At 52.4% G+C, this 57671-nt stretch carries 58 protein-coding genes and 1 tRNA gene (2 of these 59 only partly in view); 57 read left to right on the top strand and 2 right to left on the bottom strand.

What is annotated here, in order from left to right; all coding sequences use genetic code 11:
- The 9 genes from KI810_RS07935 to KI810_RS07975 all read left to right on the top strand — a co-directional run.
- Positions 1-256 carry the 3' end of a 2-oxoacid:acceptor oxidoreductase subunit alpha gene (locus KI810_RS07935; RefSeq protein WP_214174973.1) on the top strand. Its footprint begins 878 nt before the window's first position, so only the last 256 of its 1134 coding nucleotides appear in the window; its start codon lies beyond the left edge, outside the window; its stop codon occupies positions 254-256.
- 2 nt (positions 257-258) lie between these two features.
- Entirely contained in the window at positions 259-1080 is an 822-nt protein-coding gene (locus KI810_RS07940; protein WP_214174974.1) for a 2-oxoacid:ferredoxin oxidoreductase subunit beta, read from the top strand.
- A gap of 33 nt (positions 1081-1113) precedes the next feature.
- A complete protein-coding gene (locus KI810_RS07945) occupies positions 1114-1662 on the top strand; it encodes a 2-oxoacid:acceptor oxidoreductase family protein (RefSeq protein ID WP_214174975.1) in 549 nt (182 codons plus the stop codon).
- Positions 1663-1817: 155 nt separating this feature from the next.
- Entirely contained in the window at positions 1818-2441 is a 624-nt protein-coding gene (locus tag KI810_RS07950) for a DedA family protein (protein ID WP_214175189.1), read from the top strand.
- A complete protein-coding gene (locus KI810_RS07955; protein WP_214174976.1) occupies positions 2438-3184 on the top strand; it encodes an RNA methyltransferase in 747 nt (248 codons plus the stop codon). Before KI810_RS07950 ends, KI810_RS07955 begins: the two co-directional genes overlap by 4 nt.
- Positions 3181-3498, top strand: a complete 318-nt coding sequence (locus KI810_RS07960; RefSeq protein WP_214174977.1) for a SemiSWEET family sugar transporter — start codon at positions 3181-3183, stop codon at positions 3496-3498. Before KI810_RS07955 ends, KI810_RS07960 begins: the two co-directional genes overlap by 4 nt.
- Complete coding sequence (locus KI810_RS07965) at positions 3495-4079, top strand: LemA family protein (protein ID WP_214174978.1); 585 nt, start codon at positions 3495-3497, stop codon at positions 4077-4079. Before KI810_RS07960 ends, KI810_RS07965 begins: the two co-directional genes overlap by 4 nt.
- A gap of 8 nt (positions 4080-4087) precedes the next feature.
- Positions 4088-4942 (top strand): TPM domain-containing protein, encoded by an 855-nt coding sequence (locus KI810_RS07970; RefSeq protein WP_214174979.1) that lies wholly within the window; start codon positions 4088-4090, stop codon positions 4940-4942.
- An 18-nt stretch (positions 4943-4960) separates the two neighbouring features.
- Positions 4961-5593 (top strand): TPM domain-containing protein, encoded by a 633-nt coding sequence (locus tag KI810_RS07975; protein ID WP_214174980.1) that lies wholly within the window; start codon positions 4961-4963, stop codon positions 5591-5593.
- A gap of 114 nt (positions 5594-5707) precedes the next feature.
- Here the strand turns inward: KI810_RS07975 and KI810_RS07980 are convergent, their stop codons facing one another.
- Positions 5708-6982 (bottom strand): TolC family protein, encoded by a 1275-nt coding sequence (locus tag KI810_RS07980; RefSeq protein ID WP_214174981.1) that lies wholly within the window; start codon positions 6980-6982, stop codon positions 5708-5710.
- Positions 6983-7081: 99 nt separating this feature from the next.
- Positions 7082-9247, bottom strand: coding sequence for a lytic transglycosylase domain-containing protein (locus tag KI810_RS07985; protein ID WP_214174982.1), 2166 nt, complete (start codon positions 9245-9247; stop codon positions 7082-7084).
- 274 nt (positions 9248-9521) lie between these two features.
- On the opposite strand from KI810_RS07985, the gene rnr reads away from it, so the two are divergent.
- The 48 genes from rnr to pheS all read left to right on the top strand — a co-directional run.
- The gene (rnr, locus tag KI810_RS07990; RefSeq protein WP_214174983.1) at positions 9522-11780 is read left to right on the top strand and encodes a ribonuclease R; all 2259 of its coding nucleotides are present in this window, start codon (positions 9522-9524) and stop codon (positions 11778-11780) included.
- Between the two features lie 75 nt (positions 11781-11855).
- A complete protein-coding gene (tatC, locus tag KI810_RS07995; RefSeq protein ID WP_214174984.1) occupies positions 11856-12695 on the top strand; it encodes a twin-arginine translocase subunit TatC in 840 nt (279 codons plus the stop codon).
- Between the two features lie 37 nt (positions 12696-12732).
- Positions 12733-13704: a bifunctional riboflavin kinase/FAD synthetase gene (locus tag KI810_RS08000; RefSeq protein WP_214174985.1), complete on the top strand. Its 972-nt coding sequence runs from the start codon at positions 12733-12735 to the stop codon at positions 13702-13704.
- Positions 13697-14716, top strand: coding sequence for a lysylphosphatidylglycerol synthase transmembrane domain-containing protein (locus tag KI810_RS08005; RefSeq protein WP_214174986.1), 1020 nt, complete (start codon positions 13697-13699; stop codon positions 14714-14716). Before KI810_RS08000 ends, KI810_RS08005 begins: the two co-directional genes overlap by 8 nt.
- A gap of 5 nt (positions 14717-14721) precedes the next feature.
- Positions 14722-15477, top strand: a complete 756-nt coding sequence (locus KI810_RS08010) for a class I SAM-dependent methyltransferase (protein WP_214174987.1) — start codon at positions 14722-14724, stop codon at positions 15475-15477.
- Positions 15474-17345 (top strand): glycosyltransferase family 117 protein, encoded by a 1872-nt coding sequence (locus KI810_RS08015; RefSeq protein ID WP_214174988.1) that lies wholly within the window; start codon positions 15474-15476, stop codon positions 17343-17345. The genes KI810_RS08010 and KI810_RS08015 overlap by 4 nt, the downstream gene beginning before the upstream one ends.
- Positions 17346-17347: 2 nt before the next feature.
- Complete coding sequence (locus KI810_RS08020) at positions 17348-18241, top strand: shikimate dehydrogenase (protein WP_214175190.1); 894 nt, start codon at positions 17348-17350, stop codon at positions 18239-18241.
- A 38-nt stretch (positions 18242-18279) separates the two neighbouring features.
- Positions 18280-19989, top strand: a complete 1710-nt coding sequence (gene pilB, locus KI810_RS08025) for a type IV-A pilus assembly ATPase PilB (protein WP_214174989.1) — start codon at positions 18280-18282, stop codon at positions 19987-19989.
- A 13-nt stretch (positions 19990-20002) separates the two neighbouring features.
- Positions 20003-21094 carry a type IV pilus twitching motility protein PilT gene (locus tag KI810_RS08030; RefSeq protein WP_214174990.1) on the top strand — a complete coding sequence of 364 codons (1092 nt, stop codon included), beginning with the start codon at positions 20003-20005 and terminating at the stop codon, positions 21092-21094.
- A gap of 33 nt (positions 21095-21127) precedes the next feature.
- Positions 21128-22351, top strand: coding sequence for a type II secretion system F family protein (locus KI810_RS08035; RefSeq protein ID WP_214174991.1), 1224 nt, complete (start codon positions 21128-21130; stop codon positions 22349-22351).
- Positions 22352-22354: 3 nt separating this feature from the next.
- Positions 22355-23986: a two-component system sensor histidine kinase NtrB gene (locus tag KI810_RS08040; protein WP_214174992.1), complete on the top strand. Its 1632-nt coding sequence runs from the start codon at positions 22355-22357 to the stop codon at positions 23984-23986.
- An 18-nt stretch (positions 23987-24004) separates the two neighbouring features.
- On the top strand, positions 24005-25372 hold the full coding sequence (locus KI810_RS08045) for a sigma-54-dependent transcriptional regulator (protein ID WP_214174993.1): 1368 nt from the start codon (positions 24005-24007) through the stop codon (positions 25370-25372).
- Between the two features lie 131 nt (positions 25373-25503).
- The gene (locus KI810_RS17435; protein WP_214174994.1) at positions 25504-25719 is read left to right on the top strand and encodes a type IV pilin protein; all 216 of its coding nucleotides are present in this window, start codon (positions 25504-25506) and stop codon (positions 25717-25719) included.
- Between the two features lie 219 nt (positions 25720-25938).
- Positions 25939-26148, top strand: coding sequence for a type IV pilin protein (locus tag KI810_RS17440; RefSeq protein WP_214174995.1), 210 nt, complete (start codon positions 25939-25941; stop codon positions 26146-26148).
- A gap of 27 nt (positions 26149-26175) precedes the next feature.
- Complete coding sequence (locus KI810_RS08060; protein ID WP_214174996.1) at positions 26176-26595, top strand: hypothetical protein; 420 nt, start codon at positions 26176-26178, stop codon at positions 26593-26595.
- A 73-nt stretch (positions 26596-26668) separates the two neighbouring features.
- Positions 26669-27472 (top strand): ABC transporter permease, encoded by an 804-nt coding sequence (locus tag KI810_RS08065; protein ID WP_214174997.1) that lies wholly within the window; start codon positions 26669-26671, stop codon positions 27470-27472.
- Complete coding sequence (locus KI810_RS08070) at positions 27469-28332, top strand: hypothetical protein (protein WP_214174998.1); 864 nt, start codon at positions 27469-27471, stop codon at positions 28330-28332. Before KI810_RS08065 ends, KI810_RS08070 begins: the two co-directional genes overlap by 4 nt.
- A 10-nt stretch (positions 28333-28342) precedes the next feature.
- Positions 28343-29221: an ABC transporter ATP-binding protein gene (locus KI810_RS08075; RefSeq protein ID WP_214174999.1), complete on the top strand. Its 879-nt coding sequence runs from the start codon at positions 28343-28345 to the stop codon at positions 29219-29221.
- Between the two features lie 10 nt (positions 29222-29231).
- On the top strand, positions 29232-30914 hold the full coding sequence (locus tag KI810_RS08080) for a glycosyltransferase family 39 protein (protein WP_214175000.1): 1683 nt from the start codon (positions 29232-29234) through the stop codon (positions 30912-30914).
- Positions 30911-31750: a decaprenyl-phosphate phosphoribosyltransferase gene (locus KI810_RS08085; RefSeq protein ID WP_214175001.1), complete on the top strand. Its 840-nt coding sequence runs from the start codon at positions 30911-30913 to the stop codon at positions 31748-31750. The genes KI810_RS08080 and KI810_RS08085 overlap by 4 nt, the downstream gene beginning before the upstream one ends.
- A complete protein-coding gene (locus tag KI810_RS08090) occupies positions 31747-32766 on the top strand; it encodes a glycosyltransferase family 2 protein (RefSeq protein WP_214175002.1) in 1020 nt (339 codons plus the stop codon). The genes KI810_RS08085 and KI810_RS08090 overlap by 4 nt, the downstream gene beginning before the upstream one ends.
- Entirely contained in the window at positions 32763-33500 is a 738-nt protein-coding gene (locus tag KI810_RS08095; RefSeq protein WP_214175003.1) for a glycosyltransferase family 2 protein, read from the top strand. Before KI810_RS08090 ends, KI810_RS08095 begins: the two co-directional genes overlap by 4 nt.
- Positions 33500-34336: an ABC transporter permease gene (locus tag KI810_RS08100; protein WP_214175004.1), complete on the top strand. Its 837-nt coding sequence runs from the start codon at positions 33500-33502 to the stop codon at positions 34334-34336. The genes KI810_RS08095 and KI810_RS08100 overlap by 1 nt, the downstream gene beginning before the upstream one ends.
- Positions 34337-34342: 6 nt before the next feature.
- Complete coding sequence (locus KI810_RS08105; protein ID WP_214175005.1) at positions 34343-35620, top strand: ABC transporter ATP-binding protein; 1278 nt, start codon at positions 34343-34345, stop codon at positions 35618-35620.
- A 4-nt stretch (positions 35621-35624) separates the two neighbouring features.
- Positions 35625-36806 (top strand): glycosyltransferase, encoded by a 1182-nt coding sequence (locus KI810_RS08110; protein ID WP_214175006.1) that lies wholly within the window; start codon positions 35625-35627, stop codon positions 36804-36806.
- A 152-nt stretch (positions 36807-36958) separates the two neighbouring features.
- Positions 36959-38056: a DegT/DnrJ/EryC1/StrS family aminotransferase gene (locus tag KI810_RS08115; protein WP_214175007.1), complete on the top strand. Its 1098-nt coding sequence runs from the start codon at positions 36959-36961 to the stop codon at positions 38054-38056.
- Positions 38057-38060: 4 nt separating this feature from the next.
- Positions 38061-38669: a NeuD/PglB/VioB family sugar acetyltransferase gene (locus KI810_RS08120; protein WP_214175008.1), complete on the top strand. Its 609-nt coding sequence runs from the start codon at positions 38061-38063 to the stop codon at positions 38667-38669.
- Positions 38645-39904, top strand: a complete 1260-nt coding sequence (locus KI810_RS08125; RefSeq protein ID WP_214175009.1) for a glycosyltransferase family 4 protein — start codon at positions 38645-38647, stop codon at positions 39902-39904. The genes KI810_RS08120 and KI810_RS08125 overlap by 25 nt, the downstream gene beginning before the upstream one ends.
- A gap of 8 nt (positions 39905-39912) precedes the next feature.
- A complete protein-coding gene (locus KI810_RS08130; protein WP_214175010.1) occupies positions 39913-40800 on the top strand; it encodes a glycosyltransferase family 2 protein in 888 nt (295 codons plus the stop codon).
- Between the two features lie 5 nt (positions 40801-40805).
- Positions 40806-41576, top strand: a complete 771-nt coding sequence (locus KI810_RS08135) for a DUF268 domain-containing protein (RefSeq protein WP_214175011.1) — start codon at positions 40806-40808, stop codon at positions 41574-41576.
- Complete coding sequence (locus KI810_RS08140) at positions 41573-42271, top strand: class I SAM-dependent methyltransferase (protein ID WP_214175012.1); 699 nt, start codon at positions 41573-41575, stop codon at positions 42269-42271. The genes KI810_RS08135 and KI810_RS08140 overlap by 4 nt, the downstream gene beginning before the upstream one ends.
- A complete protein-coding gene (locus KI810_RS08145) occupies positions 42240-43178 on the top strand; it encodes an alpha-1,2-fucosyltransferase (RefSeq protein ID WP_214175013.1) in 939 nt (312 codons plus the stop codon). The genes KI810_RS08140 and KI810_RS08145 overlap by 32 nt, the downstream gene beginning before the upstream one ends.
- A gap of 22 nt (positions 43179-43200) precedes the next feature.
- Complete coding sequence (locus KI810_RS08150; protein ID WP_214175014.1) at positions 43201-44211, top strand: class I SAM-dependent methyltransferase; 1011 nt, start codon at positions 43201-43203, stop codon at positions 44209-44211.
- 27 nt (positions 44212-44238) lie between these two features.
- A complete protein-coding gene (gene asnB, locus KI810_RS08155) occupies positions 44239-46056 on the top strand; it encodes an asparagine synthase (glutamine-hydrolyzing) (protein WP_214175015.1) in 1818 nt (605 codons plus the stop codon).
- The gene (locus tag KI810_RS08160; protein ID WP_281412566.1) at positions 46057-47109 is read left to right on the top strand and encodes a glycosyltransferase family 2 protein; all 1053 of its coding nucleotides are present in this window, start codon (positions 46057-46059) and stop codon (positions 47107-47109) included.
- A 59-nt stretch (positions 47110-47168) separates the two neighbouring features.
- Positions 47169-48137: a glycosyltransferase family 2 protein gene (locus KI810_RS08165; protein ID WP_214175017.1), complete on the top strand. Its 969-nt coding sequence runs from the start codon at positions 47169-47171 to the stop codon at positions 48135-48137.
- Positions 48116-49039 (top strand): glycosyltransferase family protein, encoded by a 924-nt coding sequence (locus KI810_RS08170; RefSeq protein WP_246525378.1) that lies wholly within the window; start codon positions 48116-48118, stop codon positions 49037-49039. Before KI810_RS08165 ends, KI810_RS08170 begins: the two co-directional genes overlap by 22 nt.
- The gene (locus tag KI810_RS08175) at positions 49036-49860 is read left to right on the top strand and encodes an FkbM family methyltransferase (RefSeq protein WP_214175018.1); all 825 of its coding nucleotides are present in this window, start codon (positions 49036-49038) and stop codon (positions 49858-49860) included. Before KI810_RS08170 ends, KI810_RS08175 begins: the two co-directional genes overlap by 4 nt.
- Position 49861: 1 nt before the next feature.
- Complete coding sequence (locus tag KI810_RS08180) at positions 49862-50662, top strand: class I SAM-dependent methyltransferase (RefSeq protein WP_214175019.1); 801 nt, start codon at positions 49862-49864, stop codon at positions 50660-50662.
- On the top strand, positions 50659-51906 hold the full coding sequence (locus KI810_RS17445) for a glycosyltransferase family 4 protein (RefSeq protein ID WP_214175020.1): 1248 nt from the start codon (positions 50659-50661) through the stop codon (positions 51904-51906). Before KI810_RS08180 ends, KI810_RS17445 begins: the two co-directional genes overlap by 4 nt.
- 37 nt (positions 51907-51943) lie before the next feature.
- On the top strand, positions 51944-52771 hold the full coding sequence (locus KI810_RS08190) for a glycosyltransferase (RefSeq protein WP_214175021.1): 828 nt from the start codon (positions 51944-51946) through the stop codon (positions 52769-52771).
- A gap of 9 nt (positions 52772-52780) precedes the next feature.
- The gene (locus KI810_RS08195; RefSeq protein ID WP_214175022.1) at positions 52781-53884 is read left to right on the top strand and encodes a glycosyltransferase family 9 protein; all 1104 of its coding nucleotides are present in this window, start codon (positions 52781-52783) and stop codon (positions 53882-53884) included.
- A 50-nt stretch (positions 53885-53934) separates the two neighbouring features.
- Positions 53935-54009: transfer RNA gene (locus KI810_RS08200), tRNA-Val, on the top strand.
- 70 nt (positions 54010-54079) lie between these two features.
- Positions 54080-55990: a threonine--tRNA ligase gene (gene thrS, locus KI810_RS08205; RefSeq protein WP_214175023.1), complete on the top strand. Its 1911-nt coding sequence runs from the start codon at positions 54080-54082 to the stop codon at positions 55988-55990.
- 11 nt (positions 55991-56001) lie between these two features.
- A complete protein-coding gene (gene infC, locus KI810_RS08210; RefSeq protein WP_214175192.1) occupies positions 56002-56526 on the top strand; it encodes a translation initiation factor IF-3 in 525 nt (174 codons plus the stop codon).
- Between the two features lie 25 nt (positions 56527-56551).
- Entirely contained in the window at positions 56552-56749 is a 198-nt protein-coding gene (gene rpmI, locus KI810_RS08215) for a 50S ribosomal protein L35 (protein WP_214175024.1), read from the top strand.
- A gap of 145 nt (positions 56750-56894) precedes the next feature.
- The gene (gene rplT, locus KI810_RS08220) at positions 56895-57248 is read left to right on the top strand and encodes a 50S ribosomal protein L20 (RefSeq protein ID WP_214175025.1); all 354 of its coding nucleotides are present in this window, start codon (positions 56895-56897) and stop codon (positions 57246-57248) included.
- A gap of 77 nt (positions 57249-57325) precedes the next feature.
- Positions 57326-57671 carry the 5' end (the start) of a phenylalanine--tRNA ligase subunit alpha gene (gene pheS / locus KI810_RS08225; protein WP_214175026.1) on the top strand. Its footprint extends 671 nt past the window's final position, so 346 of the gene's 1017 nt are visible here — the first part of the coding sequence; its start codon is at positions 57326-57328; its stop codon lies beyond the right edge, outside the window.

A 57671-nucleotide genomic window follows, 5' to 3' on the forward strand; every position in this document is an offset into this window, starting at 1 on the left:
TGATCAGGCTCGCAAGCAAGGCATCAAGGCAGGGCTTTTCCGCTTGATCACCTTCTGGCCGTTCCCGGAGGAGAGGCTCCTCGAGATATCCAAGAAGGTAAAGGCCTTTATTTCTCCGGAGATGAACCTTGGCATGTGTGCCGGCGTCATCAAGGGGTGCATTGAAGGCAACGCTCCGGTTCTCGGCATATTCCGCGTTGACGGAGAGCCGATCAATCCGGATCAGATCCTCGACAAGATGAAGGAGGTCAAGTAACCATGGCTTTTGAATATGAAAAATGGCTTCGCCCCGGCAAGCTTCCCCATATCTGGTGCCCAGGCTGTGGCCACGGCATTGTCATGAAAGGTCTTATCAGGGCACTGGATACTCTTCAGCTCAAGAAGGAAGAAACCGCCATCGTATCCGGTATCGGCTGCGCTTCCCGACTCCCGGGATACATGGATTGCTGCACCCTGCACACCGCCCACGGTCGTGCCGCTGCATTCGCGACCGGTGTCAAGATGGCTCGTCCTGAAATGAACGTAATCCTCTGTGGTGGCGACGGCGATGGCACGGCCATCGGCGGAAACCACTTCATTCACGCCTGCCGTCGTAACATCGACATGACGTATATCATCATGAACAACATGATCTACGGCATGACCGGCGGACAGTTCTCGCCCTGTACACCGACTGGTGCCAAGGCTTCCACGACCCCTTACGGCAACCCCGATCCGGGCTTTGATATTGCCAAGCTGGCAATCGGTGCCGGTGCCTCTTTTGTGGCACGTGGTACCGCGTTCCATGCCAACCAGATCGACAAGCTCATCGTCGAGGCGATCCAGCACAAAGGCTTCTCAGTCGTCGAGATCCTCGACGACTGCCCGACTACCTATGGTCGGCGCAACAAGTACAAGTCGGTCATCGAGATGATGAATCGGCTCAAGGATATCGCCGTGCCGGTCAAGGCTGCCGAGAAGATGGACCCTGAGCAGCTCAAGGGCAAGGTTCTCACCGGTGTCCTGTACAAGGAAGACAAGCCTGAGTACTGCGAGCAGTACAAGGCGGTAATCGAGCGCGCCCAGGGCGCCGCCCGCTAGAACGAATTTCGCCTATTCAAAGGAGAGAAGATAATGGCAGGAAGATATGAGATTCGCTTTTCCGGCGCCGGCGGACAGGGTCTGATCCTTGCCGGTGTCATCATGGCCGAGGCAGCATCCATCTATCAGGGGATTCAGGCCGTCCAGTCACAGAGCTACGGCCCTGAGGCCCGTGGTGGCGCTTCCAAATCCGAGGTAATCATTTCCGATACAACGATCGATTACCCGAAGGTCACCAAGTGCGATGCCCTCCTCGCTCTCACCCAGGAGGCCTGCGACAAGTATTCCCACGATCTCAAGGAAGGCGGGGTTCTCCTGATCGACTCCGACCTTGTTCTCCGCGAGCCGCCGGGGAATTTCAACGTCGTCAAGTTCAACATCACCAACACCGCCAAGAATGAAGTCGGTCGCGAGATCGTCACCAACATCGTTGCCCTTGGCGCCATGGTTGCCCTGACAGGTGTCGTATCCAAGGAGAATGCCGAGAAGGCGGTTCTTTCCCGTGTTCCCGAGGCTTTCCTTGAGCTTAACAAGAAGGCGTTCAATATCGGCTATGAAAAGGCCATGGCCGCGAAATCGTAATTAGGTACTGTCTGACAGTCGATTGAAAAAGCCCGGCATGAAATGTGCCGGGCTTTTTTCGTGGTCACTACTTGTCCGTAAATGTGATATTAGTATTCTGAGGAAAAATGTCAGTGTCCTGTGGTACCGCTGTTGTTGCCACCGGGGAGGAAGTGTTGCAGCAGTTTCTCAGAGACTATCTTGAGTTGCATGGCTACTGGGTCCTTTTCCTCTGGACGTTTCTCGAGGGTGAGGCGGGACTTATTCTGGCCGGTTTTCTCGCGTTCCAGGGGTATCTCAATATTTTTGGCGTGATTCTGACTGCCCTTGCCGGGTCATTCTGCGGTGATCAGTTTTACTTTTATCTTGGCCGCTGGCAGGGACGCCGACTCTTGAAAGTCTTTACCTCGATTGCTAAAAAGTTTCAGAAGGCTCTCAAACTGATAGAAAAATATGGTACTTTTGTTGCCTTTATATCCCGCTTTACGTACGGATTCCGGATAATCCTCCCCATCATCCTGGGGATGACCAACCTGTCAGCAATGAAGTTCTGCGGATTGAATCTTCTCAGCGCGCTGTGCTGGTCAATCATTTTTTCCCTCGCCGGTTTTCTCTTCGGCAAGAGTGCCTCGCTTTTCGTGGAGGACGTGAGTCGCTACGAGCCTTACCTCATGCTGGCACTGATAGCACTTATCGGCTGTATGTGGCTATCCCATTTCGTACATGCGTGGTGGCGAAGACGACCAGCCCGCAAACGTTTGAGCAGAATGAAATCACGTACATCGGGGAATGCCAGGTGACAAGAGAAGAGTTACGCGACAGGGTCGCAATCGTGTTAGTCGAGCCGCAAAATCCGGGCAACGTGGGGATGGTCTGCAGGGCCATGAAAAACATGGGACTGATGCAGCTTCGCCTCGTTAATCCGTGCCCGCTTGATCATCCTGAGGCGCACAAGTTTGCCGTATCGGCCCGTGACCTGCTGGACCAGGCCACGGTGTACGAAAGCCTTGCGGATGCCCTTGCCGACTGCGAAGTGACGGTAGGAACCACGCGACGCCATGGCAAATACCGCCAGGAGATATTCTCCCCCCGGGAGATGGCGGTAACCGTCCTCGGACAGTTGACGCACAATCGTGCTGCGCTTGTGTTCGGCAGGGAAGACAGTGGCCTGACCACCGACGAACTCACCCTGTGCCGCTGGCATGCCACCATCCCCACAAGCCCCGACTACGGTTCGCTCAACCTGGCCCAGTCGGTTCTGATCTTCTGCTACGAACTTTTCAATGCCTGCGCGGCAGAATCGACAGCTATCGATCGTAAACTGGCAACGACCGAGGCGGCTGAAGAGCTTTATCGGCAGATGGAGCAGGCGCTGCTCAAGATCGGTTTCCTTAATCCGCAGAATCCAGCCCACCTCATGCGCTCCCTGCGGCGAATATTCTCCCGGGCCGGGCTGGATGACCGGGAGGTTGCCATCCTGAGGGGAATGATGTCCCAGGTCGACTGGGCAACCACGGCTTATGAGGGGAAAAAGGGGACATGACGGATACTACCTTGCTTGGGTTGCTTGCGGGTGCTATTACCAGTTTTGCAGCGGTGCCCCAGGTGGTGAGGACCTATCGCACCCGGCACGCGCGCGATATATCCATCTGGCAGCCTGTTCTGCTTACGGCAGGCATGGTGTTGTGGCTTGTCTACGGCATCATGCTGAATGACCTCCCTCTCATTGCCGCCAATATATTTTCAATCGTGTGCTATAGCTTACTTATTGCCATGAAAATCAGCTTCAGGGAGGGTGACAAAACCCCGGAGTGTGATTATATTTCAGAAAACATTTCACCGGAGGAAGAGATATGAAAAGAACGTTTTTTGCGGTGCTGATGATGTGCGGGGTGATGGCGCTTTCCGGTTGCGGCTACAATACCATGCAGGCCAACGAGGAGGCGGTGTTTGCTGCCTGGGGTGATGTGGAGGCCAGTTATCAGCGGCGGGCTGATCTCATTCCCAATCTGGTCGAGGTCGTGAAAGGGTATGCCAAGCATGAAGCTGAGACCCTCACGGCAGTTACCGAAGCACGGGCGAAAGTTGGCTCCCTGCAGGCGTCGAAGCAGATGGTGAACGATCCCCAGGCTTTTGCCAAGTTCCAGCAGGCACAGGGCGAGCTTTCCGGTGCCCTCTCCCGTCTGATGGTGGTGGTGGAGCGGTACCCCGACCTCAAGGCAAATCAGAATTTCCTCGATCTGCAGAATCAACTGGAGGGGACCGAGAACCGGATCAACGTGGCCCGCGTTCGGTACAATAAGTCAGTTCAGGATTTCAATACGAGCATCCGCACCTTCCCTAACTCCATCACCAATTCGGTCCTGCTCCATCTCACCCGCAAGGAGCCGTTCAAAGCGGAAGAGGGGGCTAAGGTCGCGCCGAAGGTGAAGTTCTAGTCACGGCAATGACCAGATTTCTTACGTTCATCTTGCTGTTGTTTTTGCCGGTGACCACGTACTCCCTTGATGTGCCTGCGTTGCGCGGCCACGTCAATGACTACGCCGGCCTCCTTTCGCCCGCGACAGTTCAGCACCTGGAGCGCAGACTCGCAGAATTCGAGCAGCAAGATTCGACCCAGATTGTTGTCCTGACCGTTCCTTCTCTGTCCGGTGAAGATATCGAGACCTATTCCATAAGGGTTGCCGAGGCGTGGAACATCGGTCAGAAGGGGCTGGACAACGGGGCCATTCTCCTGGTCGCCGCACAGGAGCGAAAGATCAGGATCGAAGTGGGGAGAGGGCTGGAAGGAAAGCTTACCGACCTCGTGGCAGGCAGAATTATCCGTAATGATCTGGCGCCCAGATTCAAGGCCGGTGACTTCGATGGCGGTGTTACGTCAGCCGTCACGGCGATAATGGCGGTGGTAAAGGGTGAATACCAGACCACGAACCGCGACCTGCGTCATGCAAAGAAAAGTGCTTCGCCGGTATATTCCCTGACAATTTTTGCGATTGTTGCCTGTATCTTTCTCGGAGCCATCTCTCGTCTGCTCGGCGGGGTTGCCGGGGCGGTCGGGATTCCCGTGGTCGCCTGGCTAGCCTTTCCCGGTCTCACGTTTATCATGCTCCTGGGTCTCGCTGCTGCAGGCTTTGTCATCGGACTGCTGGTGAGTTTTCTTTTCGGCGGTGGCGGTGGCGGCGGTTATCACGGCGGGCCATTTATCGGTGGCAGTTTCGGAGGGGGTGGTGGCGGCTTCGGTGGAGGTTTTTCCGGCGGTGGCGGCGATTTCGGCGGTGGCGGCGCCTCCGGCGACTGGTGACAGGAGAAACATCGCGACATGAAACGTGCTTCAGATTTTTTCAGCGGGGATGAGCGGGAAATGATCCGTCGGGCGGTGCACGCAGCCGAATCGTCAACGACTGGTGAGATTGCCACGATGGTTGTGGACGAAAGTGACTCCTATCGAGACGCGGTCGCCCTCGGGGGTGTACTGCTGGCCGCTCTTCTGGCCATGGTGGTGGCCATACTGTTACACCATGTCACTATCTGGTTTTACATCCCGCTGGTTTTTGTTCTCTATTTCCCCTGCCGGGCTCTTTTTGTGCGTGTTCCTGCCCTGAAGCTCCCATTGCTTACGAGAGCACGGATCAACCTTTCCGTGCGGGAACGGGCAGTGCGGGCCTTTTACGAAAAAGGTCTCCACCGTACCCGTGAGGCTACCGGCATTCTGATTTTCATCTCTCTGCTGGAGCACAAGGTGTGGATACTGGGGGACCGGGGGATCGACCGCAAGATACCTCCCGATTCGTGGCAGGGGCTCGCCCGGGAACTTTCGGCCGGACTTCGGGATAACCGGGCATGCGAGGTCCTCTGCACGGTGGTTACGAAATGTGGTGTTGCACTGAAGGAGCATTTCCCACGCATGCCGGACGATCTGAACGAATTGCCCGATGATGTGATAACGTCCTGATAAATAAAGGCCGCTGGTAGATCCAGCGGCCTTCTTCATGTCAGTCCGTACGTTTCGTTCAGGAAGATGTGGCGACGCAGTCTCTTTTAGAGACTAGGCGGTTGCCGCGGGTATCTATAATTCCCCGCGTGCTTTTTTTATCCGCGCCACTGCAACCTGGTAGTCGAACATGCTGCGATAATAGTCGGTTCTGGCCTGGGTCAGGAGGGTCTGGGCGTCTATGACGTCCGTGGCGGTCCCTACCTGGGCCTGGTAGCGCTCCTTGTTGATCCGCAGATTCTCCTCTCCCTGGAGGATGGCTTTTTCGCTGACCTTGATTCTTTCCATGGAGACATTGGCGTCATTGACTGCCATGCGGTATTCCAGGCCCAGGGCAGCTTTCACCTGGCGCAATGCCTGCTCGCTCCTGGAACGGGTGGCAATTGCCTGCCGATACCTCCCCGTTGTTGCCTGGCCGTCAAAAAGGTTGAACTTCACGCCGATCGTTGCAGCCATGATCGCCTGTTCCTTGACCTGCCGGTTCTGCACGTAATCAAGTCCCGCTTTCGCAAAAAGTTCGGGATAATATCCCCCCTTGCTTTCCTGCACATCGAATTCACTCCCTTCAACGGCTTTCTCCAGGGCCTTGATTTCCGGATGATCTGCTGGTACCTGGGCCAGGGGCGCTGTTGTAACCGCGGAATAGGGAAGGGTGGCTCCCTCTTCCAGGTCGGCGCGGAAATCCGGTTTCCGGTCGATGAGGTAATTCAGGAGCAACCAGGCGTTATCCCGACGATTGATGCTGTCCATACGGCTCTGCTGGCTGCCGGCGAGGCGCACTTCCGCCTGAAGGAGGTCGTTACGGGTAACAACTCCCTGCTCGTAAAGATTCCGGGCGACCCGCAGATGCTCGGTCATCTGGACAACCTCGTCTTCAGCCGATTGTACCAGTTTCTGTGCCTGCAGGATGCCGAAGTAGGCGGTAACCACCTTGAGGAAAACGTCCTGCTCATGTCCTGCATAGTTGTATAAGGCAGCTTCGCGCAAGGTACGGGCATGGCCCGCACGGGCGTCCGTGCGACCGAAATCGTAGAGAGTCTGGTAGATGCCGAGACTTGCAAAGGTATAGTCCTTCTGCTGGGTCGCAACCGTACGGCCATTTCCCAGATCGATGGCCTGGGGGTCCAGTTGAACGGTATACCCCCCCTGTATGTCAACCCGGGGGAGATACCCGCTTTTGCCGATACGTTCACCCTCGGCGGCAATTGTCTGGTCGTAGGCGGCCACCCTGAGGGTAGTATTCGAACTTTTTGCCTCCGACAGGCAGTTTTTCAGGGTAAATGTTTCACCCTGGGCTACTGCCGCCGGTATGAGGAGTCCGGCAATGATATGTCTGAGTATACGGGACATGGGTTTGCTCCGGGTTGGAAGCGCAGTTGTCAAAGAATCTTGTATGATGTCAGCATGCTGGAAAGAAATGGTGGCCCCATAACCGGGCGCGAACTGAACTCAGGTAGCGGGTGATCCGCTGCTGCTGAGATTCCGGTAGGGGAGGCCGGTGACCGGAGGAGATTCCAGTCCGTAGAGTCGCCGGTAGAGCGACGCTCCTGCGAGCACTTTTTTTACATACTCGCGGGTCTCGCCAAAGGGGATGCTTTCGATGAATTCATCCTGGCGAAGGTTTCCAAAGGTCTTGCGCCAGCGGTTCACGTTGCCGGACCCGCCGTTGTAGGCTGCGACAGCATAAACCTGGTTGCCATCGTAGGCTTCGAGAAGGTCCTTCAAGTGCCGGGTGCCGTAAGCAATGTTGATATCAGGTGTCGTGAGGCTGTTCGTGGTGAACGGCCCGTTCTTGGGAGTACTCATGACCTTAGCGGTTGAAGGCATCAGTTGCATGAGGCCGATGGCGCCCACGGGGGACCTGGCGGTCGGTGAATAGCTACTTTCTGCGCGGATGATTGAGTGGATGAGGCTCTCTCCGATATCGTTGCTGGCAGCCTGTTGGGCAACAATCTCACGAAATCCGCAGGGGTAGAGAAGCCCCCAGGTAACAGCGTTGTCCTTGTCGAACCTGTCGGGTCGCTCCTGCTTTACGGTCGACAAGGCACCGTTGTAATTCCCCATTTCCAGGTAAAGTCGGGCAATGCCGAGGAGAGCTTTTCCCTTGGTACCGGCTTTTCTTTTCGCCAGTGCCAGTTCCCGGTTTGCTTCGTCGTACAGACCACAGGCGATAAGGGTCTTGACCCGGTCAAATCCCTCGGGGACCGGAAGGATATCCGTCACATCTGCCTGGAGATTAAATGGTTTGTCATCCGGCAGTTTTGCCGCAGAGCGGTGCATCAGGGCATAATACCCGTACGGGTATTCCGTGAGCAGGGGGGTGAAGAACGCCTGGGCGCCGACGGCATCACCGGCGGCGGCGAGAGACCGCCCCCCCCAGTAGAGTGCCCTTTCCCGATACGACTCGACTGAGGTCAGTTTCTGGAAGAGGCTGGCTGCATTTGGATAGTCTGCCGTAAGAAAGGTCGCCCACGCAGTTTCCCACTGCGCGGTGTGCTTGAGACCGGAACGGGGGTATTCCCTGAGTAGCCGTTGCAGCAGGGGGAGGGCATCCGGACTCCGGTTCTGGAATTTCCTGATATAGGCTGCTTCGAGGAGGGCGTCATCGGCAAGGTCTGATTGGGGAAAGGTTTCCGTAAGTTTCTGAAATGTGGCTATGGCGGCCTCGTCACGGCCTGTCTTATCCTGCAGCCTGGCAAGCCAGAGGGTGGCTTCTGCCGCGATTTCTTTGCGGGGGTTGGTGGAAAGCAGTTTGGTCAGCGCCTGTTCGCCATCCTTGTAACGTCTGGCCTTGACCATGGCCTGCGCGGTTTTGAGCGCCAGCTTCTGGGCAACGTCAGTGGTGAGGGTGTCGGGTGGGATGGCGGAAAAGACCTTTATTGCCCGGTCGAAGCGGCGCATGTCGTAGAGCGTCATTCCCCGTCGGAACAGTTCGTCGCTGCTGAAGGGTGCCACCACGATGCCCTGTCCGGCAAGGTTTTGCAGCCGGTCATAGGCGTCGTCTGCCACATCGGCAGCCGGGTATTTGAGCCAGATCGTGCGATAGATCGTGGCAGCGGAGGCCTGGTTTCCCATCGATTCATGGCAGAGCGCGGTCCGCAGTAACGCTGTGAGGGAGTCGCTCCCCGAAGGGTACTTGTCGACAAACCGCTGATAGGCCGAAAGGGCGGTCGGGTAATCCTTCGTTTCGTAGCGGGCATCGGCAATGAGCAGGAGTGCCGAGCGTGTGAGGTGGGTTTCCGGATACTCCTTGAGCAGTTTTTCCAGGGGAGGGATACACTCCGTGTACCTTGCCAGCCGGAAAAGGGCGTTCGCCTGGTGATAGAGAGCGTAATCGGCAAGCAGGGGAAAGGTTTCGCCGGCCCGGGCCAGAGCTGGTACAGCGTTGTCCCATTCCGAGGATTTGGCGGCGGCCATGCCGACGAGGAAATCGCGCAGGCCCCCTTCCGGTGCATGGTTGGCTGCCAACTGCGCCCCACGGTAATCATGGTTCTTGAGGTGCCGGGCAGCCGTGGCGAGATGATCCGACGGCAGCTGAAGGAGATTTCCACCCGACGCGGGAAGCGCGAGGACAAAGCAGAGAATAACGATAAGAGGGATACGGCGCAACAGCATGTACGACTCCAGAAACGAGCTTCTTGCAGAATTTCCCCATTGTCAGCCTGTTCTCGCTGTGGCAGGAACAGCGTATCCTGAAAAGAGACACGTTGGGCGGCATGGAATGTGGCAAGAATATCGCATGTGTATATTTTGACGTATAGATAATAGCCGGTTCAACCGGTAAAAATCAAAAGAATTTTCCCGGTTTACCGGTAAACTGTTTGACAGCGGGAGGTTATTTGAGCATATTCAAGCTCGATCCGGGTAAAAACGTTAGAGGAGCGGCGGTATGGCGATAAATAGGGAAAAAATTCTGGGGTTGTTTCGCGATAACCCTGGTGTGTTTCGTCCGTTCCGGGACCTGATGCAACTTCTGGGGGTGACCAAGGGGCAGCGCGCCAAGTTCAAGGCCTATCTCGACCGGATGGTGGATCGGGGCGAACTCGTCAAGCAGCAGGGGAGCCGTTACGGAGTGGCGGCGTCGTCCCACGGCATCACGGGAAGGCTCTCCGTGCACAGGGACGGGTACGGCTTCGTAACTCCCGAAGGCGGGGGTGAGGATCTGTTTATCCCGGCCCGTTATCTGCGGGAAGCCATGCATGGCGACCTGGTCGAAGTGATGGCATCGCCCCGTGGCCGCACCGGCAAACGGGAAGGGCGGCTCATGCGGATTGTGGAACGGGCCCACACGACGGTTGTCGGCCGTTTCCTGACGGCCGGGGATCACGGCGTGGTTATCCCGGACGACCAACGGGTCACGAGAGAGCTTATCATCCCTCCCCGGGCGGGAGGTGAGGCACAAACTGGGCAGATGGTGGTGGCGCGCATCGTCAACTACCCGACCGACAGGAGCGGGCCGACCGCCCGGGTCGTCGAGGTGCTCGGTTCCAGCGACGATCCGGAAGTTGAAGTTCTGACCATTATCCGGAAGCACGACCTGCCGTACCAGTTTCCCGACGAGGTGACTGTAGAGGCACGGGGCATCGCGGCTGAAGTCAGCGCGGACGACATTGCAGGAAGGGTTGATCTGCGGAACCGCCCGACGGTAACCATCGATGGCGAAACGGCCCGGGATTTCGATGACGCGGTCTCGGTCAGCAGGGAAGAGGGGGGGAGAATACGGCTCTGGGTTTCCATTGCCGATGTTGCCCATTATGTCCGCGCAGGGTCGGCGCTGGACGGAGAGGCCTACCTGCGGGGAACCTCGGTTTATTTTCCCGACCGCTGCATTCCGATGCTGCCTGAGGAACTGTCCAACGGCATCTGTTCCCTGAATCCGCAGGTGGACCGCCTTACCATGACCGCGGAAATTGTCTTTGACAGGAGCGGAATGCCGGTAACGACTGCATTCTATCCCAGCGTGATCCGGAGTGCCGCCCGCCTCACCTACACACAGGTCAAAGGGGTGCTGGTCGACAGGAACCCCGGCCTGCGGGAGCAGTATGCCCATCTCCTCGATGACCTGCACCTGATGGAAGAATTGTCGATACGCCTTACCGCAAGACGCCGGGAACGGGGGAGCATCGATTTCGACCTACCCGAACCCCAGATCATTCTCGATCTTCAGGGCCAGACCGAAGCCATCGTCAAGGCGGAGCGGAATCTGGCCCATCGCATCATCGAAGAATTCATGCTGGCGGCAAACGAGGCGGTAGCCCGCCATCTGGAATCCCGTGGAACTCCCTCACTCTACCGGGTGCACGAACCACCCGATCAGGAGAAATTGCGTGACTTCCGCGACTTTGTCTTCAATTTCGGCTATCAGTTCCGCCTGGGTGAGGATTCCGTCCAACCTGCCGAGTTGCAGAGGTTGCTGGACCAGGCGGAAGGAAAACCGGAAGAGCGGATGATCAACGAGGTGCTGCTCCGCTGCATGAAACAGGCGCGCTATTCGGATGAGAATCTCGGTCATTTCGGCCTTGCCGCGCCCTGTTACACCCACTTCACGTCACCTATCCGCCGCTATCCCGATCTGGTTGTCCACCGCATCCTGAAGGGGGTGCTTGCCAAGAGTCTGCGTAAGCAGGATCTGGAACGTCTGGCAGAAACCCTGCCTGAAACGGCTTCCCACACGAGTAAGCGGGAGAGAGTGGCAATGGAGGCGGAGAGGGAAATAGTCGAGTTGAAGAAGGTTCAGTTCATGAGTGACAAGGTCGGCGAGGAATTTGACGGCATCATCAGCGGTGTGACGTCTTTTGGCCTTTTTATCGAACTGGTCGAACTGTTTGTGGAAGGGATGATCCATATCTCGACACTCCCCCCGGAGTTCTACAGCTACCAGGAAAAACAGCACTCCCTTGTCGGCGAGCGTTCCCGGACAACGTACCGGATCGGTGACCAGCTGCGGGTAAAGGTGGCCGGGGTCAGTATGGAGCGGAAGCAGATCGAATTCGTGCTGGCGGGTGCCGGTGTCGTCACGCCGACCGGAGCGGGACGCGGGAATAGCGAGGCATACCCCCGCATACCGGTCAAGGGGAAACGGCCGCGTAGCAAATCGGCAGTGGCTCGTGGGGAGAAAGGTGGCTCCGGTGGCCGGCGCAAACGGTGAAAGCAGTTGCGTGGTGGTCAGCCGCTATGTTATTGTTGGCAAGTTTTGCACTTTGACGGGCGGTCAGCGGTTACCATGAGCGAAAATACGGCCATGCCGTTCATAGAACATCTGGTGGAGTTGCGTCGGCGCCTGATCATTATTGTCGTTGCGGTGGTCATCGGCATGGGGGTGGCGTGGAACTTTTCCGACGACCTGTTGAACTTCGTCGAGAAGCCCCTGTCGGGGCAGACCTACCTCACGGAGATCAAGAAACGGGTCTATGGAGAGGTGAAACTGCGGTATCCCGCGGTGTACAACAGGTATCAGCTGGACAAGGAGATCACTGCCACGGTCCGTGAGCGGCGTCTCAACTACAGCGCCCCACTGGAGCCCTTCTTCATCCAGTGCAAGATCTCCGTCATCGCCGGCTTCATTCTCGCTCTCCCCATCGTTTTTTACCAGCTCTGGCTCTTCATCGCTCCGGGATTGACGCTCACGGAGAAGCGCCTTGTATTTCCGTTCGTGACGGTGAGCACCATCAGTTTCTGCGTGGGGGCCCTGTTTTTCCTCATCATAATCTGGCCAGTCATCATCAATTTCTCGCTCTCCTACGAATCACAGGGGCTGCAGAGCTGGTTCAACCTGAGCGCCTATATCAACTTCTGCCTGAGACTGATCCTTGTCTTCGGCCTCATCTTCGAACTCCCCATCCTTGCTCTGCTCCTGGCGCGGTTAGGGGTCGTCAATTACGGACTTCTGGCGCGGAATCGTAAATATGCCCTTCTGGCAAGCTCTATCATCGCCGCGTTCCACGCTGATCTTATCACCATGTTCGTCATTATGGTCCCCCTGTACCTCATGTACGAAGTGAGCGTCTGGGTGGCACTCCTGTTCGGCAGGAAAAAACCGGTGCCGGCGGATGCCGGTGTCTGACGAGATTGATCTCGTGCGGGGAATTCCAGTCCATACCATGATTATTTACCGTAGCATCGATGAAATACGAGAGCGTCTCTCCAATGCGGCGGTGACCATCGGCAATTTCGATGGCGTCCATCTCGGGCACCGGGAAATGTTCCGCCGTCTGAAGAAAGCGGCAGCTGCTATGGGAGGCGTATCGGTTGTCATCACCTTCTCTCCCCATCCGCTCAAGGTTCTTCCGGTCGGCAGGGAGGTGCGCCTCATCAACACCTATGCGGAAAAGGAGAATCTCATCGAGGCCTCCGGGGTCGATTACCTGGTGGTGATCCCCTTCACCCCTGAATTTGCATCCATCAGTGCAACCGATTTCGTGCGGGATATTCTGGTAGGCAGAATCGGAGCCCGGAAACTGATCATCGGGTATGATTATGCATTTGGCCGCAACCGGCAAGGAAATGTAGCTGTCCTGCAGCGGCTTGGTGAAGAGATGGGGTTTGCCGTGGAGGTGCTGGCGCCGATCGGTACCGGCGAAACGGTATACAGCAGCAGCCTGGTGCGTCGCCTCATCCAGGCTGGTGACGTCAAGGAAGTCGTAGCGTTTCTGGGGAGGCATTTCTCCGTCGGTGGAACGGTCGTGCATGGTCACCACCGGGGAAAGGGACTAGGTTTCCCGACCGCCAACCTGCAAACGGACAAGGAGTTGATCCCTGCCCATGGCGTGTATGCGGTCAAGGTAAAGGTGGATGACCGGATTTACGACGGGGCGTGCAACATCGGCGACAATCCGACCTTTGGCGACGAGGGGTGCGCCATAGAGGTCTTTCTCTTCGATTTCGACGGCGACCTGTACGGGAAGGAACTACGCCTTTACTTCGTGGAGCGGCTTCGCGGCGAAATGAAGTTCCCCGATGTTGCCTCGCTTGCACAGGCAATAGGTGACGATATCCGGCGCTGTCGGGAAATCCTGCGGGGTGTGTCCATTATCGAGTATCGCGACTACCTTGGAGCACTCGACAATGGCTAAGGCGGGCTTCGACAAGCGGCTCTGGATCGGTATCGGCATCAGTGCGGTTCTCCTGGTGATGCTGTTTCGGCAGATCGACGGCAGGCAGGTACTGGCGGCTTTCCGGTCCATGGACTACCGTTACCTTGTTCCTTCGATCATTCTTACGTTTGTCAGTTACTACTGCCGTGCCATACGCTGGCGCTACCTGCTTCTCCCCCAGAAGGCGACCTCTCTGGCCAGCCTCTTCCCGGCAACCATCGTCGGTTACATGGCAAACAACCTGCTGCCGGCGCGTCTGGGGGAATTTGTCCGCGCCTATGTCCTGGCGGAAAAAGAGCGGCTCGATCCGAGTTCGGTCTTTGCAACCCTGGTTCTGGATCGCCTGTTTGACGGTTTCACCGTCCTCCTGATCCTGGTGCTGACATTATTCACCGTCCGGCTTCCCGAAGGGATGGAGCCGGTGCAGGAGGGGCTCAAATTGGGGGGGTACGTCACCCTTGCCCTGTACGTCGGTGTCATTGTCTTTCTTGTACTCCTGAAGCGGCGGACCCACTGGACTCTGGATCTGTTGGGGCGTTTACTGCGGCCATTCCCTGCCCGTGTTGCCGAGAAAATCATTCCCCTCCTCGGTTCGTTCATTGCCGGTATCCGCATGTCGTCCAGACCGGCGGAACTCGCAGCGTTGTTTGTCTCTTCGCTCGTTATCTGGAGTACCGCGATATGGCCCGTGGACCTGGTGCTGAGATCCTTCGGCATTTCGCTTCCGGTCACGGCATCCATGCTGATCATGGTATTCCTCGTGTTTGCCGTGATGGTGCCGGCGTCTCCCGGTTACGTCGGGACGTATCATGCGGCGTGCGTCTACGGCCTGCTGGCGTTCAACGTACAGCGGGAAATGGCGCTCAGCGTGGCGCTCGTCATGCACGGCATAAATTTTTTCCCCGTAATACTAGTGGGTTTCTACTATCTCTGGCGTGACAATATATCCCTGCGCAATGTGGAAGAACAATCCGCAAAGCATACCGGTTGACCGTTATGGAATGGTATCCTACTCCCAGTTACCTGCTCAAGCGGAAGGTTATCCTTGATTTTCTCCGTACGGTTCCCGTGAGAGACGTTCTCGAAGTAGGGTGTGGCGCGGGGGACCTTCTGGTGGCTCTGGCGGCTCGGGGGTACCGGGGTACCGGTGTCGACCTTTCGGATGATGCGGTGGAGACTGCCCGGAAAAGAGTCGCGAACACGATGGTAACGGTAGTGAGGGGAGACGTGCAGGACGTTGCCGGACAGTTCGACGTGACGATAGCGTCGGAGGTGCTGGAGCACTGCGCGGATGACGTGGGGGTGTTGCGTGAACTGGCCTCGAAAACCCGACCTGGCGGTTACGTGGTGCTTACGGTGCCGGCTCACATGTCAAGATGGGGGGCAAACGACGATTTCTGTGGCCATCTCCGCCGTTACGGGCGGGAAGAGTTGCATGACAAACTGGTGGCGGCCGGCCTCAGTCCCGTTTCCATTTACTCCTACGGGGTACCCGTTTACAATCTGATGAAGCCTTTCTATGACCGTGCCATCCGCAAGCAGTGTCGCCAGGAGCGTGACCTGCAGATTCGTACCGAGGAGAGCAGCGGCATGTGGCTGTTTACGGGAATGAAGCACATCTTTTTTCTGCTGTTTAACGATCTGACCATGTATCCATTCTATCTGATGCAACGACTTTTCTTTCGGACCGACCTGGGCAATGGTTATTTTGCCGTTGCGCGTCGTGTCGCGCAGCACGGTGAGGCATTATGAGCCGTTTGCTTTCAGCTTTTCAGCGCCGCGTCGATATTTATGCCGTGGCATCGGTCATAATTCCTTTGTTTGTCTATCTGTTGACCCTTGCCCCGTCGGTTACTTTTTTCGATAGCGGTGAATTCCTTACCGCCATTTATTCCCTCGGCTCCGCCCATTCTCCCGGCTACCCGCTGTTTATCAATTATGCCAAAGCGTTTACGTATCTCCCCTTCGGTAACTTTGCCTTCAGGGTGAACATCGCCACGGCTGTTTCTGCGGCGGTCGCGTGCTACGGCGTCTATCTCCTGGTATTCCATCTTCTGCAAAACGAATATCTCACGCCGGATGAAGCGTTTTCCCGGCATTTCAGAAAAATCACCGCCCTCGGTGCCGCTCTGACGTTTGCCTTTTCGGCCCGGCTCTGGCTGCAGTCCAACCATGACAAGCCGTATCCGCTCATCTCCTTTCTGGCCGCGATGATCTTCTATCTGCTTCTGCTCTGGCGGGACCACTATCGCCGGGGAGACGAACGGCCTTTCTATGTCTACCTCGGTGCATTCCTCTGCGGGCTCGGTTTCGGTGCTCACCAGACCATGGTTCTGCTCGTGCCGTCATTTGCATTTCTGATCATCTCCCTGGACTGGAGGGTTCTCGGGCGCATCAAGGAGATACTCCTCGCCATCACCTTCGGCCTTCTCGGATTTTCCGTCCACCTTCACCTCCCGGTCCGGGCGGTGCGTAACCCGCTTCTTAATTGGGGAGACCCCAAGACCCTCACCCAGTTCCTGTGGCATTTTCTGCGCAAGGGGTATCCTACGGACAAGCCTGATCGGGACTTCAAGCTCCTATGGGCTCAGCTGAACGCTTTCAATATACCTTTCGAGTTCACGGCGGTGGGGATGGTCCTGCTCCTCGTCGGGATTACCTTCTTTTTCAGGAAGCGGCGTGATGAAATCCTTGCCTATTTGCTGGGGTTACTGGTGTTCCTGCTCGTCATCGTAGGCTATTTCAATGCGCTGCCCGACCTGATATTCCTGACGGAAGAATTTTTTACGCCGCTCTACCTGTTGTCGGCGGTTTTTGTCGGTTTGGGAATGTTTATCGTTCTCAAGACGGTTCTTGGTGTGATTCCCCTTCAGCGCCTGGCACAATTGCCGGTGAAGGTCAGTGCGCTGCTGGCAGTCGCTGCCTTGCCTGTCACGGTGTGCGCGCTCAATTACGTCGAAAACGACCAGCATGAAAATTATATCGCCTATGATTATGCTACGAACTCGCTCCGGACCCTTCCCCAGGGGACTGCGCTGTTTACCTGGGGGGACAGCGGGGCCTTTCCGCTCTGGTATCTGCAGGGGGTGGAGAAAATGCGTGAGGATGTGGATCTTTTGCATTCGCCCCACCTGGTATTCGACTGGTATCTGGATTCGTTTCCCCTCGTATTCAACAACAGCAGACTCAGAACTCTCCCCCTGCAAAACATCGCGCCCGATGATATATTGAGGCTGGCGATCGATGAACAGATCGAACGCCGGCCAGTCTACATCGATTTTTCCACCAGATATTCCATCGGATTGAGTAATTACACCATTCAGCAGGCCGGTATCTGTTACCGCCTGGGTAAGCTGTCCGGTGCCATGTTCCTTCCCCCGGAGCAGTCGGTCTGGAGCCTTTATGCAATACGCGGTGTTGACGGCGAGATGTTCTTTCGTGACCTCGATACGGGGAAGGCGATTCTCATCTATGCAACCAGTCATATGGAAGCGGGAGACATGCTGCTGCGACTCGGGAGAATTGCCGAAGGTGTTAGAGAACTGCGGCTGGCGGAGCAGATTTCCCCTGAGTTGCGTGGCCAGGTCGCAGGAATTCTGAACGGATACAACGTGCGATGAGAATCGATATACAGGGGAAAACAAAGGTTCTGGGGATAATCGGCTGGCCGGTGGCCCATTCCCTTTCACCGCTGATGCAGAATGCCGCCTGTGCTGCCTTGGGGTTGGACTGTGTCTATGTGCCCTTCCCGGTACCTCCTGAAAACCTGGCGGAAGCGGTGGATGGCTTGCGCGCCCTAGGTGTCGCGGGGTTCAACGTGACCATCCCCCACAAGGAGGCGATAATCGGTTTGCTCGACGACCTGTCCGAAGAAGCCCGACTCATAGGGGCGGTCAATACGGTCAGCCGCGACGGTGACCGCCTGACAGGACACAACACCGATGTAACCGGTTTCACCAAATCGCTGCAGGATGACCTGAAATTCGACATCAAAGGGAGCAGAGTCTTACTCCTGGGAGCAGGAGGTGCTGCACGGGCGGCTCTTGTCGGTCTCTGCCAGGCCGGTGCCGCGGCGGTTACCGTGGCAAACCGCACTCCGGCAAAGGGTAAACGACTCATTGCGGATTTCAGCCCGGTCTTTACTGGTGCGAATCTTGCTCAGTGCACTCTGGACGTTTTGAAGGATGATTGTCGATTGAAGGACGTAGACCTGCTCGTGAATACGACGGCGGTTGGTCTGAACGGTACGGCTTTTGACGATATCGATCTGGCCCCGATGGCGCCAACAGCGCGAGTATATGACATGGTCTATAATCCCGCACTGACTCCGCTTCTTGCCGAAGCACAAAAACATTCCCTTCTATCTGCCAATGGTGCCGGCATGCTGGCGGCCCAGGGGGAAGCGGCATTTACCATCTGGACTGCACGCAAACCGCCAAATGGCCTAATGAAATCGCGCCTTTTGGCGGCGCTTGGTGGCCAAGATATGCTTGACAACGATGTATATTCAAAATAGTATTTGCAGGCTGATTAACTACGGGGAACGGTGACTGTATGCAGTCTAGCAGACTGGGAGAACTCCTGGTTCGAAATAATCTGATTACCAAAGAACAGCTGGCCAAGGCTCTCGACGAGCAGAAAGAATCCGCAGGTCAGCTTCGACTTGGGTCCATTCTCATCAAGAACGGGTTGATCAGCGAGCCCGACCTCACCTCGTTTCTTTCCAAGCAGTACGGTGTGCCCTCTATCAATCTTGCCGAATTCGAAATCGACCAGGCGGTCATAAAGATCATACCGGTTGACATCGCCCAGAAGTACCAGATCGTGCCGGTCAACAGGGCAGGGTCGACCCTCATTATCGCAATGAGCGATCCGTCGAATATCTTCGCCATCGACGACATCAAGTTCATGACCGGGTATAACGTCGAGGTTGTCGTCTCGGCCGAGACAGCCATCAAGACGGCAATTGACAAGTACTACGACCAGTCCGCATCCCTGGCTGATGTCATGAGCGATCTCGAGGGATTGGAAGACCTGGAGGTCGTCGGGGATGAGGAAGAAATCGATGTTTCTTCACTCGAGCGTGCCACGGAAGACGCCCCGGTCGTCAAGCTGGTCAACCTGATTCTCACCGACGCCATCAAGAAAAAGGCCAGTGACATTCATATCGAACCATATGAACGGACCTTCCGTGTCAGGTACCGGATCGACGGCGTGCTTTATGAAGTGATGAAGCCTCCCATGAAGCTGAAGAACGCGATTACCTCTCGCCTCAAGATCATGGCGGAACTGGATATCGCCGAACGTCGCCTTCCCCAGGACGGACGCATCAAGATCAAAATGGGTGGCGGCAAGGACATGGATTTCCGGGTTTCGGTTTTGCCGACCCTGTTTGGCGAAAAAATCGTCATGCGGCTGCTGGATAAATCCAACCTGCAACTCGACATGACGAAACTGGGGTATGAGCCGGAAGCCCTGGCACATTTCCAGAGGGAAATTCACAAACCGTTCGGCATGGTACTGGTAACCGGCCCGACGGGAAGCGGTAAGACCGTTTCCCTCTATTCCGCATTATCGGAACTGAACAAGGTTTCGGAAAACATCTCCACTGCCGAAGACCCGGTTGAGTTCAACTTTGCCGGCATCAATCAGGTTCAGATGCACGAGGATATCGGCCTTAATTTTGCCGCTGCCCTGAGGTCCTTCCTGCGCCAGGACCCTGACATCATCATGATCGGTGAGATCCGGGACTTCGAGACTGCCGAAATTGGAATCAAGGCAGCCTTGACGGGGCACCTGGTACTTTCCACGCTCCACACCAACGATGCGCCAGCCACCATCAACCGTCTTCTTAACATGGGCATCGAGCCGTTTCTCGTCGCTTCCGCCGTCAACCTCATTACCGCCCAGCGTCTGGCGCGGCGTATCTGCTCCGAGTGCAAGGAACCGGAAGACATACCGGTACAAGCCCTGATAGATGCCGGTGTCTCACCGGAAGAGGCACCGACGTATGTCTGTTACAAGGGTGTCGGCTGCGCGAAATGTAACAACACGGGGTATAAGGGACGCGTCGGTTTTTACCAGGTCATGCCCATGCTGGAGCCAATCCGGGAACTGATTCTCAACGGCGCCAACACGGCGGAGATCAAGCGCGAATCAATGCGCCTCGGCATCAAATCCATGCGGCAGTCGGGCTTGACCAAACTCATGGAAGGGGTCACCTCTTTCGAGGAAGTTCTGCGGGTAACCGTGGCGGACGACTAGGAGACGAGAAACAATGGCAAATCTGCACCAATTGCTCAAGGAACTCGTGGAACGTGGAGGATCTGACCTTCACATCACCACCAACACCCCCCCCCAGATCCGGGTCGACGGTAAGCTGACGCCTCTGGATTACCCTCCTCTCAACGCCGTTGATACCAAGCAACTCTGTTACAGCGTCCTTACGGATGCCCAAAAACACAAGTACGAAGAGGACAATGAACTCGATCTCTCGTTCGGCGTGAAGGGCCTGTCCCGCTTCAGGGGAAACATGTTCATTCAGCGGGGAGCTGTTGCAGGGGTCTTCCGGGTCATCCCCTACAAGATTCTTACGTTTGAGGAGTTGGGGCTCCCTCAGGTGGTAAGGGAACTGGCGGAGAAGCCACGTGGTCTTATCCTCGTCACGGGACCGACGGGGAGTGGCAAGTCGACCACTCTCGCTTCCATTATCGATAAAATCAACATGGATCGCCGCGATCATATCGTAACGATCGAGGATCCTATCGAATATCTCCATCCCCATAAGGGGTGCCTGGTCAACCAGCGTGAAGTCGGTGCCGATACCAAAAGTTTCAAAAACGCGCTGAAGTACGTGCTGCGCCAGGACCCGGACGTTGTTCTGGTCGGCGAATTGCGGGATCTGGAAACCATCGAGGCGGCCCTCACCCTTGCCGAGACGGGTCACCTCTGCTTTGCAACGCTGCACACAAACTCCTGCGCCCAGACCATTAACCGTATCATCGATGTATTTCCCCCCTATCAGCAGACCCAGGTCAGGACCCAGTTGTCATTCGTGCTGGAAGGGGTATTGTCACAGACGCTCATACCCAAGCTGGGAGGTAAGGGGAGAGCGCTTGCCCTTGAAGTCATGGTGCCGAACCCCGCAATCCGTAACCTTATCCGGGAAGACAAGATCCATCAGATTTATTCCCAGATGCAGGTCGGGCAGGAACGGTTCGGCATGCAGACCATGAACCAGTGTCTGATAAACCTTTACCTGAGGCGTCTCATCAGCCTAGAAGACGCGCTTGGGAGATCTCCCGAGCCGGATGAATTCAAGCAGATGGTCGCCAATGCTGGTGCCCAGGGGCCGAAACGGCGCCCCTGATCGGGAGCCTGTTGATTTATGAGGAGGGTATAAATGCCTAAATTCAATTGGGAAGGCAGGAGCAAATCCGGGTCGGTGCAGAAGGGTGTCATGGAAGCCGCCAACCAGGCGTTGGTGGAAGCCCAGCTCAAGAAGTACGGATTCTCCGGCATTACCATTAAGGAAGAGGGGAAAGGCCTTGGCAAGGGGATAAGCATTCCCGGCTTTGGCGCCAAGAAAGTTCAGACCAAGGACCTGGTGGTTTTCACGCGACAGTTTGCGACCATGATCGATTCCGGTCTTCCGTTGGTACAATGCCTGGAAATTCTCGCGGGCCAGCAGGAAAACCCGACCTTCAAGAATGTGCTGTTCAAGGTAAAGGAGGCAGTCGAAAGCGGTTCCACCTTTGCCGATGCCCTCGGCAAACACCCCCAGGTTTTCGACCAGCTCTATGTCAACCTGGTTGCCGCCGGAGAGGTTGGCGGTATTCTCGATACGATTCTTAACCGGCTGGCCGCCTACATTGAAAAGGCCATGAAGCTGGCAAAACAGGTCAAGGGTGCGATGGTTTATCCTGCTACAATCATGTCCATTGCGGTTATCGTCGTGGGGGTCATTCTCGTTTTCGTTATTCCGACATTCGCCAAGATGTTTGCAGATTTCGGGGGTGAATTACCTGGACCGACCAAGTTTGTTATTGCACTGAGTGATTTCTTCAAGAAATACATCATCGTGATGATTGTGGCTTTTTTTGCACTCAAGTATGCATTCGGTAAATATTACGCCACCCCAAAAGGGAAGAAAGTCGTCGATGCACTGGCTTTGAAAGCACCTGTCGTTGGCCCCCTGATCAGGAAGGTATCGGTCGCAAAATTCACGCGCACTCTCGGCACCATGATCAGCAGTGGTGTGCCGATCATGGACGGGCTGGAGATCGTCGCCAAGACCGCAGGCAACAAGATCGTTGAAGAGGCGATTTATAAAGTCCGCCAGGCGATTTCCGAAGGTAAGACCATGGCGGAGCCCCTTGCTGAAAGCGGCGTATTCCCCCCCATGGTCGTGCAGATGATCTCGGTCGGAGAGGCAACCGGCGCCATGGATGCCATGCTCAACAAGATTGCCGACTTTTATGACGACGAGGTGGACGATGCCGTCGGCGCGCTGACCGCCATGATGGAACCAATGCTGATGGTGGTCCTTGGAACAACAGTCGGTGGCCTCGTTATCGCCATGTACCTTCCGATATTCAAACTTGCCGGTGCAGTTGGCGGCGGTTAGTCAATGGATGAAAAAAGAAGGCTAGGCTGGTTCATCTTCTTCAGGATACTGGTGGTGACGGTTCTTCTCGGCTCTACCAGTATCCTGAATTTCGATGTAGCGGGAAGCAGTGTCTACCCATCGCAGATGACCGTTGCCAGGTTGATCGTTGCAACCTATCTGTTTTCCATCGGTTCCTATCTTTTTCTCAAAACTACCGATAGATACACCCGTTTCCTCACCTATCTCCAGATTATCTGGGATTTGATCTTCGTAACATTGCTGCTCCTCATAACAGGGGGGATAACCTCTCCCTATTCCTTTCTTTATTTCCTTTCCATCATCAATGCCAGTGTGCTGCTTGCCCGCAGGGAGGCATTCTACACGGCGTCGCTCTGCGGCATTCTCTACGGTGCCATTCTCGATTTTCAGTATTTCGGCAAGCTCTTGAATCTGGGGCTCAGCCCGTTGCCCGCTCAGCAACTCGGCGCTAAGTTCGTATTCTCCATGATTTTTCTCAATTTCGGCGCGTTTTTTTTAACGGCTTTTCTTTCCGGGTATCTAGCCGAACGGGCGCGGAAAAGTGAATCCGCTCTCGAGAAAAAAGTCATCGATTTTGAAGAGCTGGAGCGGCTGAACAGTTCCATAGTGTCCAACATAGGCAGTGGACTGCTCACCGTTACCAATGGAGGGAGAGTGCGGGTCTTCAACCGGTACGTGCAGCAGTTGACCGGTGTAAGTCTGGAGGAGGCCTATGACCGACCGCTCAGTGAGATCATCACCCCTTTTGAAGCGTATGGGGCGCGTGTACTGAACCCTCTCTCCGGTGAGGTTGCCTATCTATCCGGGGAGGGGAAGAAGCTCATAATCGGATTCAAGTCCGTACCGTTGACGGATCTGCAGGGGAATCGACAGGGAGCGATCATCAACCTGCTCGATCTCACGCAGATAAAGCAGATGGAGGCCGAGTTGAAGAAAGCAGACAGGCTCGCCGCCATCGGTGAACTGTCGGCTCGCATCGCCCACGAGATCAGAAACCCCCTCGCATCCATAAGCGGGTCGGTCCAGTTGATAGCCCAAAGTGCTACCATTTCGGAAAGCGACAAGCGTCTGCTGACTATTGTAGAGCGTGAATCAGACCGACTGAACCTGTTGATAAGTGACTTCCTTGCCTATGCCAGACCTGCGGCCCCCGAGAAAACAGTGGTTATGCTTCATGATTTTGTCAGAGAGATGCAGGCCCTTATTCGTGCGGATCTTCGTTTTGAAAGGATTACGCTCCGTAATGACTGTCCTGAAGGAATATCGGTAGCCATTGACCGGGGCCAGTTCAAGCAGGTCTTCTGGAATCTCCTGGTGAATGCGGCTGATGCCATGCCTGACCAGGGGACGGTAACGTTTACCGCGTTCGATGATGCCGCCAGCGGAGAAGAACAGGGAAACGGTTTTGTAAAGGTTGTTGTCGATGATACCGGTCACGGCATGGATGAACAGGTCATGGGCAGGATCTTCGAACCATTTTTTACGACGAAAAATGGAGGTACTGGCCTTGGCCTGGCGACTGTCTACAGGATTATCCAGTCCCATGGGGGGGCACTGCACATTGAGAGCAATCCAGGTTCGGGATCGAGATTTACAATTTTAATACCCAAGTAAGCATAAAGGGTCCATCACATGCAAACCAGAATACTTGTCGTAGATGACGAACTGAGCATGCGGGAATTTCTTACCATTCTGCTAGAGCGGGAAGGGTACCTCGCAGATGCTGCGGAAAATGCGGAAACGGCCATGGCAATGCTTGAGACTAATAATTATGATGTGGTGATATCCGACGTGAACATGCCTGGACTGGATGGTTTACAACTCCTGGAACGGATCAAGTCCGATGCCCCCGATACGGCTGTCCTGCTCGTTACCGCTTTTTCCACCGCCGAGCAGGCGGTGGAAGCGATGAAACGCGGTGCCTATGACTACATTGCCAAGCCGTTCAAGGTTGAAGAGATAAAGGTTCTCGTTCAGAATGCCCTTGAAAAGCGGAGTCTCAAGCGGGAAAACGTACGCCTGAAACAGGCGATCGAGGAGCGCTACAGTTTCAGCGGCATCATTGGCAAGAGCCGAAAAATGCGCGACGTCTACACGGTCATAGAAAAGGTTGCAGCAAGCAATGTCAATGTGCTTATCTCGGGTGAAAGCGGCACCGGCAAGGAACTGGTAGCCAAGGCAATTCATTACAACGGCTTACGAAGGGACAAGCCGTTCGTCGCGGTCAACTGTGGCGCCATTCCCGAGACGCTCATGGAAAGCGAATTTTTCGGCCACAAAAAAGGATCTTTCACGGGGGCTGTATCTGATCGGGCCGGTCTGTTCGAGCAGGCGCAAGGGGGGACTCTTTTTCTCGATGAGATTGGTGAAGTGCCCGTTCAATTACAGGCTAAACTGCTGAGAGTCCTTCAGGAACGCCGCTTCAGAAGGATAGGTGCGACCGAGGAGAGCAGCGCCGACGTGCGGGTCATAGCAGCATCGAACCGGAACCTGGAAGAACAGGTCAGGGAAGGAAATTTCCGGGAAGACCTCTATTACCGGATCAATGTGGTGCAGGTGCAGTTGCCGTCCCTCAGGGAGAGGCCGGAGGACATTCCATTACTTGTGGAACATTTCTATCACAAATTTGTTCAACATCCCGTCCAAGGCGAAATCGTAACGAACGATGCGCTCAAGGTCCTGCTGGAATACCCATTCCCCGGAAATGTCCGGGAACTGGAAAATCTGGTGGAGAGATGTCTTGTCCTGGGTGATAGAACGATAACCCGCGAGTGTCTTCCTTCTCACATTTATAATAATCAGATTGCACAAGCCGGCAATTCCCAGGAAATACCGACCGAAGGGATGAACCTGGAGGCTTACCTCGACGGGATCGAAAAACGATTTCTGTTGCAGGCCATGGAGCGAAGTGGTGGTGTAAAGAAACGTGCTGCCCAGATTCTCGGTCTGTCGTTCCGGTCGTTCCGGTACAGGTTGGCCAAGTTCGGCATGGATGATTGACTACTCGCCGAGGCACAGGCATGCAGGTTGCGAGTACAAAAATTACAGATCGATATTATATTTTTTCAGTGGCGCATATATTGCATAAATGGCGTTATCGTATGTTAATGAAATGAATACCGGGGCGGGCAATGCACATAACGACCAGAAACAGTTCCGAGAGAGGCTTTACCCTCATAGAACTGCTCATTGTGGTTGCCATTATCGGCATACTGGCGGCAATTGCCATTCCCCAGTTCAACAATTACCGGCAAAAATCGTACAATGCCGCTGCGCAATCAGATTTGAGGAACGCACGGCTCGTTCTGGAAAGCTACTTTGGGGAGCACCAGGCTTATCCCCGCTGAAGTGGCATGTTGACAATTTATGTCACCGTGGTGTCGTAATGTGTGATTCAAAAACGTTTACAGCCTGATACGTAATTCCGGAATTTACGGTAACAATGCGGACTCACTGGTAATAAACGGCTGGCTTGTGATTGGCATGAAAACTGCTGGATAAGGACTGGATTTCGGAATACTAAATGACCGGGGATAACCGGACAAACACCACGAAAGGAGAAAGACATGCTTAACAAACTCAGAAGCAACAAAGGTTTTACCCTCATCGAGCTGTTGATCGTCGTTGCGATCATCGGTATCCTGGCAGCCATTGCCATCCCGCAGTTCTCCGCCTATCGGCAGAAGGCCTACAACAGCGCCGCCCAGAGTGACCTGAAGAATGCCAAGACCCAGCTTGAGTCTTACTACGCTGACAACCAGAAATATCCGTTCTAATTAAACTTTGACGAAAGGAGATATAAAATGAAAAAACTCGTATGTTTGACGCTTCTTATCGCTGTTGCGACCGCAGGGTTTGCATATGCCGCACTTACCAAAGCTGCCGATACCGGCACTGCTGCCGATGGAGCATGGTACGCAGCTGCCGACTCTGGCAAGATTACCTTCCCGGGAGACAGCACCAACGGTCCCCTGATCGCGTTCAAGCCTTCCGCCAACGTGTCCATGGCCTATAACTGCACCGACGGCACGGTATACACGCTCGGTTCCTACCACTCCTCCGGCACCAAGCTCTACGGCACGAGTTCCACTGAAGCGAAGATCTATATGTTCGATCTTGCCGCTGCCGGCGAGGCTGCTCCTCCGGGTGATACCGCACCCACCACGACGATTCCGACCGCTGCTGCTCCCAACTTCTCGACCGGTTGGTCTGCAATCAAGTAACTGTCGCCTGAATAGGTGTAAAAACGGGATGCAGTCGATGCATCCCGTTTTTATTTGAATCATGGGGAGAATCATGGGAAATTTTCATTGTTTTTACTCTCTTACCGTGAAAGCTTTAATCCGTGACCGCCTTGTGCATATTTTCTCGCTGGTTGTGGCAACGGTATTTCTGCTGATACCTGTTTTCAGCATGTTTTCCATGCGGCAGGTGCAGGAACTCTCCATTACCCTCTGTCTTTCGGCAATATCGTTCATTCTGCTCATCTTTACGATTCTTTCAGGGGCGTCATCTGTCTGGCGCGACGTGGAGAAGCGTTATACTGCGTCAATTCTTGGACTTCCCGTTTCACGTGCGGAGTTTGTCCTCGGCAAGTTTTCCGCAATCGCCGTTTTGATTGTCGCGAGCGCAATTATCATGGGCTTTGTTTCATGTCTTGTCATTACCTTGATTACCCTGCGTTATCCTGCTGACATTCCGGTCAATTGGTTGAATCTCTTTGTGGCTGTCTCGGCAGATGCTCTCAAATACGTCATGCTTCTTTCTATCGCTCTTCTCTTCTCAACAATGAGCACGTCTTTCTTTCTTCCGTTCTTTGCATCGATTTCCGTTTACTTTGCCGGCAATGCGAGTCAGGAAGTTTTCGATTATGTCGCTGGAGAGTACGGAACTACAATCCCATTCTTGTCCCGGATGATCATCAAGTGCGTGTATTACGTGATCCCTAATTTCGCGGTATTCAATATGAAAGTGCAGGCTATCTATGCACTTCCCCTCACGCCGGCTCCTATTTTCTATGCCATTCTGTATTTCATCTGTTATACAGGGATAATGCTCTGTCTGTCGGTGTGGAGTTTTAACCGGAGAGAGCTGGTATGATCAAGAAGGGGCTTTTCCTACTTCTTCTCTGCTCGTACATCTCGCTGATGATTCCCCTCACGGCATTTATGAAGGAACGTCCTGTCGCCGTCAAACTGGGTTATTTCCCCGAGGCGCACGCCTTGAAAACAGTGGCGGGGGACCATCGTTATCTAGTCGCCCAGTATGCAGTCGTAAAGGTGCTCTTCTACTTCGGAACCATCGTGGAGAAAGCCAAGAACATGATTGTGGTAAAGCCGGAATACCAGAATATGTTCAAGACATTACAAACGGCTTCAAAGCTTGATCCGTGGAATGCCGATGTCTATTATTTCACCCAGGCAGCTTTCACCTGGGAACTGAACAAAATCCAGGATGTCAACGAAATGCTGGATTACGGGATGAAGCATCGCACGTGGGATTACCAGCTTCCGTACTTCGCCGGATTCAATGCTGCGTATTTCCTTAAAGATTACGGAACTGCTGCGGCTTATATGAAAAAGGCTGCAGAACTCTCCAAGGATCAACTCATGACCAGTCTTGCCTCCCGGTATCTGTACGAGTCGGGTCAGAACGAGATTGCCTTGCAGTTCATCGAGTTTATGCAGCAACGTACCATGGACAGAAAACTCATCAACCTCTATGAATTCAGGAAGAAGGCACTCATAGCGGTGATTTCGATACAGAAGGGTGTCAATGCATACGTCAGGTCACGCGGAACACCCCCTTCCAGAATAGAGGACATTGTAGCGGCCGGATTCATTGACAGAATTCCTGAAGATCCCTACGGTGGTACATTTTATCTTGATGAAAAAGGCACCGTCAGAAGTACAAGCAAGTTCGCTTTTGGCACTGCACCTATCCGCTGGTCCACTGAGTAGGAGTTTGTTCATGCATGCACTTGAGATAGTAACGCTTTCGAAGAGATATCTGGGGAAACGGCTTAAACGGGTCGATGCGCTGCAGGATCTGTCGCTCGAGGTCAGGACGGGAGAGGTGTTCGGTTTCCTTGGCCCGAACGGGGCCGGAAAAAGTACGACGATCAAGACCGTCATGGGCCAGATCAAACCAACGGCCGGGCACGCATCCATCTTTGGCCGGCCCGCAACAGAATCGTCGTCCCGTCTCCGTGTCGGCTACCTGCCGGAAAATCCATCATTTTATGAGTTTCTTACTGGCCGGGAGTATCTCCATTTTGTCGGGAAAACTTTTTCCCTGAACAACAGCATGATCACCGAGCAGTCTGAGCATGTTCTGGAGTTGCTGGAGCTTACCCATGCAGCAGATCGCCCGATCAAGGGGTACAGCAAGGGGATGGTACAACGTCTCGGTCTAGCACAGGCGATGCTGCACGACCCTGACCTCTACGTTCTCGACGAGCCGATGAGCGGACTTGACCCCCTGGGGAGGGCTCTTGTAAAAGAGATTATTAAAAACCTGAAGAAGCAGGGGAAAACCATTTTCTTCAGCACCCATATAACGGCCGATATCGAAGTTGTCTGCGACAGGGTGGGAATCATCGCCAAGGGGAGGCTGATGGCGGTTGACACTGTGGAAAATATCTTGCAAAGTGGCGTTGAAGGATACCAGATTCAAGTGAGCCGACACGGTCATGTCGAGGAACTGCTGGTCGCGAAAGATCGTTTGAAAGAATTCATGGCTGAACTTGTCACTTCGGATGCCGTTGTAGAGCGTATAGAACCCAAGCGCAAGGATATGGAGGCATTCTTCCTTGACATCGTTTCCAAGGAAAAGCATTCAGCTCAATAATGGATGGCAGATGCTTCTTCTGCTGTTGGTTGTCCTGGGTGTGTATTATCCCGCCCTCTTCGGGGCAATTAATTCCATAGACGATGTTCATATACTCAAGACGTTCGGTATTAATGGCACACTGAGTCTTGCAGACATTTTCAGACCGGGAAGGGGCTATTATTACCGGCCTCTCGTGGATCTTTCCTATTACCTGGATTATCGCTTCTGGGATCAGGACAAGGTCATCATGCACCTTGAGAACATCCTGATCCACGGTGCGAACGTCAGCCTAGTTTTCCTCATTGCAACCAGATTTATGGGCAAGTCACTCTTCCCCTTCTTGGGTGGGCTCCTTTTTGCCGTACACCCCGTCAACAGCGAAGCAGTGTGTTGGATTGCCGGCCGTACGGATCCACTTTCGGCAACCTTCCTGCTCATGGCAACTTTCTTCCTGTTCCATGCAGTAGAGACTGGCCAAGGGCGTTACATCATCGTGTCGCTTCCCCTTATTATCCTGGCAACGCTGGCAAAGGAGACTGCCTTTCTTTTCCTTCCGGTTCCATTGATTGTCTCTCTATGGCTGATCCGCAAAAATGAAACCGAAAAAAAGTCGGAGATGATACTTGTTTCATCTGCCTGTGCCGCACTCATTTTCCTCCCGTTAATTTATATTTTCTTTCGTACCGGTACCCATGCTGACAGTATTGCCGCAATCCTCAAGGGAAACAGTCGAACCCCGCTCGATACGATTCTGTTCTCTCTGAGTATTTTCGGTTTTTATGCAAAGAAAATCCTATTCCCCTTCCCGCTCAATTTTGCAATAACCTCGGTTTCAAGTCTTTATGCGATAGTTGGTGTCTCAGTAGTGCTGCTACTGTTCTGCGTACCACGAAGAGCCCCCTCTTTCATTCTGCTCGTCACATCTCTTATGTTCATACTCCCTGCGGTAGCGGTCGCCGTCTACCATGTTTCATGGACTGTTGCGGCAGAGCGTTATCTCTATATACCCTCTGCTTTTTTTACGTTAAGCATGACGGGGTATTTGCATGATGTCACGGAAAACGCCGGTAAACGCTTCTGGCCCATCGCCGTCACTCTTTCATGCTGTATCCTATCGGCCCTATTTGTCTTTCAGCGGAGCCTTCTTTGGCAGAGCAATCTTGAACTTTACCGTGATACCGTGAACAAGTCTCCGGACTTCGCGATGATAAGGAATGAATTTGCCGTAGCACTGCTTCAGGAAGGGCGGTTAGCGGAAGGGGCCGAGCAGCTTAAACGAGCAAAAAAGCAAACTACGAGTGACGAAATACGCAAAATCATAGAAATGAATGAGCTTCTCGTCATGATACACGGGAAAAGCCTTGAGGAGACCCGCGCAATTATACGTGCCAACCTTGGGGTAGACAAGGTGAAGGGAAGTACGGAACTTCTTTCAATGCTGAGAAACTACGACTATCTTTTGCTCGATGCAACCACTGAAGCACGAAAGCAGGAGTTGATCACTGAACTGATAGAAATTACGGATATCCTTTATTCAAGAACCAAGGACCCTCTCTTGCTCTACAATAACGGACAGCTCTACCTGAAAATGGGGGATGAAAAGCAAGCGTTTGACAATTTCTCCCTCAGCTATAAAACCGCTCCTGATGGCGCACATTTCAAGGCCGCAGCACGGCGTCTTGCGGAAAAGCTGGGGAAACAGGACCGATGATTGCCTATCTGAAAATAATTCGACCGCATCAGTGGCTCAAAAACCTAATGCTTCTCTTCCCCCCTTTTCTGGGGGGGATGATCATGAAGGCCGGTATTATCCGCGAGGGGACAGTCCCATTTATCGCATTCTGTCTTGCTTCGAGTGCCACCTATATTTTGAATGATTTACTGGATGCTCCACGGGACCGCAATCACCCGCTGAAAAAGGCAAGACCAGTCGCTGCCGGTCAGATTTCAATCAAGGCAGCGGGCATGCTCGCCTTTACCATGACCGTAGCAGCCATTTTCGCAGGTTTTTGCGTATCGGCCTATTTTGCGGTGTTTATAGTCGCCTATCTTGCCATATTCGCGGCATATTCCGTCAAACTCAAAGAACTTCCCATAATTGACATTTTTTGCGTAGCGGCAGGATTCATTCTGCGTCTCCAGGCCGGTGGAGTTGCGTTCAAGGTTGTCATATCCGAATGGCTCTTCCTGTGTGTTTTTCTCCTCTCGATTTTCCTCAGTATCGGGAAAAGGCTTTGCGAAAAGGGTGAGTTGGGGACCAAGGCTGGCCTTCACCGCAAAACTCTTGAGCACTACCCGGAAGGATTTCTGGATATGGCCATGTCCCTGAGCGGAGCTGCCGTTCTGGTAACATACACCATGTATTCACTTACAAGACAGAGCTTCATTTTCACGGTTCCGCTCTGTACGTTCGGGCTCCTTCGGTATATTCTGCGTGTTAAATCGGGTCAGGGAGGCGATCCCACCGATTCTCTTCTCAAGGACTTTCCGCTGTTAGTTACCGGCGTGTTATGGGTAGTCATGGTTGCACTGAGCATCTACAGATGAATATTTATATAATAGTCGTTAACTATAATGGTTGGCAGGACACCGTGGAGTGTCTTGAATCTGTTTTTAGATCTGACTATAGCAAGTACCGTGTGATTGTGTGTGATAACGGTTCTACTGACAATTCTTTGCAGCAGATTGAAGCATGGGCAGAAGGGCGGCTTGATTTTACAGGCTCTGCTTCAAGTAACTTTAATCAGTTCCAGTTTCCACCGGTCAAAAAACCTCTAAACTTCGCTCTCTATACCCAAGAAACTGCGGAACTGGGTGGTGACAGGGGAAATGACGCTCAACTCGTCCTGATAAGGTGTGGCAAGAATCTTGGTTTTGCGGGGGGGAACAATGTTGGCTTTCGCTATGCTCTTGCGCGTGACGATATGGATTATGCCTGGCTTCTGAACAACGATACCGTGGTGAGGCCGGATGCGCTTTCGAGAATGGTAGACCGCCTCAAAGCCTCTCCCGGTGCAGGCATGTGCGGGGCTACTCTCCTACACTATCATGCCCCGCAGAAAGTTCAGGCTCTTGGGGGTGCACTGTATTGCAAGTGGTTCGCACTTGCCTGGCACTTGGGACGATGGCGAAGATGGGGGAATAAGGTAAATAGGGAGAAAGTCGAACATTTGACGGACTATCCCGTTGGCGCCTCTCTCATGGTTTCCCGACGTTTCCTTGATGATGTGGGGCTTATGTGCGAAGACTACTTCCTGTATTTTGAAGAAATTGACTGGGTACTTCGCGGGAAAGGTCGATACAAGATTGTCTATGCACCCGAAAGCATTGTCTATCATAAGGTAGGCGCAAGCATAGGCACTAGCAGCAACCCGGCACAGAAGAGTGAGGTCTGTGACTACTACAATGCACGAAACCGTATTCTGTTCACGAGACGGTTTTACCCGGAGGCTCTTCCCACCGTCTATCTTGTGCTTTTGGGCACGGTCTTTTCTCGTCTCTTGCTCGGGCAGTGGAAGAGGGCGGGTATGATATTCAAGATAATGCTTGAGGGAGGAGCATGAATAATCCTCTTATCACTATTATCACGGTTGTGTATAATGGCGTTGAAACCCTGGATGAAACTATTGCAAGTATCAGAGCAATCCGTTACAAGCCGCTTGAGTACATAATTGTCGATGGAGAATCTACGGATGGAACCCTGAACATTATACAACGCAATAAAGATATGATCACGCGTTGGGTGAGCGAACGGGATCAAGGGATTTACGATGCCATGAACAAGGGATGGCGTCTTGCCTCGGATGAAAGTTACGTGCTTTATATCGGATCGGGGGACAGGGTTGTTGCTCTCCCTGAGGATATGACAAAATATGGATCCAGCGAAGTACTGTACGGTGCGGTTTACATGGGGCAGAATGTTGTTTTCAAACCCAGGGTGGACTTTCATTTGAAACTCTATAATACCTTGCACCATCAGGCGCTTCTTGTTAAAAAATCATTGCATCCGGGAGCTCCTTTCAACCTGAAATACAAGGTATTTGCCGATTTTGATTTTAATCAGCGCTTATTCAAGAGTGGAGCACATTTTAGCTACTGCGAAGATTTAAAATGTTATGCTCTCCCCGGCGGGGTAAGCGATGAAGCTGCTTTTTCAGAGTCGCTCATGGTCATTCGAAAAAACTTCGGCCCGATATGGGCGCTCATAGCGTCTGTTGCTCATAGGTGTATGCACCGTTTTCCATTCATGAGTTTTTTGCGACCCCTGCAACCTATAGCACGGCGTGGTGATTGCTGATGAAGTACGAGCAGCCTGTATTCATAATAGAGCCAGGGCGACGCACTGACCTGCACTACTGGCGTGATATCTGGCGATTCAGGGAACTTTTTTTCATTCTTTCCTGGCGTGATATCCTGGTACGGTACAAACAGACTCTACTGGGCGTAGCCTGGGGCTTGATACGCCCATTGACTACGATCATCATATTTACGGTGGTCTTTCAACGCCTCGCCGGACTTCCTTCCGACAAAAATATCCCCTATCCACTCATGATTCTTGCTGCTCTGCTTCCCTGGCAACTCTTTGCCAACAGTTTTTCTGAAGCCGGAATGAGTCTTGTTAGTAATGCGAACCTTTTATCGAAGGTGTACTTTCCTCGTATCATTATCCCGGTTAGTTCAATAATTGTGAATTTCGTGGATTTCATCATTTCAGCCTTTATTCTTGCTTTCCTGATGGCATGGTATGGTTATACCCCAGATTTTCATCTTATCGCCCTCCCAATTTTTATTATCTTAACATGCGCTGCAGCTTTGGGAACTGGTTTATGGTTTGCTGCTCTAAACATCAGATATAGAGATGTACGATATATTGTCCCGTTCCTCATCCAGGTCGGGCTCTATGTTTCACCTGTTGGTTTTTCCAGTTCGCTCATTCCTGACAAGTGGCGGGTTTTGTATTCCTTGAATCCCATGGCTTCCGTTATTGATGGTTTCAGATGGGCCATTCTGGGGGGGGGAGTAAGTGTAAACTGGCTGCAATTTTCAATTTCTACACTGATTATTTTCGGTACGTGCGTTTCAGGATTTCTGTTTTTCAGGCATGTTGAAAAAAGCATTGTCGACGTCATGTAGGTGTGTATGCAATCGGTTATATCGGTAGAAAATATCTCGAAGCAGTATGTCATCGGGCGAAGGAAGGACGAAAGCTTTCTAACCCTTCGCGATGAGATATGCTCTTTTTTCGGAAAGGCGAAAAGCCTTTTCAATCGCACTTCACTACAACATTATGGATCCTCTGAAGAGTTTTGGGCGCTCAAGGATATTTCATTCCAGGCATGGCAAGGTGACCGCATAGGGATTATAGGGAAAAACGGTGCCGGTAAATCCACCCTTTTAAAGATATTGAGCAGGATTACTGAGCCGACTTCAGGGCGTATCAGCTTGAGAGGAAGGGTCGCTAGCCTGCTGGAAGTTGGCACAGGTTTTCATCCCGAATTGACAGGCCGGGAGAACATCTTTCTTAATGGCGCCATACTTGGGATGAGCCGGGCCGAGATAAAAACGAAATTTGACGAGATTGTAGCCTTTGCGGAGGTTGAGCGGTTCCTTGATACCCCTGTTAAACGTTATTCTTCTGGGATGTATGTACGTCTTGCCTTTTCCGTGGCCGCACACTTAGAGCCTGAAATACTCATCGTTGATGAAGTGCTGGCAGTGGGTGATCTCCAGTTTCAGAAAAAATGCCTTGGCAAGATGCAACAGGTGGGAAATGAAGGACGAACAGTATTGTTTGTGAGTCATAATATGGGAACAATAAGAGCTCTTTGTAATAAAGGGTTATATTTAATTGAAGGTAATATACACAAAACGGGGAGTATCGAGGAAGTAATTAGTGCTTACACTTTACATCATGCATCAAATAAAGGGATTGTAACTTTTGGACAGCAAAACACAGATTTTGTAGCACGTATTTTGTCCATAGGAGTAATATCTGCTGGATATACAAATTATGCTGATACATTACCATTCCAGGCACCGTTCACCGTAGAAGTTATTATCGAATCTAACAATGAACTGGAAGCTGTCGTAGGTATCGGGATAAGCAATAGTATTGGAGAGATAATTACAACACTGCATAGCGTTGAGATTGGAGAGGAACCAACAATTGAAAAGTTGAAGAACTTGAAGTTCAAGAAAGGAATAAACAAATTCTACTTGAACATTAATTCTAATATTTTACGACCAGGTACCTATATTATTGGATGTACAATTTTTAGTAGGTCGTTGTGGCAAGCCTTTGACGATAAGCCAAATTGTATTACTTTTGAAGTGACAAACCATAACGAAAATAGATATTTTGATGAGAGGCAGTCCGGTATGGTTTTCCTTAGCGATTCTCAATGGGAAAATAGATGACGTTATGAAGCTTTTACTCAAAAAAATCAGGGGATTTCTAAGACTACATAATCCTCTACCTCATGATGGTCCAAAGGTTATTTCCAGCTTTGCTTTTAAACAGCCACCGATTGGAAGGGTGTTGGTCAGTTATCTGGAATATGTACTGTTATTGGATGAGGAGGACAGCCAATTCGATGGGCATAGCAGAAACTGGGAGAGTAGAGAAATAATTAGGATATTCAATAGGCTGGGCTATGATGTCGATGCTGTCAACTGGACAAACCATGATTTTGTTCCGTCAGAACAGTACAGTGCAGTGTTCGATATCCACGTTAATCTGCAAAGATTAGCTCGGAAGTTGCCAACAGGCACTAAAAAGATATTGCATCTCACAGGTAGTTATCCACTATATCAAAACGATGCGGAACTGAGAAGAGTTGCAAACTTGGTGAAAAGAACTGGGATGCCATATTCACCCAAGAGGATAGTTCCATTGCCAGAGGATTCATTACGCTCGCTTGAAGTTGCTGATGCTTGCACTCTTATAGGTAATGAACATACGCTGCAAACCTATCCGCCATGCTATAGGGACAAAATCAATCTCGTTTCTGTTTCAGCCTCAAGATTGCCAACTACCAAGCGGACGAATGAGCTTCCCAAAACGAGGGAGTTCTTGTTTTTTTATGGGGGAGGAGCTGTCCATAAAGGACTGGATCTAGTGTTAGAAGTATTTGCAAAGAATAGTGAGTTGAAGTTACATGTTGTAGGCAATTACGATGTTGAGACCGACTTTATGAAAATTTACGGTAAAGAACTTACAGAATTGCCTAACATAAAATATCACGGTTTCGTATACCCGAATTCCCATGAATTTAACAAGATAGTAAAAAATGTCTTTTGCTTCGTAGCTCCAAGTTGTAGTGAGGCGAGTTCCTCTGCTGTCGTCACGTGTCTTCAAGTAGGACTTTACCCGATTATCAGCAGAGACAACGGGGTTACGCTACCGTTCGCGGCCGGTGCTTATTTGGAAGAATGCTCAGTCGAAGAGATAGAACATGCCGTTTGGCAAGCATATCGAATGGAAGAGTCCGAATTAAAAAAGCAAACATTACAGTGTCAGGATTATGCTCTTGAACAGTTTTCCCGAAAACGATTTTCTCAAAATATGACACGAGCTTTGACTGTTATAATGAATGGTGTATGACATATAAACATAGTGAGTTTGTGAAATAAGGTAGAATTCGAGATTATTTTGGTAAAATTGATAATATATGAAGCTGTGATGCAGAATATATTCTAGAAATTTTTTTACATGCATAATCTCATACCTGCCTACGTTATCAGGAAGGACTTATAATGTATAAGATTCCGATTTACCAACCATCTCTCACTGGAAACGAAAAGAACTATGTTAACGAATGTCTCGATTCCACTTGGATTTCGTCCAAAGGGCGCTTCATTACCGAGTTCGAAGATGAATTTGCCACCTACACCGGTACTCGCTATGCCTCTTCTGTCTGTAACGGCACGGTTGCCTTGCATTTGGCGCTCGTGGCTCTTGGAATTGGTCCTGGCGATGAGGTAATCGTTCCAACGCTTACCTACATCTCTTCAGTTAACGCTATCGCCTACACCGGCGCAACGCCTGTTTTTGTCGATTCGCTTGAAAGCACCTGGCAGATGGACCCTGATGACGTTAGTCGCAAGATCAGCCCAAACACACGCGCCATTATGGTTGTCCATCTTTATGGCCACCCATGCGATATGGATCCGCTTGTCAGCATAGCCAAAGAACATGGCTTGTTCATGATCGAAGACTGCGCCGAGGCTTTCGGTTCTTTTTACAAGGGGAGGCACGTGGGGAGTTTTGGCGATATAGCCACGTACAGCTTTTACGGCAACAAAACCATCACCACCGGCGAGGGTGGAATGGTGGTGACCAATGACGAGACCCTCTATGATCGGGTGGTCCACTTCAAGGGGCAGGGTCTGGCCAAGCACCGCCAATACTGGCATGATGTTATCGGTTATAATTACCGCATGAACAACATAAGTGCTGCAATAGGACTGGCACAGCTTGAACGGGCCGATGACTTGCTGGCAAAAAAACGGCAGGTTGCACAGTGGTATGCAGAGGGGTTGGCAGGCGTACCGGTCACATTTCATCGGGAAGTCGGCAATGTTCACCATTCATACTGGATGTGCTCGATCATGGTGGATGATCCGCTTATGCGGGACCCTCTTCGGGAAGCGCTGGAGCGGGAGGGGGTAGAGACACGTCCGGTCTTCTATCCGGTGCACACTATGCCTATGTATGCCCAGAAGTTTCAGCGACACCCAGTTGCAGAAAGCATCGGTTGGCGTGGTATCAATCTGCCGAGTTGGCCCGAATTACGGATTGGACAGATCCAGGAAATAAATTCAATGATAAAAACGTTTGTCACCAAGGGTTAGCTTCATGACAATAAATAGTCATCTACTAGTTTATGGTTGTGGGGGGCATGGCAGAAGTGTTGCTGATATTCTGATTGCCAATGAACCCGATATCTCACTTTGTTTCATAGACGACCATGCACGTGAAAATGAACATCTGTATGGCTTTCCTGTGCTTAATGTCTGGAATGGCTCAGAGATACAATACTTCCTGGCTATTGGCGATAATGTCAAGCGTGCCAATAAATTGGAACAGATGGACGTTGAGTTACTAGTTAGTGTGATTTCAAAAACAGCACATATCGGGCACATGGCAACAATTGCTAAAGGTGTATTTGTTGGTAATTTCGCGCACATTGGCCCTGAAGCGGTAATCGGTATCAATACGATTGTTAATAATGGGGCAATAATAGAGCATGAAGTGAAAGTTGGCGCACATTGCCATATCGGTCCAAGTGCAACAATATCTGGACGATGCACAATTGGAGACCTAGTCTTTGTCGGAGTAGGAACAACTATTAAGGATTATATATCCGTTTGTTCAAATGTTACCATTGGTGCCGGGGCCACAGTAGTGATGGATATTAAGGAACCCGGAGTCTATGCTGGATGTCCGGCAAGAAAGATCAGATGAAATCGGGACTCACCATTGCATTGCTGGGCAGATATTTCGGATGGGGCGGTGGCATAGAACTGCTGAGAGTCATTGGGCATGCCCTTGCTCTAAAGGCAAACAGCGAGCCACTAAAACTATATCTGCTTCTCCCTGTGGAAAACAGATTGGAATGCAGGGAAGATGTGTTGGAACTGGGGGCACGACTTGTCTCGAACCTTGCCAAGTTAAAATTGATAAGTCATAAAGAGCGACCGCTCTATGATCCGAACATGCTCGACTCCTTCACACACATCGATGGTCATATTACTATCGTTTTCCATAATGACACGAATGGAGGACTGATTAGATGCTTGCAGAAGATCGACGCGGACGTGGTTCTCCCTGTATTAGGATGTCTCGATGATTCTTTTCCCCTTCCTTGGCTCGGCTATATTTATGATTTTCAGCACAAGTATTATCCTCAATTTTTCGATGCAGATACCTGCCGGGGTAGAGATCTTTTATTCGGCAATACTCTGAAGTTGGCAAAGGCTGTCATCGTTAATTCCCAGTCGGTAAAGAATGACATCGCAACCTTCAGCCCCGATCATAGTTGTAGAGTATTCGCCATGCCATTTGCAGCGACACCTGCTCACAGTTGGTTTGACGCTCCTGAAGATGGCCTGCATGTCAAATATAACCTTCCGGATAACTACTTTGTTATCTCCAACCAGTTCTGGATTCATAAATCCCACGGGACTGCTTTCGAAGCTCTTGCCATGCTAAGACAAGCACCAGAGGTGCATATCGTGTGCACGGGGCTTATGGAGGACCACCGCTTTCCCCACTATTTCGCCGAGTTGCAAGCGAAGATCGAAGCATGGGGCGTTGCCGACCGCATTCATTTTCTTGGTCACATTCCCAAACTTGACCAGATACAGATTATGAAAATGGCCATTGGAGTCATCCAGCCCACCCTCTTCGAGGGGGGTCCGGGTGGTGGCTCGATCTATGATGCCGTGGCCCTCGGGGTTCCGGCAATCGTTTCCGACATCATGATAAATCGTGAGATTATGGAAGAATCGGTAAGGTTTTTCACAGTGGGGTCGGCAGAGGACTTAGCTACCAAGATGTGCGAACTGATTTTGAACAGGCCGGGGCGTCCTTCGACTGAAACGCTGATTGCGCGTGGTAGAGAGCGCGCTGAGCTACTTGGCGACACCCTGCTGAAAGCTATCGAGTATGTAATGCTGCAGTCTTCACGGAGGCGATAGTTTACATAATGGCCGATATGAAGAAACAACTTTCCGTTGTGCTGGGGTCATATAATCGCCTCCGATTCCTTAAGCTGACGATTGAGAGCATCCGCTGGGAGTTGGAGCAATGCCCCTTCTCCCACGAGATTGTCGTGGTGGACGGCGGTTCTACCGACGGCACATTGATGTGGCTTGCTAAGCAGAAGGACATCATCTCCATCGTTCAGCACAATCGTGGAGAGTGGCGTGGCAGTCCGATTGAGACGAGATCGTGGGGGTACTTCATGAACCTCGGGTTCAAGTGTGCCCAAGGCAAATATATCTGCATGCTGAGTGACGACTGTCTCGTGGTTCCAGGGGCCATAGTAAAGGGTGTTGCACGGTTTGAAGAACATCTCGCCACGGGCGATAGAGTGGGAGCATTGGCCTTTTACTGGCGTAACTGGCCGGAGCAGCAGAAGTACAGGGTGGGACGTACTCTGGGTGACAGGATGTTTGTGAATCATGGCCTTTACCTGAACAATGCCATGAAAGAAGTCGGTTATTGCGATGAGGAAACGTATCTCTTCTATCATGCAGACGGCGATCTCTGTCTCAAGATGTGGGAGAAGGGATACACATGTGTCGATGCACCTGATTCCTATATTGAGCATTACTCACATGCAAACTTGGCAGCCAGGAGTTCGAACACGGGAAAACAGCACAGGGACTGGGAGAATTACTTAAAAAGATGGCAAGGAATATTTTACAACCCTGAAAAGCACAATATTGGGGACTGGGTGGAGAAGAAATACGACGATAGCACGTTAACTGCTGCAAGATTTAAACACGCTGATGGCATTAACTGGTATAGAAAAATTATAGCAGTTAAGATAACTTCCTTATTTAAAGAGCGCCAAATTGAAGAAGGTTGAGCAATATGTCTTTAGCTGAGGTCGTAAACAGGTGGTACAAAACATGCTGCTCATACATCTATTCCTACAGGGCACATAAGACTTTCTCTGAAGAATTTATAAAATTCAAAGAAATGACCGGAGTGGAAGGGCGGTTTCGTATAGCATGGGAGGAAAGGCATCCATGCTTTAATGACAAGACTACTCAGACAGGTTTTGACCGACATTATGTCTATCATCCGGCATGGGCTGCCCGCGTACTCGCACAAACAAAGCCGAAATGCCATATTGACATTTCGTCGTCAGTGAATTTCTGCTCACAGGTATCAGCATTTATCCCCGTCATGTTTTACGATTACCGTCCTGCTGATCTCAATTTACCCGGTCTTACGTGCGAAGCTGCGGATTTGTTGGCTCTTCCCTTCGCTGACAGGAGTATTAGTTCCCTCTCCTGTATGCATGTAGTCGAGCATGTAGGCCTGGGCCGCTATGGTGATCCGCTCGATCCGGATGGAGATATGAAGGCCATTGTCGAGTTGAAACGGGTGCTGGCTATTAACGGTAACCTCCTATTTGTTGTGCCGGTTGGGGGGAACCCCAGAATTATGTTCAACGCCCACAGAATTTATACTTACGCTCAGATCGCTGAATATTTTTCAAATTTGGAATTAATGGAGTTTGCATTAGTTACTGATGATCCCAAGGATGGCGGGCTATTAAGGAATGCATCAAAAGAGATGGCTGATGCGCAAAAATACGGGTGTGGTTGTTTCTGGTTTAGAAAGGTGAGGACTTGACAGCAGTCGGCACGCATAACGAAAAGACCCGTGTTGCTTGGCTGGAGAAGACCCTGCAACGGATACCAGCGGGGTCTCGTATCTTGGATGCTGGTGCGGGAGAGCAGCAGTTCAGGCGTTTCTGTACGCACCTGAACTACGTAGCACAGGATTTTGGTCAATACGACGGCACAGGTGATGTCCGTGGCCTGCAAATGGGCAAATGGGACCAATCGAATCTTGATATTGTCAGTGACATCACCGCGATTCCCGAGCCAAATGCCTCTTTCGACGGGATCATGTGCATCGAGGTGCTAGAGCACCTGTCAGACCCTATTCTTGCCTTCAGAGAATTCAGTCGGCTGTTGAAACCAGATGGGCAACTTATTGTCACCGCACCCTTTTGCAGCCTTACCCACTTTGCGCCATATCATTTTTACACCGGTTTTAACCGGTATTTTTTCGAGAAACACCTGAATGCATGCGGCTTTCGAGTCGATGAACTGGTCGAGAATGGTAATTACTTCGAATATCTTGCCCAGGAAGTACGTCGGATTCCGAATGTTGCGGAACGATACGCAAATATACGTCCTACACGTTTGGAAACTTATGCCGTACGATTGGTATTGAGCATGCTTGGCCGCTTCAGCGCAAGAGATAAGGGGTCGTCAGAGTTGCTCCACTATGGCTGTCTGGTCCTGGCAACCAAGAAATGAGAATGCGGAAGAGATGATTGTCGTGTGCCTGAAAGGTGGTTTGGGCAACCAGATGTTTCAGTATGCTGCTGCGCGTAGGTTGGCGCACCAGCACAGTACTGAGTTGAAGATTGACCTCTCATTCTTGGAGAGCTGCCAGTCCGGATTCACGCACCGCTCCTATGAGCTTTGCCACTTTAGCATAAGCGCAGCAATCGCTTCACCTCGCGAGGTCGCGGAGATAACCGGGAGAGGAAATACCTGGCGGGAAACTATGTTGGTGCGCTTCCGCCATGCAACTGGTCTTGCTACGCTCTACCGGAACATATACAGAGAGCCTCATTTCCATTTTGACCCGACTGTTTTAGGTTTGCCCGACAACATATACCTGACGGGATACTGGCAGTCGGAGCGTTATTTCAAGGATATCGAGGAGACCATCCGCAATGAGTTCACAGTCAGGCATCCACTGACCGGAAAAAACCAGGAACTTGCAGCCATGATACAAAGCACGAACTCAGTCGCTCTCCATGTCAGACGTGGCGATTTCGTGAGCGACCCACTGACCATGGAAACGCACGGCTTCTGCGAGCCTCATTATTACCAAAGATGCGTCGGGGAAATCGTTGCGAGGGTAGCCGAACCGAATTTTATAGTATTCTCGGACGACCCTGTATGGACGAGGGCAAATATCCACATCCCTTTTCCATTGACGGTCATCGATCACAACTTGCCTGACAAGGGGGTCGAAGACTTGCGGCTTATGAGTCTATGCAAGCACAATATTATATCTAACAGTTCCTTCAGCTGGTGGGGGGCGTGGCTGAATGCAAACAAGGGAAAGATAGTCTTGTCCCCGGCAGAGTGGCTGAAGGACAAGCGTCACGATACAGCCGACATCATCCCCGATGGCTGGCTGAAAATTTGACAATTCAAAAGGATCATAACCGATGAATCCAGATTTCGTCGCTTTGTTGCGCTGTCCAAAAACGGGGAGTGAACTGGAATTGACGGCCGATGAGTTCTTTTCAAATGGCATGGTGAGGACAGGCAGGCTCACGGCCAGAGAAGGCGGAGCGGTTTATCCTGTGATTAATGGCGTCCCGAGGTTTGTAGGAAAGGAGCATTATTCCGACAGCTTTGGATATGAGTGGCGCAAATGGCCCAGGGTCCAATTTGAATCGGAAAACATCGGCAGTCCGATGGAGGGCCACACTACAAGGATGTTCAGGGGCATTACCGGTCTAAGTGGCGATGAAATAAAGGGCAAGATTGTAGTGGAGTTTGGCTGCGGACCGGGCCGCTTTCTGGATGTCGTCAGGTCATGGGGAGGGATCGCAGTTGGCATCGACATGAGCCTTGCAGTCGAATCGGCGCAGGAAAACTTCAAGGATGACGCAATGGTGCTCATTATTCAGGGGGATGTCATGAACCCTCCCTTTGCCAGGGATGCATTCGATATTGGGTACACCATAGGGGTATTACATCATACACCTTCCCCCGGCAAAGGGATCAAGGCTTTGACCGACAGTGTCAAATCCGGTGGCTTGATCTGCTGTTGTGTCTATTCAAAGAAAAGTTTTTACGATTATCCGTCGGTGCGAATGTTCAGAATGATTCACAATGGAGTGGCTGCCGGATTGGGGACCGGCTTCGCTACCCGCATGACCTTGTTCTATTCCTATTTCGCCGCCACCATCCTGTATTACATATTGCGTGCCGTCTCCATGGTTCCGGTTCTGGGCAGTAGAGTGGTGGACTACGTGGGGAAATACCTGCTGGTAAACCTTAACATACCCGACAAGCGATGGAGAATCCTCGATGTCTTCGATGCTATCACTCCCTTTTATGCCTCTACCCATACGCCAGAAGAGGTTGCAGGCTGGTTCTCCGCTGCAGGTTGCACCCATATTCAAAAGACCCACTGGGGGGACACCTCTTTTGCCGCAATCAAGCAATAAATTGTCATCTTCCCTGGGATCCCTGCCATGTGCGGCATAGCCGGCATAATAGCACCGCAGGCATCCCGGTATCGTGACGCCATCCAGAAGATGACAGATAGCCTTTCCCACCGCGGACCTGACGGATCTGGCATTCATTTCTTCGATGCTTGTGCACTGGGACACCGAAGACTCTCCGTAGTGGACTTGGAAACCGGGCGGCAACCGATGCTCTCACAAGTGTCGTCCGTCGGGATCACGTTCAACGGAGAAATATACGGATACAGGGAGATCAGAGCGACCTTGACTGATTACCCTTTCTGTACTTCTTCTGACACGGAGGTAATCCTCGCCCTTTACGAAAAATACCGTCATAACTGCATGGCACACGTTCCGGGAATGTTCGCCTTTGCCGTCTGGGATGAAGCGCGTCAGGAGCTTTTCTGTGCCCGCGACCGTTTCGGAGAAAAACCCTTCTACTATGCCTTTGGAAAAGGTGGCGAGTTTATCTTCGCATCGGAAATTAAAGCGATACTTGCGTCGGGCCTTGTCAAACCGGTTCTGAACCGTGAGGCGCTTGCCCACTACTTGCAATACTTGTATGTTCATCCCCTCCAGACTATCTATGGGAATATTCACGCACTCCCACCGGCCCACTCCCTGCGCTGGCGTGATGAACGAGTTTCGGTCGAACGTTACTGGACCCTGCCGAAAACCGTGGAGAAAATTGCCCCCGCGGAGGCTGTCGAACGTTTCAGGGAATTGTTTGACCGGGCGGTCGCCCGCCAGTTGGTAGCGGATGTGCCGGTCGGAGCGTTTCTCAGCGGAGGGCTGGATTCAAGCACGGTTGTGGCTGTAGCTAGCCGCCACCAGGCCCGAATAAAGACCTTTTCATTTGGTTTTGAGGACTCCGTCAGTGAGCTTCCCTATGCCCGCCAGGTTGCAGAAAAATACGGGACCGAACATTTTGAGCTGGCTGATAAGACGGCCGACATAGGCGAACTTTTGGTCGCAATGCAGGAAGTCTACGACGAGCCCTTTGCAGACTCTTCCAATATCCCTACGTACCTCATTTCCAAACTTGCTAGTGATCATGTGAAAGTAGTACTGACTGGCGATGGCGCCGACGAGCTACTGGCCGGATATTTGTGGTATCGTCCTCTTCTTGCCATGCAGAAGGGGGGATCCAGTCAGCTATTGCGGCTGGCTCTGGCACTATCACGGTTCCTGAGGCTTAAGGCACCTCCATCACTAATATACCGGGGACTGGGGGAGGTGTATGCCAAACGTTACGGTTCCATTGCCCAGGCCCATTCTACTCAGAAGCAGTATTTTACCGACAGCGAATTGGTAGTACTGGGACTAAAGTCGTCGGTTAACGTTCCGTTTCCGGACGGTGACCGCGTTTCTGGGTCTATTGATGACGCCTTGAAGCTCGACATCGAAGGATACATGCCTGGGGACATATTGGTTAAAATCGATCGTGCCTCCATGGCAAATGGACTGGAACTCAGGGCACCATTCCTGGATGTCGATTTTGCTTCGTTCTGCATTTCGCTTCCCTGGAGTATGAAGACCGACACCGAGCAAGACAAACGTATTCTTCGTCAGGGATATGCCGATACCTGGCCACCTGCGGTCAGGAGCCGCAATAAACAGGGATTCGGGGCGCCGGTCAATTACTGGTTGAAGCATGATTCAGTTCGTGCTTTAAAAGAGAAGTACTTGGGCAAGCCAGATCAAAGGGTCTATTCCATTATGCCTTACGGGAGCATGCGAGACTATATCGAGAGAGATGATTATCGAACTTGGATACTACTAGTCCTTTCTATGTGGCTGGAACGGCACAATGTTGAAACGACGTAAATGGTGAAAAGGGTTACTGTGCATAATTGCCAGACTCAGGCTCATGATCCACGCGTGACTGTAGTTATGCCGGTGTATAATTGCGAGAGGTTTGTGGCTGAAGCGATAGAGAGCATTTTATCCCAGACATTAGCCGATTTCGAATTTATCATCATTGATGATGGCTCGACAGACCACAGTGTGGAAATAATCGAGTCATATCGTGATTCTCGGATCAGCCTGATTCGCAACGGGGCAAATTTAGGGTTGTCAGAATCTCTCAATAAGGGTTTTGGCCTTGCGCGGGGTGAGTATGTGGCCCGTATGGACAGCGATGATGTAAGTCTACCGGAAAGACTGACCCGCCAAGTGGCCTTTATGGAGGCGCATGCGGAGATTGGAATATGCGGTACCTGGGTTGAAATTATTGGAGAACCGGCGGGGCATGTTTGGCGCTACCCAACCGCCCCGGACGTTATCAACTGCATGCATTTATTCGGACCGGCACTGGCTCATCCTTCTGTCATGATGCGTAGGGAGATGCTCGCAAAATTTGGGACATTGTACGACACCTCCTTTAAGCGTGCTCAGGATTTCGAATTGTGGGTACGGGCCTCAGAATACACATCTCTTGCAAATATTGGAGAGGTACAGCTGCACTATCGACGGCATGATCAACAGGTGGTCCATAAAGAAGAACAGCTTGTGTTTGCCGGGAAGGTACGTTTACTGCAACTTTACAAACTAGGGATCATACCTTCTCCTGAAGAGTTCAAGATCCATCAGTCCATCAGCCAGTGGCGTTTTGAGGTGGACAGGGGATTTCTCGAGAATACTGAAAAGTGGTTCAGCAAATTGATAGATACGAATAAGAGAGTAAAAGTCTTCTCAGAAACGACCTTTTCTGAAGTCCTTTGCGATCGATGGTTCGAGGTCTGTGATGCACTGACGGAGCTTGGACCGTGGACTCTCAAGAAGTTTTTTTTATCTCCACTCAGCTGCAAGGTCAAATTATCCTGGCGACGGCGTGTCGCGTTCTTCTTGAATTGCTTGCTTTTCAGAAGAAGGGGGTAATGGTGACACCGGTCATGGGTGCTGCTTAATGATCAGTAGGTGTTTGACGGGAGCGTAGATTGAACAAACCCAAGATTTCTATCGTAGTCTGCACATACAACCGTGCTGAACTTTTGGGGGCTTGTCTTCAGTCCCTTGTGGAGCAGTCACTGGACCCAAGCCTCTTTGAGGTGGTAGTTGTGGATAACCACTCCCTCGACAACACCCTGGAAATTGCTCACCACTACGCAAAGCAGTACTCTTTTTTTAGGATCGTCACTGAATTGAACCAAGGGCACAGCCATGCTCGCAATCGAGGCTGGCGCGAAGCGCGTGGAGAGTATGTTGCTTATATCGACGATGACGCAAAAGCGACGCCCGATTGGTGCAGTCGCATCCTGAGTGTTTTTACTACCGTTATGCCTACACCCGCTGCGGTGGGTGGACAAATTCATCCCATGTATGAAACCCCCCCGCCTACATGGTTTATTGATGATTTTGAGATCAGGACATGGGGTGAACGTGTCGGTTTTCTTGAACTACCGCGTGCCCGTTATGGATTTTCAGGTTCAAATATGGCTTTCCCACGAAGGGTGTTGGAAAGGTTTGACGGTTTTTCCTCCCAGTACGGTATAGTTGACGGCAAATTGCGTATGGGGGAAGATACAGAATTTTTTTATAGAATCTATGACGAAGAGCCGCATTTTTGGTACGATCCAGCCATCCTTGTTTACCACTGGACACCACGTCACAATTGTACTCTCTCATACAGATTCATAAGAAGTTACAGAATTGGCGAGGCGGCCATCCATATGCAACGGAGACGCTTGCTGTCAACAAAATATGCACGAGAGCTCATCTGTTTTTTCAAGTTGATATTGTCAGTTCCCTACCGGCTCCTTGTCGCGGAAGGGCTCGTGAGAACTGAGGCCGCTAGACTCTTTCAGGAATTGGGATTTAAGAGCGGCTTCCTGTTTGGCAGATGCTTAGGCAATAATGGCAATCAAGCATCTTCACACGAAATGCCATGGCATGGGGGAAAGCAATGACGAACCGTCCTCCCATCGCTCTCTTTGTCTATAACCGCCTCCTCCACACAATGTCTACGATGGAGGCACTTCAGAAGAATCACGGTGCTCGCGAAAGCATCCTCTATGTTTATTCTGACGGTCCGCGAAGTGATGCAGACGCGGAGGGAGTTGCGGCGGTCCGCAATTACGTGAAGAAGGTTACTGGATTTGCGGATGTAATAGTTGTGGAAAGGGAACGAAATCTGGGGCTTGCCCGTTCTTTGACGAGTGGTATTGATGCGGTCCTCGGTGCCCATGAGTCAATTGTCGTCCTTGAAGACGATCTGGTTACATCTCCCTATTTTTTGCAATTTATGGGAGATGCTCTCAGATGCTATGAACATGAGGAACAGGTGGCGGCGATTCATGGTTATACCTTCCCCCTGGGGATACCACTTCCGGATACTTTTTTTCTGCGTAACACCGGCTGCTGGGGATGGGGTACCTGGCGCAGGGCGTGGGCTCTTTTTGAACCTGACGGTCGAAAGCTTCTGGAACAGTTGCGAAATTCTCGGCTTTCAACGAATTTTGATATGCATGGCGCCTATCCCTACACGCGAATGCTTGAGAACCAAGTAAATGGTAGAATAGATTCATGGGCCGTTCGCTGGCATGCATCCACCTTTCTCAGTAACAAGTTTACTCTTTATCCTGGGGTATCGCTGGTGAAAAATATAGGCCATGACGGTAGCGGTATGCATTGTGGTACATCGAAATTTTATGACGTAAGCTTGGTGGAAAAAGAGGTGATGGTGGCCCTCCTCCCTGTCCGTGAGGACCCGCGCGTGACCGGCAGTCTGGAGGCATACTTGCGGAGGGGGCATTCGGGGACCGTCCGTTACTGGTTTTGGAAATTGTTCGGTAACAGGATGAGACCATGATCGATCTTTTCAGTCATATCTGGAATTCATCCCTCAAGAGCCTTGTGACGGAAACCCGGATGAAGTTGTCCGGAGTACGGGGTGATTCTGCCGAAGAAGAGCGGCTTAAAGGGGTATCACGTTTCGTTTCAGGAGAAACATCTCTTCTTGGCAGGTCGGTGAAATATGTGGATGCTCCGTCATATCTTTTTATGCGAAGAGAGATATTCGAGTCAGAGATTTACCGTTTCCAATGCAGCACACAAAATCCGTACATAATCGATTGTGGTGCCAACATAGGGCTTAGTGTCATTTATTTTAAAAAACTCTACCCTGATAGTACCATCCTGGCCTTTGAGCCAGATGTTAACATTTTTAGTGTCTTGAGTGAAAATATGGCTACTTTTGCTTTGCAGGGGGTAACGTTAAGTAACAAGGCATTATGGAGCGAGGAGGCGCGGGTGCCATTCATTCAGGAAGGTGCCGATGGGGGACGTATTGATGCCAGCATTTCCGGTAGCCCCTGTACTGTTACAGCCACAACGTTGAGCCAATACCTTGTGAAGCACGTTGACTTTCTCAAACTCGACATAGAAGGTGCCGAGGGGGATGTGCTGGAGGAGTGCAGGGAGGGGTTGGCACATGTCGAGCGTATGTTTCTGGAATACCATTCCGCCCATGGGGAGCCGCAGCAGCTTGGTCGAATACTTGAAATCCTGAGGGGTGCCGGTTTCAGATATTATATCGAGCATATCGGAATCACTTCCGGACACCCTTTCATACACCGTCATACCTGCAACAATTTTGACAACCAACTCAACATTTATGCCTACAGGCCATGACATGAACATGCTGAATATAGGTTGCGGCGCCACATTTCACCCGGACTGGGTAAATATTGATCTGGGTGGGGGCGATCATGCCATCAGCCACAACATAACGAATGGCATTCCGTTTCCCGATGAAATGTTTGACGTCGTCTATCATTCCCATCTTCTGGAGCACCTCCCGCTTGAAAATGCCTTGCCATTTATTAAAGAATGTTTCCGTGTCCTCAAGCCTGGTGGAATCGTAAGGATACTTGTCCCTGATTTGGAGCAGATCGCCAGGCTTTATCTGGAGAAGCTCTCTTCAGCAAGGGAATCTGAGGCAGATTATGACTGGATCATGCTGGAATTGTATGATCAATGTGTCAGGCAGGAGAGTGGCGGGCAGATGGAACGCTACTTGCGCAGCTCCCATGCGAGTCAATCACCCTTTGTTGTCGAGAGAATGGGGCACTCTGCCGTATACGCTGAGCAGGAAGTACGAAAGCCGGCTTTCAAACTTTCAACGCGGATCCTTGGTCATTTTCTGTGCAAGCTTCGTAGTGAGCTCGCAAAATGGGCAGCCTTTGCCATTGCAGGAGAAAGTGGCCGGAATGCCTTCAGGGAAGGGGTGTTTCGCAACTCTGGTGAAGTCCATCGCTGGATGTACGACAGATTCTCCCTCGGAAGGCTCATGACGAGTGGCGGTTTCGATGATGTCAGGGTCGTTTCGCCCCTGGAAAGCAGAATTCCGGATTTTGCTCGCTACGAACTGGATGTGTGCCGTGGCGTCGTGCGGAAACCGGATTCTCTTGTAATGGAAGGAGTCAAGCTGTGAAGCCGCTCCTCCTCAGCACCTTTGACACCCATGGCGGGGCAGCGCGTGCTGCATACCGTCTCCATCACGGGCTCAGGAAAGCCGGCGTCGATAGCCGTCTGTTTGTTCAGGAAAAACGCTCCGATGATTGGACCGTCAAGGGACCGGAGACCAAATGGGCCTACCTGCAAGGAAAGCTCCGGGCACATGGTGACGTTTTGCCCCTTATCCCCTATAAGAATAGACGAAAGGGGTTTTTCTCCACGGCCTTTCTTCCGGATGCAGTCGGGAACTACGTTCGATGCAGCGACCCGGATATCATCCATCTTCACTGGGTCTCCTATGGCTTTCTCAAGATCGAGACACTCTCTCGCCTTGAAAAGCCCATGGTATGGACACTTCATGATATGTGGCCGTTCACCGGCGGATGTCATTATTCGGGGGGGTGCCGGCGTTATGAGGATGGGTGCGGTAATTGTCCGCTTCTCTGTTCGGAGAAGCAATGGGACCTTTCACGCTGGAACTTCAGACGCAAAGAGCGGAGTTGGAAGGACCTCCCCTTGACCATTGTCTCCCCGAGCAACTGGCTTGCCGAGTGTGCTCGACGAAGCCCACTTTTTAAAGGCCTTCCCATCGAGGTTATCCCAAACGGCATTGATCTCGAGCGCTTTACCCCTCGAGACAAACGCATCTGTCGAGAAATCCTCTGCCTCCCGGATGATGTTCAACTTATCCTTGCGGGTGCGATGGACGCTTCAAGTGACGAACGGAAGGGCTTTCATCACTTGTTCAACGCCCTTAGGTCTCTGAAAAGTAAGGCTGAACTTGTTGTGATTGGTAGTGGAGAACCGCCAATTCCACCGGACTTCGGGGTGCCGGTGCATTACCTGGGAATGCTTGACGATGAGATATCCCTTTCCCTTGCGTACGGTGCGACTGATATCTTTGTTTCCCCGTCCCAGGAAGAGAATCTTTCCAATATGCTTGTCGAGGCTCTTTCCTGTGCTGTCCCGTGTGTCAGTTTTCGAATTGGCGGGATGCCCGACCTCATAGACGATGGGGTAACCGGTTTCCTTGCGACACCGGGAGACCCCGGGTCTCTCGCCGAGAAGATTGACCTGATTCTCAAAGATGACTATTTGCGGCAGAATATGAAACATGCTGCGCGCCAGAAAGCGGAGTGCGAATTTGGCCTTGCCCGCGTAGTTGGTCTCTATGGAAAAGTTTACGCGGAAGCGCTGCGTTGTTACGGGACACCACGATGATTGACGGCAGGCTACTAAGTGATTTCGGATTTTCTCGATGAAACGGATTTCCATCATAACCCCCTGCCTGAATGCGGAGCGTCACATCGGCGAGACCATCGAGTCTGTGATCGGTCAATCCGCCATTCTTTCCGGTCGAGCGGAACTGGAGTATATCATCTGTGATGGCAACTCCACTGACAAGACAAATGCCATCGTTACCTCCTATGCAGATAACAACGGTGCAATAAAGCTCTTTTCCGAGCAGGATACGGGCATGTATGCCGCGCTGTCCAAGGGCCTCAAACGAGCTTCCGGCGACATCGTTGCGTATCTCAATGCGGGTGATTTTTATAACCTTCATGCTTTTGACATAGTACTGGACCTGTTTGAGCAGAAACAGGTACGGTGGTTGACAGGTTACAATGTCCACTACAATGACAAGTCCTACTTTCTCAACGTCAAGCTTCCTTTCAAATACCGCCGGGATTTTTTTGCCACCGGTTTCTACGGTACAAAACTTATTTTTGTCCAGCAGGAATCGACCTTCTGGGATGTTTCACTGCATCAATTCCTCGACTACGACCGTCTTGCCGCCTTTAGATATGCGGGTGACTACTACCTTTGGTCCCGGTTTGCAAAGGAAACTGACCTGCACATTGTCGAGGCATACCTGGGCGGTTTCAGAATTGAAAAGGGACAACTATCGGAAAACAGGGGGGGGTACGTGCAGGAAATGATGTCCATGGCTGTCAGTCCCCGCGTGTATCACCACATATTGGCAGCCTTTGACAGGGTTATGTGGTACGCGCCGGTGGAATTCAAAAAATGGTTCAATAAAAACGGGTTGTTCAGGTATGACCATGAGCTGCAGAAATGGGTATGAACTGTTGACATGCAGACCATTTTCTTGAAAATCATGGATACATATCTGGGGCCGCTTGTCAGCGTCATGTCCAGACCGCAGCAACCCCGCCAAATCGTAAAACCGGCCACTGTTCTCTTGATCCGCCCCGGCGGCATCGGCGACGCCGTTCTGCTCATTCCGGCCATAGACGCCATAAAGCAGGCGTACCCTGAGTGCACAATCGATATCCTGGCGGAGAAGAGAAACGCTGCCGTATTTGATCTCGCCGCGGGTATTGGCACGGTGTACCGGTACGACACATGTTCCGGTCTCTCAAAAGTCCTGCGCAACCGCTACGATGCGGTCATCGATACGGAGCAGTGGTATCGGCTCTCTGTCATTGTGGCCCGACTGGTTCGTTCACCCGTGAAGATCGGGTTTGGGACCAACGAACGGAAGCGTCTGTTCACCCATCCGGTGACCTACTCCCTTGACGATTATGAGGCGGACAGCTTTCTGAAGCTGCTGCAGCCCCTCGGCATCACCGCATCTGCTGCTCTGCGGACGCCGTTTCTCCGCATACCGGAAGCGGCATCGCTTACTGCGTCTTCGTTGCTGGTGGAAGTTGGGGTAAAACGTTTTGTGGCGCTGTTTCCCGGGGCGAGCGTGCAGGAGAAGCGCTGGGAAACGGAGCGGTTTGTTTCCGTTGCTGCCAGGCTGACCGCACGGGGGACGACGGTGGTGGTTATTGGCGGCCGGGAGGAGGTCGCCATCGGGGAGGAGATTGTCAAGGGGGGAGGGGTGAATCTTGCCGGCAGGACCTCTCTCATGGAGACCGCCGCAATCATCGCCCGGGCAGATCTTCTGCTGAGCGGTGATTCGGGGGTGCTCCACCTCGCTGCGGGGCTCGACATCCCGACAGTGGCACTGTTTGGTCCGAGCAGTATTGCCAAGTGGGCTCCCCGTGGCGGCGGTGGCAGGGTCGTAAGCACGCGGACGACCTGCTCGCCCTGTTCCCGTTACGGCACCATTCCACCGTGCCGCCATGACGTCCGCTGCATGGCCGACATCACCGCGGACGAGGTGGCATTATCGGTCGAATCAGTATTGGCAGAACGGGACGGCCGGAAGAAAAAATGCGAGGGCCAATAAAAACCTTGACTTTCCCGGTGTGAATTGGTATTTAAACAGAGTTTTCACGGAGGCGCGTAGCTCAGGGGTAGAGCACTAGCTCGACACGCTAGGGGTCGGCGGTTCGAAACCGCCCGCGCCTACCAGAAAACCATGCCGCAGGTAGATTCGACAGGGGCATCGATGTTCGATGCCTCTTTCCGTTAAGGGGCCGATATGGCTGACATCAGCGTAACACTTCCCGATGGTTCCGTCCGGACTCTCCCCCCTGGATCGACGGTGCATGGCCTTGCCGCCGCTATCGGCGCCGGCCTGGCCAAGGCTGCCATCGCGGGCAGGATTGACGGTTCCCTCGTCGATCTGGATGCAAAGCTGGTCGACGGCTCCCGGGTGGAAATAATCACCGAAAAGAGCCCGGAAGCCCTGGAGATCATCCGTCACTCCACCTCCCATCTCATGGCCCAGGCGGTGAAGAGCCTCTTTCCCGAGGCGAAGGTCACCATCGGTCCGGCTATCGAGACCGGCTTCTATTACGATTTCGATGTTGACCATCCCTTTACGCCGGAAGATCTGGAAAAGATCGAAAAGAAGATGGAAGAGCTGGCGAAAGCCGGCCTGAAGATAGAGCGGCAGGAGTTGTCGAGCGCCGATGCCGTCAAGCTGTTCCGGGAGATGGGGGAGGATTACAAGGTAGAACTGATCGAAGACCTCGGTGTCGATCATGTTTCCCTCTATCGCCAGGGTGACTTTGCCGATCTGTGCCGCGGCCCCCACTTGCCATCCACCTCCTGGTGCAAGGCATTCAAGGTGACCTCCATTGCGGGGGCTTACTGGCGCGGCGACGAGAAGCGCAAAATGCTGCAGCGGGTGTACGGTACGGCGTTTCCCGACAAGAAGCAGCTGGATGAATACCTGGCCCGGATCGAAGAGGCGAAGCGGCGCGACCACCGCAAGCTCGGTCGTGAGCTTGACCTCTTCTCCTTCAGCGATGAAGTGGGAGCCGGTTTTGCCATCTGGCATCCGAAGGGTGCCATGCTCCGGACCGTCATCGAGGACTTCGAACGCCGGGAACACCTGAAGCGCGGCTACGATATCGTCGTCGGCCCCCAGGTCCTCAAGACCGAGTTGTGGCAGCGTTCCGGTCATTACGATAACTACCGCGAGAACATGTACTTCACCGAAGTGGATGAGCAGTCGTTCGGCATCAAGCCGATGAACTGCCTTTCCCACATGATGATCTACAAGTCGCACCTGCGCAGCTACCGCGATCTTCCCCTGAGGTTCTTCGAGCTGGGAACGGTTCACCGCCACGAGCGGGCCGGCGTATTGCACGGCCTTCTGCGGGTGCGCTGCTTCACCCAGGATGACGCCCACATCCTCTGCACTCCGGAGCAGCTGGATGCCGAGATCAAGGGGGTCATCTCCTTCGTGCAGGATGTCATGGGGGTGTTCGGTTTCGAGTTCGAGATGGAACTCTCCACCCGTCCCGAGAAGTCCATCGGCTCGGACGAGGACTGGGAGCGCGCCACCGGTGCCCTGCTCGGCGCGCTGAAGGATTCGGGCCGCCCCTATGAGATCAACGAGGGTGATGGCGCGTTTTATGGCCCCAAGATAGACATCAAGCTGCGCGACTCCCTTGACAGGAGATGGCAGTGTGCTACAATCCAGTGCGATTTTACGCTCCCCGAGCGTTTTGATCTCACCTACATCGACGCTGACGGTGAAAAGAAGCGTCCCGTCATGGTGCACCGCGTCATCCTCGGTTCCATCGAACGGTTCATCGGCGTACTCATCGAGCATTTCGCCGGAAATTTCCCGGTCTGGCTGTCGCCGGTACAGGCGGTTGTCCTGACGGTGACCGACAACCAGGCTACCTATGCCCAGCAGGTATTCGATACCCTGCGTGGCGCGGGGGTACGGGTGCAAAAGGATTTTCGCAACGAAAAGCTCGGGTTCAAGATCCGCGAGGCGCAGCTGCAGAAAATCCCCTACATGCTGGTCATCGGCGACAAAGAGGTTGAAAGCGGCACGGTAACTCCAAGGTTCCGCGACGGCAGCAACCTGTCGCCAATGGATCCGGCTGCATTTGCTGAATATCTTGCCCGCGAAGTGGCGAGTTTCCACTAGGAGGTGGCACCATAGCTAAACCGACCGTTAACATCAATCAGGCCATACGTGCCAGGGAAGTCCGGGTCATCGGGGCAGACAGCGAACAGCTCGGCATCCTGACCTTACAGGAGGCGCTGGCCCTTGCTGAAACCCAGCAGCTTGACCTAGTGGAGGTTTCACCGACTGCCGTGCCACCGGTCTGCCGGATCATGGACTTTGGAAAGTTCAAATACCAGCAGAGCAAGAAACTGCAGGAAGCCAAAAAGAAGCAGGTACATGTCCAGGTCAAGGAAGTGAAACTCCGCCCCAAGACCGACGACCACGACCTCGCATTCAAGATCAAGCATGTCCGCCGTTTCCTGGAAGAGGGGAACAAGGCCAAGATCACCGTGGTGTTCCGTGGCCGGGAAATCACCCACATGGAACTGGGGCAAAAGGCTCTGGAGCGGTTCATAACCGAACTGGAGGATATTGCGATCATTGAAGTCAGGGCGAAGATGGAAGGACGGAGCATGTTCATGATAGTCGCCCCCAAAGTGAAAGTGACCAAATAGGATAACGACCCGCAAGGAGAATAGCATGCCAAAGATCAAGACCCACAGGGGCGCTGCCAAGCGCTTCAAAAAAACCGGTACCGGCAAGATCAAGCGGAGCCACGCCTTCACCAGCCATATTCTGACCAGCAAGACCCGCAAGCGGAAGCGCAACCTGCGCAAGGGCGCGGTCATCGAAGCGGTGGACCACAAGAATATCGCCCGACTGATTCCGTACATGTAACAATCAGGCACGGGGCTCTGGGCTATTGGCAAGGGGGAGTTTTTATTGCCTCGCGCCCATAGCCTGTTGCCGCTTTTAAGTCCGTGAACCGCGAGGAAACGTCTCCCCTTGCGGATCCGGCAAATACCAACCAAAGGAGTAGAGTATGCCAAGGGTTAAACGAGGTTTTAAAGCGAGACAGAGAAGAAACAAGGTACTCAAGCTGGCCAAGGGGTACCGCGGCGCACGGAGCAAACTTTTCAGGAGTGCCACCGAAGCAGTGGACCGGGCACTCAATTACGCGTTTCGCGATCGCCGCGTCAAGAAGCGGGATTTCCGGGCTCTCTGGATCACCCGGATCAACGCGGCTTCCCGGATAAACGGGCTGTCCTACAGTAAGCTCATTTTCGGCCTTAAGCAGGCCAAGGTCGAAATCGACCGGAAGGTGCTGGCTGACCTGGCGGTGTCCGACCCCCGCGGCTTCGCGGAGATAGCCGGACTGGCCAAGGCCAATATCTAATAGAAAACATCGATGGATAAAAAAGGAAATGGGATAGCAGTATCTCATTTCTTTTTTTTATCAGAAGGTTGTTACCCATGAAGGATAAACTTGAAGCGTTGCTTCAACAGGCCACCGCCGATCTGGCCCAGGCCGCCAGCGAAGATGCCGTCCAGGAACTGCGGGTCAGGTATCTGGGGAAGAAGGGTGAGCTTACCGCGGTTATGAAAGGGATCGGCGCCCTCTCGCCGGAGGAGCGCCCCCTCATCGGCCAGGTTGTCAACACGGTTCGGGACCGGCTTGAAGAACTACTTGCCGCCACGCAGGCGGCAGTGCGCAGTCGGAGCAAATCCCTGCGTCTCCAGTCGGAGCGCCTCGACGTGACCATGCCCGGTCGTCGCCGCCCGATGGGAACACGGCACCCGGTCACCCTCGTTACTGAAG

This window comes from Geomobilimonas luticola (assembly GCF_018476905.1).
Taxonomy (GTDB): domain Bacteria; phylum Desulfobacterota; class Desulfuromonadia; order Geobacterales; family Geobacteraceae; genus Geomobilimonas; species Geomobilimonas luticola.

Excerpts from the sequence above, each read along its gene's own strand:
- KI810_RS07940 (WP_214174974.1), top strand. The coding sequence starts at position 259 with ATGGCTTTTGAATATGAAAAATGGCTTCGCCCCGGCAAGCTTCCCCAT.
- KI810_RS07945 (WP_214174975.1), top strand. The coding sequence starts at position 1,114 with ATGGCAGGAAGATATGAGATTCGCTTTTCCGGCGCCGGCGGACAGGGT.
- KI810_RS07960 (WP_214174977.1), top strand. The coding sequence starts at position 3,181 with ATGACGGATACTACCTTGCTTGGGTTGCTTGCGGGTGCTATTACCAGT.
- KI810_RS07965 (WP_214174978.1), top strand. The coding sequence starts at position 3,495 with ATGAAAAGAACGTTTTTTGCGGTGCTGATGATGTGCGGGGTGATGGCG.
- KI810_RS07970 (WP_214174979.1), top strand. The coding sequence starts at position 4,088 with ATGACCAGATTTCTTACGTTCATCTTGCTGTTGTTTTTGCCGGTGACC.
- KI810_RS07975 (WP_214174980.1), top strand. The coding sequence starts at position 4,961 with ATGAAACGTGCTTCAGATTTTTTCAGCGGGGATGAGCGGGAAATGATC.
- KI810_RS07980 (WP_214174981.1), bottom strand. The coding sequence starts at position 6,982 with ATGTCCCGTATACTCAGACATATCATTGCCGGACTCCTCATACCGGCG.
- KI810_RS07985 (WP_214174982.1), bottom strand. The coding sequence starts at position 9,247 with ATGCTGTTGCGCCGTATCCCTCTTATCGTTATTCTCTGCTTTGTCCTC.
- rnr (WP_214174983.1), top strand. The coding sequence starts at position 9,522 with ATGGCGATAAATAGGGAAAAAATTCTGGGGTTGTTTCGCGATAACCCT.
- tatC (WP_214174984.1), top strand. The coding sequence starts at position 11,856 with ATGAGCGAAAATACGGCCATGCCGTTCATAGAACATCTGGTGGAGTTG.
- KI810_RS08000 (WP_214174985.1), top strand. The coding sequence starts at position 12,733 with ATGATTATTTACCGTAGCATCGATGAAATACGAGAGCGTCTCTCCAAT.
- KI810_RS08005 (WP_214174986.1), top strand. The coding sequence starts at position 13,697 with ATGGCTAAGGCGGGCTTCGACAAGCGGCTCTGGATCGGTATCGGCATC.
- KI810_RS08010 (WP_214174987.1), top strand. The coding sequence starts at position 14,722 with ATGGAATGGTATCCTACTCCCAGTTACCTGCTCAAGCGGAAGGTTATC.
- KI810_RS08015 (WP_214174988.1), top strand. The coding sequence starts at position 15,474 with ATGAGCCGTTTGCTTTCAGCTTTTCAGCGCCGCGTCGATATTTATGCC.
- pilB (WP_214174989.1), top strand. The coding sequence starts at position 18,280 with ATGCAGTCTAGCAGACTGGGAGAACTCCTGGTTCGAAATAATCTGATT.
- KI810_RS08030 (WP_214174990.1), top strand. The coding sequence starts at position 20,003 with ATGGCAAATCTGCACCAATTGCTCAAGGAACTCGTGGAACGTGGAGGA.
- KI810_RS08035 (WP_214174991.1), top strand. The coding sequence starts at position 21,128 with ATGCCTAAATTCAATTGGGAAGGCAGGAGCAAATCCGGGTCGGTGCAG.
- KI810_RS08040 (WP_214174992.1), top strand. The coding sequence starts at position 22,355 with ATGGATGAAAAAAGAAGGCTAGGCTGGTTCATCTTCTTCAGGATACTG.
- KI810_RS08045 (WP_214174993.1), top strand. The coding sequence starts at position 24,005 with ATGCAAACCAGAATACTTGTCGTAGATGACGAACTGAGCATGCGGGAA.
- KI810_RS17435 (WP_214174994.1), top strand. The coding sequence starts at position 25,504 with ATGCACATAACGACCAGAAACAGTTCCGAGAGAGGCTTTACCCTCATA.
- KI810_RS17440 (WP_214174995.1), top strand. The coding sequence starts at position 25,939 with ATGCTTAACAAACTCAGAAGCAACAAAGGTTTTACCCTCATCGAGCTG.
- KI810_RS08060 (WP_214174996.1), top strand. The coding sequence starts at position 26,176 with ATGAAAAAACTCGTATGTTTGACGCTTCTTATCGCTGTTGCGACCGCA.
- KI810_RS08065 (WP_214174997.1), top strand. The coding sequence starts at position 26,669 with ATGGGAAATTTTCATTGTTTTTACTCTCTTACCGTGAAAGCTTTAATC.
- KI810_RS08070 (WP_214174998.1), top strand. The coding sequence starts at position 27,469 with ATGATCAAGAAGGGGCTTTTCCTACTTCTTCTCTGCTCGTACATCTCG.
- KI810_RS08075 (WP_214174999.1), top strand. The coding sequence starts at position 28,343 with ATGCATGCACTTGAGATAGTAACGCTTTCGAAGAGATATCTGGGGAAA.
- KI810_RS08080 (WP_214175000.1), top strand. The coding sequence starts at position 29,232 with ATGCTTCTTCTGCTGTTGGTTGTCCTGGGTGTGTATTATCCCGCCCTC.
- KI810_RS08085 (WP_214175001.1), top strand. The coding sequence starts at position 30,911 with ATGATTGCCTATCTGAAAATAATTCGACCGCATCAGTGGCTCAAAAAC.
- KI810_RS08090 (WP_214175002.1), top strand. The coding sequence starts at position 31,747 with ATGAATATTTATATAATAGTCGTTAACTATAATGGTTGGCAGGACACC.
- KI810_RS08095 (WP_214175003.1), top strand. The coding sequence starts at position 32,763 with ATGAATAATCCTCTTATCACTATTATCACGGTTGTGTATAATGGCGTT.
- KI810_RS08100 (WP_214175004.1), top strand. The coding sequence starts at position 33,500 with ATGAAGTACGAGCAGCCTGTATTCATAATAGAGCCAGGGCGACGCACT.
- KI810_RS08105 (WP_214175005.1), top strand. The coding sequence starts at position 34,343 with ATGCAATCGGTTATATCGGTAGAAAATATCTCGAAGCAGTATGTCATC.
- KI810_RS08110 (WP_214175006.1), top strand. The coding sequence starts at position 35,625 with ATGAAGCTTTTACTCAAAAAAATCAGGGGATTTCTAAGACTACATAAT.
- KI810_RS08115 (WP_214175007.1), top strand. The coding sequence starts at position 36,959 with ATGTATAAGATTCCGATTTACCAACCATCTCTCACTGGAAACGAAAAG.
- KI810_RS08120 (WP_214175008.1), top strand. The coding sequence starts at position 38,061 with ATGACAATAAATAGTCATCTACTAGTTTATGGTTGTGGGGGGCATGGC.
- KI810_RS08125 (WP_214175009.1), top strand. The coding sequence starts at position 38,645 with ATGTCCGGCAAGAAAGATCAGATGAAATCGGGACTCACCATTGCATTG.
- KI810_RS08130 (WP_214175010.1), top strand. The coding sequence starts at position 39,913 with ATGGCCGATATGAAGAAACAACTTTCCGTTGTGCTGGGGTCATATAAT.
- KI810_RS08135 (WP_214175011.1), top strand. The coding sequence starts at position 40,806 with ATGTCTTTAGCTGAGGTCGTAAACAGGTGGTACAAAACATGCTGCTCA.
- KI810_RS08145 (WP_214175013.1), top strand. The coding sequence starts at position 42,240 with ATGGCTGTCTGGTCCTGGCAACCAAGAAATGAGAATGCGGAAGAGATG.
- KI810_RS08150 (WP_214175014.1), top strand. The coding sequence starts at position 43,201 with ATGAATCCAGATTTCGTCGCTTTGTTGCGCTGTCCAAAAACGGGGAGT.
- asnB (WP_214175015.1), top strand. The coding sequence starts at position 44,239 with ATGTGCGGCATAGCCGGCATAATAGCACCGCAGGCATCCCGGTATCGT.
- KI810_RS08160 (WP_281412566.1), top strand. The coding sequence starts at position 46,057 with ATGGTGAAAAGGGTTACTGTGCATAATTGCCAGACTCAGGCTCATGAT.
- KI810_RS08170 (WP_246525378.1), top strand. The coding sequence starts at position 48,116 with ATGGCATGGGGGAAAGCAATGACGAACCGTCCTCCCATCGCTCTCTTT.
- KI810_RS08175 (WP_214175018.1), top strand. The coding sequence starts at position 49,036 with ATGATCGATCTTTTCAGTCATATCTGGAATTCATCCCTCAAGAGCCTT.
- KI810_RS08180 (WP_214175019.1), top strand. The coding sequence starts at position 49,862 with ATGAACATGCTGAATATAGGTTGCGGCGCCACATTTCACCCGGACTGG.
- KI810_RS08190 (WP_214175021.1), top strand. The coding sequence starts at position 51,944 with ATGAAACGGATTTCCATCATAACCCCCTGCCTGAATGCGGAGCGTCAC.
- KI810_RS08195 (WP_214175022.1), top strand. The coding sequence starts at position 52,781 with ATGCAGACCATTTTCTTGAAAATCATGGATACATATCTGGGGCCGCTT.
- thrS (WP_214175023.1), top strand. The coding sequence starts at position 54,080 with ATGGCTGACATCAGCGTAACACTTCCCGATGGTTCCGTCCGGACTCTC.
- rpmI (WP_214175024.1), top strand. The coding sequence starts at position 56,552 with ATGCCAAAGATCAAGACCCACAGGGGCGCTGCCAAGCGCTTCAAAAAA.
- rplT (WP_214175025.1), top strand. The coding sequence starts at position 56,895 with ATGCCAAGGGTTAAACGAGGTTTTAAAGCGAGACAGAGAAGAAACAAG.